The organism is Rhodococcus sp. BH5 (genome assembly GCF_027583855.1).
Classification (GTDB): Bacteria; Actinomycetota; Actinomycetes; order Mycobacteriales; family Mycobacteriaceae; genus Rhodococcus_F; species Rhodococcus_F qingshengii.
In genome coordinates this window covers 1145946-1202571 of the sequence record NZ_JAJHVW010000001.1, presented here as the reverse complement: position 1 = coordinate 1202571, position 56626 = coordinate 1145946, and the positions used below count along the sequence as shown (strand labels likewise).

At 62.7% G+C, this 56626-nt stretch carries 55 protein-coding genes and 1 riboswitch (2 of these 56 only partly in view); of the genes, 27 read left to right on the top strand and 28 right to left on the bottom strand.

Features of this window, described 5'->3' with window-relative positions:
- A protein-coding gene (locus tag RhoBH5_RS05540) for a TDT family transporter (protein WP_042449826.1) crosses the window boundary here: on the bottom strand, nucleotides 1–491 show its beginning. The gene continues 595 nt to the left of window position 1, outside the view; 491 of the gene's 1086 nt are visible here — the first part of the coding sequence; its start codon is at nucleotides 489–491; its stop codon lies beyond the left edge, outside the window.
- Nucleotides 492–582: 91 nt separating this feature from the next.
- Here RhoBH5_RS05540 and RhoBH5_RS05535 point away from each other — a divergent pair, with 91 nt between their 5' ends.
- Nucleotides 583–1494 carry a LysR family transcriptional regulator gene (locus tag RhoBH5_RS05535; RefSeq protein ID WP_030535095.1) on the top strand — a complete coding sequence of 304 codons (912 nt, stop codon included), beginning with the start codon at nucleotides 583–585 and terminating at the stop codon, nucleotides 1492–1494.
- A 12-nt stretch (nucleotides 1495–1506) separates the two neighbouring features.
- On the opposite strand, the gene RhoBH5_RS05530 is transcribed toward RhoBH5_RS05535, so the two are convergent.
- Entirely contained in the window at nucleotides 1507–2187 is a 681-nt protein-coding gene (locus RhoBH5_RS05530) for a TetR/AcrR family transcriptional regulator (protein WP_007727412.1), read from the bottom strand.
- 74 nt (nucleotides 2188–2261) lie between these two features.
- Here RhoBH5_RS05530 and RhoBH5_RS05525 point away from each other — a divergent pair, with 74 nt between their 5' ends.
- The 3 genes from RhoBH5_RS05525 (at nucleotide 2262) to RhoBH5_RS05515 (ending at nucleotide 8604) form a co-directional block, all read left to right on the top strand.
- On the top strand, nucleotides 2262–3398 hold the full coding sequence (locus RhoBH5_RS05525) for an FAD-dependent oxidoreductase (RefSeq protein ID WP_007727411.1): 1137 nt from the start codon (nucleotides 2262–2264) through the stop codon (nucleotides 3396–3398).
- Between the two features lie 7 nt (nucleotides 3399–3405).
- Complete coding sequence (locus RhoBH5_RS05520) at nucleotides 3406–4239, top strand: DUF3626 domain-containing protein (RefSeq protein ID WP_007727410.1); 834 nt, start codon at nucleotides 3406–3408, stop codon at nucleotides 4237–4239.
- Nucleotides 4240–4419: 180 nt separating this feature from the next.
- Complete coding sequence (locus RhoBH5_RS05515) at nucleotides 4420–8604, top strand: bifunctional nitrate reductase/sulfite reductase flavoprotein subunit alpha (protein ID WP_270008017.1); 4185 nt, start codon at nucleotides 4420–4422, stop codon at nucleotides 8602–8604.
- A 6-nt stretch (nucleotides 8605–8610) separates the two neighbouring features.
- Here RhoBH5_RS05515 and RhoBH5_RS05510 read toward each other — a convergent pair whose 3' ends face one another.
- Complete coding sequence (locus RhoBH5_RS05510; protein WP_007727408.1) at nucleotides 8611–9075, bottom strand: tRNA (cytidine(34)-2'-O)-methyltransferase; 465 nt, start codon at nucleotides 9073–9075, stop codon at nucleotides 8611–8613.
- A 136-nt stretch (nucleotides 9076–9211) separates the two neighbouring features.
- Between RhoBH5_RS05510 and RhoBH5_RS05505 the strand changes: the two genes are divergently transcribed.
- Both RhoBH5_RS05505 and RhoBH5_RS05500 read left to right on the top strand, forming a co-directional pair.
- Complete coding sequence (locus RhoBH5_RS05505; RefSeq protein WP_270008016.1) at nucleotides 9212–9892, top strand: excalibur calcium-binding domain-containing protein; 681 nt, start codon at nucleotides 9212–9214, stop codon at nucleotides 9890–9892.
- Nucleotides 9893–9925: 33 nt separating this feature from the next.
- On the top strand, nucleotides 9926–10546 hold the full coding sequence (locus RhoBH5_RS05500; protein ID WP_003940770.1) for a pentapeptide repeat-containing protein: 621 nt from the start codon (nucleotides 9926–9928) through the stop codon (nucleotides 10544–10546).
- Nucleotides 10547–10552: 6 nt separating this feature from the next.
- On the opposite strand, the gene RhoBH5_RS05495 is transcribed toward RhoBH5_RS05500, so the two are convergent.
- On the bottom strand, nucleotides 10553–10828 hold the full coding sequence (locus RhoBH5_RS05495) for a DUF1905 domain-containing protein (RefSeq protein ID WP_007727403.1): 276 nt from the start codon (nucleotides 10826–10828) through the stop codon (nucleotides 10553–10555).
- A gap of 32 nt (nucleotides 10829–10860) precedes the next feature.
- Nucleotides 10861–11373, bottom strand: a complete 513-nt coding sequence (locus RhoBH5_RS05490; RefSeq protein WP_270008015.1) for a GNAT family N-acetyltransferase — start codon at nucleotides 11371–11373, stop codon at nucleotides 10861–10863.
- A gap of 31 nt (nucleotides 11374–11404) precedes the next feature.
- Here RhoBH5_RS05490 and RhoBH5_RS05485 point away from each other — a divergent pair, with 31 nt between their 5' ends.
- Both RhoBH5_RS05485 and RhoBH5_RS05480 read left to right on the top strand, forming a co-directional pair.
- On the top strand, nucleotides 11405–12262 hold the full coding sequence (locus tag RhoBH5_RS05485; RefSeq protein WP_064112569.1) for a bifunctional methylenetetrahydrofolate dehydrogenase/methenyltetrahydrofolate cyclohydrolase: 858 nt from the start codon (nucleotides 11405–11407) through the stop codon (nucleotides 12260–12262).
- A gap of 5 nt (nucleotides 12263–12267) precedes the next feature.
- A complete protein-coding gene (locus RhoBH5_RS05480) occupies nucleotides 12268–12552 on the top strand; it encodes a DUF3017 domain-containing protein (RefSeq protein ID WP_003940740.1) in 285 nt (94 codons plus the stop codon).
- Between the two features lie 5 nt (nucleotides 12553–12557).
- Here the strand turns inward: RhoBH5_RS05480 and RhoBH5_RS05475 are convergent, their stop codons facing one another.
- The 4 genes from RhoBH5_RS05475 to RhoBH5_RS05460 form a co-directional block, all read right to left on the bottom strand.
- The gene (locus RhoBH5_RS05475) at nucleotides 12558–13133 is read right to left on the bottom strand and encodes a hypothetical protein (RefSeq protein WP_270008014.1); all 576 of its coding nucleotides are present in this window, start codon (nucleotides 13131–13133) and stop codon (nucleotides 12558–12560) included.
- Nucleotides 13133–14962 carry a DEAD/DEAH box helicase gene (locus tag RhoBH5_RS05470; RefSeq protein WP_256520542.1) on the bottom strand — a complete coding sequence of 610 codons (1830 nt, stop codon included), beginning with the start codon at nucleotides 14960–14962 and terminating at the stop codon, nucleotides 13133–13135. The genes RhoBH5_RS05475 and RhoBH5_RS05470 overlap by 1 nt, the downstream gene beginning before the upstream one ends.
- A gap of 118 nt (nucleotides 14963–15080) precedes the next feature.
- Complete coding sequence (metX, locus tag RhoBH5_RS05465; RefSeq protein WP_204855635.1) at nucleotides 15081–16217, bottom strand: homoserine O-acetyltransferase MetX; 1137 nt, start codon at nucleotides 16215–16217, stop codon at nucleotides 15081–15083.
- A complete protein-coding gene (locus RhoBH5_RS05460) occupies nucleotides 16214–17539 on the bottom strand; it encodes a bifunctional o-acetylhomoserine/o-acetylserine sulfhydrylase (RefSeq protein ID WP_270008013.1) in 1326 nt (441 codons plus the stop codon). The genes metX and RhoBH5_RS05460 overlap by 4 nt, the downstream gene beginning before the upstream one ends.
- A gap of 143 nt (nucleotides 17540–17682) precedes the next feature.
- A riboswitch (SAM riboswitch) is annotated at nucleotides 17683–17823 on the bottom strand.
- A gap of 305 nt (nucleotides 17824–18128) precedes the next feature.
- Between RhoBH5_RS05460 and RhoBH5_RS05455 the strand changes: the two genes are divergently transcribed.
- The 7 genes from RhoBH5_RS05455 (at nucleotide 18129) to yhjD (ending at nucleotide 24759) form a co-directional block, all read left to right on the top strand.
- Nucleotides 18129–19352, top strand: a complete 1224-nt coding sequence (locus RhoBH5_RS05455; RefSeq protein ID WP_003940772.1) for an NADP-dependent isocitrate dehydrogenase — start codon at nucleotides 18129–18131, stop codon at nucleotides 19350–19352.
- Between the two features lie 130 nt (nucleotides 19353–19482).
- Nucleotides 19483–20691, top strand: a complete 1209-nt coding sequence (locus RhoBH5_RS05450; protein WP_442972447.1) for an MFS transporter — start codon at nucleotides 19483–19485, stop codon at nucleotides 20689–20691.
- A 36-nt stretch (nucleotides 20692–20727) separates the two neighbouring features.
- Complete coding sequence (locus tag RhoBH5_RS05445) at nucleotides 20728–21573, top strand: exodeoxyribonuclease III (RefSeq protein WP_080726638.1); 846 nt, start codon at nucleotides 20728–20730, stop codon at nucleotides 21571–21573.
- Between the two features lie 26 nt (nucleotides 21574–21599).
- On the top strand, nucleotides 21600–22118 hold the full coding sequence (locus RhoBH5_RS05440) for a ribonuclease domain-containing protein (protein ID WP_054800923.1): 519 nt from the start codon (nucleotides 21600–21602) through the stop codon (nucleotides 22116–22118).
- Entirely contained in the window at nucleotides 22118–22612 is a 495-nt protein-coding gene (locus RhoBH5_RS05435; RefSeq protein WP_007727381.1) for a barstar family protein, read from the top strand. The genes RhoBH5_RS05440 and RhoBH5_RS05435 overlap by 1 nt, the downstream gene beginning before the upstream one ends.
- Nucleotides 22613–22638: 26 nt before the next feature.
- Complete coding sequence (gene trpS / locus RhoBH5_RS05430; RefSeq protein WP_003941025.1) at nucleotides 22639–23673, top strand: tryptophan--tRNA ligase; 1035 nt, start codon at nucleotides 22639–22641, stop codon at nucleotides 23671–23673.
- A gap of 51 nt (nucleotides 23674–23724) precedes the next feature.
- Complete coding sequence (gene yhjD / locus RhoBH5_RS05425) at nucleotides 23725–24759, top strand: inner membrane protein YhjD (protein ID WP_007727380.1); 1035 nt, start codon at nucleotides 23725–23727, stop codon at nucleotides 24757–24759.
- Here the strand turns inward: yhjD and RhoBH5_RS05420 are convergent.
- On the bottom strand, nucleotides 24756–26066 hold the full coding sequence (locus RhoBH5_RS05420; RefSeq protein ID WP_270008012.1) for a D-alanyl-D-alanine carboxypeptidase family protein: 1311 nt from the start codon (nucleotides 26064–26066) through the stop codon (nucleotides 24756–24758). The genes yhjD and RhoBH5_RS05420 overlap by 4 nt on opposite strands.
- Before the next feature lie 103 nt (nucleotides 26067–26169).
- Between RhoBH5_RS05420 and RhoBH5_RS05415 the strand changes: the two genes are divergently transcribed.
- Nucleotides 26170–26568 (top strand): Rv0361 family membrane protein, encoded by a 399-nt coding sequence (locus tag RhoBH5_RS05415; protein WP_021343646.1) that lies wholly within the window; start codon nucleotides 26170–26172, stop codon nucleotides 26566–26568.
- 121 nt (nucleotides 26569–26689) lie between these two features.
- Nucleotides 26690–27262 carry a dihydrofolate reductase family protein gene (locus RhoBH5_RS05410; RefSeq protein WP_003940686.1) on the top strand — a complete coding sequence of 191 codons (573 nt, stop codon included), beginning with the start codon at nucleotides 26690–26692 and terminating at the stop codon, nucleotides 27260–27262.
- A 62-nt stretch (nucleotides 27263–27324) separates the two neighbouring features.
- Here RhoBH5_RS05410 and RhoBH5_RS05405 read toward each other — a convergent pair whose 3' ends face one another.
- Genes RhoBH5_RS05405 through iolC form a run of 8 tightly spaced genes read right to left on the bottom strand, consistent with a single transcriptional unit; the run spans nucleotide 27325 to nucleotide 36527 of the window.
- Entirely contained in the window at nucleotides 27325–28830 is a 1506-nt protein-coding gene (locus RhoBH5_RS05405) for a CoA-acylating methylmalonate-semialdehyde dehydrogenase (protein WP_021332500.1), read from the bottom strand.
- 24 nt (nucleotides 28831–28854) lie between these two features.
- The gene (locus RhoBH5_RS05400; protein ID WP_063316670.1) at nucleotides 28855–29739 is read right to left on the bottom strand and encodes a sugar phosphate isomerase/epimerase family protein; all 885 of its coding nucleotides are present in this window, start codon (nucleotides 29737–29739) and stop codon (nucleotides 28855–28857) included.
- Nucleotides 29740–29741: 2 nt separating this feature from the next.
- The gene (locus RhoBH5_RS05395) at nucleotides 29742–30782 is read right to left on the bottom strand and encodes a Gfo/Idh/MocA family protein (RefSeq protein WP_270008011.1); all 1041 of its coding nucleotides are present in this window, start codon (nucleotides 30780–30782) and stop codon (nucleotides 29742–29744) included.
- Nucleotides 30783–30808: 26 nt separating this feature from the next.
- Nucleotides 30809–31714: a sugar phosphate isomerase/epimerase family protein gene (locus RhoBH5_RS05390; RefSeq protein ID WP_007727370.1), complete on the bottom strand. Its 906-nt coding sequence runs from the start codon at nucleotides 31712–31714 to the stop codon at nucleotides 30809–30811.
- A 52-nt stretch (nucleotides 31715–31766) separates the two neighbouring features.
- Complete coding sequence (gene iolD, locus RhoBH5_RS05385) at nucleotides 31767–33722, bottom strand: 3D-(3,5/4)-trihydroxycyclohexane-1,2-dione acylhydrolase (decyclizing) (RefSeq protein ID WP_030535076.1); 1956 nt, start codon at nucleotides 33720–33722, stop codon at nucleotides 31767–31769.
- A gap of 14 nt (nucleotides 33723–33736) precedes the next feature.
- On the bottom strand, nucleotides 33737–34609 hold the full coding sequence (gene iolB / locus RhoBH5_RS05380) for a 5-deoxy-glucuronate isomerase (RefSeq protein ID WP_270008010.1): 873 nt from the start codon (nucleotides 34607–34609) through the stop codon (nucleotides 33737–33739).
- 21 nt (nucleotides 34610–34630) lie between these two features.
- Nucleotides 34631–35530, bottom strand: coding sequence for a Cgl0159 family (beta/alpha)8-fold protein (locus tag RhoBH5_RS05375; protein ID WP_270008009.1), 900 nt, complete (start codon nucleotides 35528–35530; stop codon nucleotides 34631–34633).
- A complete protein-coding gene (iolC, locus tag RhoBH5_RS05370) occupies nucleotides 35523–36527 on the bottom strand; it encodes a 5-dehydro-2-deoxygluconokinase (protein ID WP_197494203.1) in 1005 nt (334 codons plus the stop codon). The genes RhoBH5_RS05375 and iolC overlap by 8 nt, the downstream gene beginning before the upstream one ends.
- 199 nt (nucleotides 36528–36726) lie before the next feature.
- On the opposite strand from iolC, the gene RhoBH5_RS05365 reads away from it, so the two are divergent.
- From RhoBH5_RS05365 to RhoBH5_RS05345, 5 genes are all read left to right on the top strand, one after another.
- The gene (locus RhoBH5_RS05365) at nucleotides 36727–37464 is read left to right on the top strand and encodes a GntR family transcriptional regulator (RefSeq protein WP_003941006.1); all 738 of its coding nucleotides are present in this window, start codon (nucleotides 36727–36729) and stop codon (nucleotides 37462–37464) included.
- Between the two features lie 105 nt (nucleotides 37465–37569).
- Nucleotides 37570–38718: a Gfo/Idh/MocA family protein gene (locus RhoBH5_RS05360; protein ID WP_064112674.1), complete on the top strand. Its 1149-nt coding sequence runs from the start codon at nucleotides 37570–37572 to the stop codon at nucleotides 38716–38718.
- Between the two features lie 30 nt (nucleotides 38719–38748).
- Nucleotides 38749–40134, top strand: a complete 1386-nt coding sequence (locus RhoBH5_RS05355; protein WP_082900840.1) for an MFS transporter — start codon at nucleotides 38749–38751, stop codon at nucleotides 40132–40134.
- A gap of 121 nt (nucleotides 40135–40255) precedes the next feature.
- On the top strand, nucleotides 40256–41692 hold the full coding sequence (gene iri, locus RhoBH5_RS05350; protein ID WP_208689681.1) for a rifampin monooxygenase Iri: 1437 nt from the start codon (nucleotides 40256–40258) through the stop codon (nucleotides 41690–41692).
- A gap of 67 nt (nucleotides 41693–41759) precedes the next feature.
- Nucleotides 41760–42176: a hypothetical protein gene (locus RhoBH5_RS05345; RefSeq protein WP_270008008.1), complete on the top strand. Its 417-nt coding sequence runs from the start codon at nucleotides 41760–41762 to the stop codon at nucleotides 42174–42176.
- A 39-nt stretch (nucleotides 42177–42215) separates the two neighbouring features.
- On the opposite strand, the gene RhoBH5_RS05340 is transcribed toward RhoBH5_RS05345, so the two are convergent.
- From RhoBH5_RS05340 to RhoBH5_RS05325, 4 genes are all read right to left on the bottom strand, one after another.
- A complete protein-coding gene (locus RhoBH5_RS05340; protein ID WP_037125592.1) occupies nucleotides 42216–42533 on the bottom strand; it encodes a hypothetical protein in 318 nt (105 codons plus the stop codon).
- Nucleotides 42534–42594: 61 nt separating this feature from the next.
- Nucleotides 42595–43779, bottom strand: a complete 1185-nt coding sequence (locus tag RhoBH5_RS05335) for a phytanoyl-CoA dioxygenase family protein (protein ID WP_256520549.1) — start codon at nucleotides 43777–43779, stop codon at nucleotides 42595–42597.
- Nucleotides 43780–43952: 173 nt separating this feature from the next.
- Nucleotides 43953–44729 (bottom strand): TIM barrel protein, encoded by a 777-nt coding sequence (locus RhoBH5_RS05330; RefSeq protein ID WP_080726629.1) that lies wholly within the window; start codon nucleotides 44727–44729, stop codon nucleotides 43953–43955.
- Nucleotides 44726–45751 (bottom strand): Gfo/Idh/MocA family oxidoreductase, encoded by a 1026-nt coding sequence (locus tag RhoBH5_RS05325; protein ID WP_007727343.1) that lies wholly within the window; start codon nucleotides 45749–45751, stop codon nucleotides 44726–44728. Before RhoBH5_RS05325 ends, RhoBH5_RS05330 begins: the two co-directional genes overlap by 4 nt.
- Before the next feature lie 115 nt (nucleotides 45752–45866).
- Here RhoBH5_RS05325 and RhoBH5_RS05320 point away from each other — a divergent pair, with 115 nt between their 5' ends.
- The 4 genes from RhoBH5_RS05320 (at nucleotide 45867) to RhoBH5_RS05305 (ending at nucleotide 49968) form a co-directional block, all read left to right on the top strand.
- The gene (locus RhoBH5_RS05320; RefSeq protein ID WP_007727340.1) at nucleotides 45867–46868 is read left to right on the top strand and encodes a LacI family DNA-binding transcriptional regulator; all 1002 of its coding nucleotides are present in this window, start codon (nucleotides 45867–45869) and stop codon (nucleotides 46866–46868) included.
- 160 nt (nucleotides 46869–47028) lie between these two features.
- Complete coding sequence (locus RhoBH5_RS05315) at nucleotides 47029–48030, top strand: substrate-binding domain-containing protein (RefSeq protein ID WP_007727338.1); 1002 nt, start codon at nucleotides 47029–47031, stop codon at nucleotides 48028–48030.
- Nucleotides 48031–48093: 63 nt separating this feature from the next.
- On the top strand, nucleotides 48094–49152 hold the full coding sequence (locus RhoBH5_RS05310) for an ABC transporter permease (RefSeq protein WP_003940759.1): 1059 nt from the start codon (nucleotides 48094–48096) through the stop codon (nucleotides 49150–49152).
- A 3-nt stretch (nucleotides 49153–49155) separates the two neighbouring features.
- Nucleotides 49156–49968, top strand: coding sequence for an ATP-binding cassette domain-containing protein (locus RhoBH5_RS05305; RefSeq protein WP_007727336.1), 813 nt, complete (start codon nucleotides 49156–49158; stop codon nucleotides 49966–49968).
- A 58-nt stretch (nucleotides 49969–50026) separates the two neighbouring features.
- On the opposite strand, the gene RhoBH5_RS05300 is transcribed toward RhoBH5_RS05305, so the two are convergent.
- From RhoBH5_RS05300 to RhoBH5_RS05285, 4 genes are read right to left on the bottom strand one after another with little or no spacing between them, the layout of a single operon-like run.
- Complete coding sequence (locus tag RhoBH5_RS05300; RefSeq protein WP_083057757.1) at nucleotides 50027–51028, bottom strand: Gfo/Idh/MocA family protein; 1002 nt, start codon at nucleotides 51026–51028, stop codon at nucleotides 50027–50029.
- Nucleotides 51025–51891: a TIM barrel protein gene (locus tag RhoBH5_RS05295; RefSeq protein WP_083057759.1), complete on the bottom strand. Its 867-nt coding sequence runs from the start codon at nucleotides 51889–51891 to the stop codon at nucleotides 51025–51027. Before RhoBH5_RS05295 ends, RhoBH5_RS05300 begins: the two co-directional genes overlap by 4 nt.
- Nucleotides 51888–52928 (bottom strand): Gfo/Idh/MocA family protein, encoded by a 1041-nt coding sequence (locus tag RhoBH5_RS05290; RefSeq protein ID WP_256520550.1) that lies wholly within the window; start codon nucleotides 52926–52928, stop codon nucleotides 51888–51890. The genes RhoBH5_RS05295 and RhoBH5_RS05290 overlap by 4 nt, the downstream gene beginning before the upstream one ends.
- Nucleotides 52928–53719 (bottom strand): SDR family oxidoreductase, encoded by a 792-nt coding sequence (locus tag RhoBH5_RS05285; RefSeq protein ID WP_270008007.1) that lies wholly within the window; start codon nucleotides 53717–53719, stop codon nucleotides 52928–52930. Before RhoBH5_RS05285 ends, RhoBH5_RS05290 begins: the two co-directional genes overlap by 1 nt.
- Nucleotides 53720–53794: 75 nt before the next feature.
- Between RhoBH5_RS05285 and RhoBH5_RS05280 the strand changes: the two genes are divergently transcribed.
- Complete coding sequence (locus tag RhoBH5_RS05280; RefSeq protein WP_218680024.1) at nucleotides 53795–54817, top strand: LacI family DNA-binding transcriptional regulator; 1023 nt, start codon at nucleotides 53795–53797, stop codon at nucleotides 54815–54817.
- Nucleotides 54818–54875: 58 nt separating this feature from the next.
- Here RhoBH5_RS05280 and RhoBH5_RS05275 read toward each other — a convergent pair whose 3' ends face one another.
- A complete protein-coding gene (locus RhoBH5_RS05275) occupies nucleotides 54876–55643 on the bottom strand; it encodes a succinate dehydrogenase iron-sulfur subunit (protein ID WP_003940925.1) in 768 nt (255 codons plus the stop codon).
- A protein-coding gene (gene sdhA, locus RhoBH5_RS05270) for a succinate dehydrogenase flavoprotein subunit (protein ID WP_003941011.1) crosses the window boundary here: on the bottom strand, nucleotides 55643–56626 show its 3' portion. Its footprint extends 768 nt past the window's final position; only the last 984 of its 1752 coding nucleotides appear in the window; its start codon lies off the right edge, out of view; the stop codon is at nucleotides 55643–55645. The genes RhoBH5_RS05275 and sdhA overlap by 1 nt, the downstream gene beginning before the upstream one ends.

Below are 56626 nucleotides of genomic sequence, written 5' to 3'. Positions count from 1 at the left end.
GTGGCCGAGACCATCGGAGGTACGACGGGCATGAGCCAGAACGGCATTGCCGTCGCCATCCCGGCATCTCGAACGAGTCGAATCATCATCACGACGTAGGTGACCAGGCCGAGTGCCGTGCCGAGTGTCCACAGTGTCAGCGACACGGTGATCGCCACGTCGTGGCCGAGGAAGTCCGGGCCGGTGATGCCGGTTGCGGATCCCACGGTCAGCAGTGCCATTGCGACGGCGCCGTAGAAGGGGAACATCGCGGGGCTGTGCAGGTAGGCGAGGGCCTGACATCGATGTTGTGACCAATGGGTGGCAAATGCTCCGATCAAGGCGCACAGTACGAGAACCGCCAGAACCCAGAAGATCTCGGAGACCAGTTTCAAGCCCTCGATCTCCGGTTCGAGCGAAGCGGCGGCCACCGACACGATTCCCGTTCCCATCGCTGCCGCGAACCAGTTCGGAGTGATGTGGGCGAAGGTGGAACTCGTTGTGGTGGTCATGTATTTCACTGTCGTCTCATCCGGTCCGTACCGGTAGACCGGTTGTTCTTGAATGCCCACAAACTCGCCTTGTGGGTCTAATCTTGGGACTATGTCGTTGTCTCCTCGGGTGCCAGAACTCAGTGCCCTCGACGTCCTCCTTTCCGTAGGGCGTCTGGGCAGCATGGGTGCTGCCGGCCGGGAGCACGGACTCAGTCAGCAGGCGGTCAGCGCCCGGGTGCGTTCGGTCGAACGCCAACTCGGAATCAAGGTGTTCGATCGAGCGGCGACCGGTGTTCGTCCCACCGCCGAGGGCGGTCTGATTCTCGAGTGGGCAAGTCACATCCTCGTCAGTGCCGAGGAAATGGCATCGGGAGTTGCCGCACTTCGCGGTGAACGTGATGCTGCCGTCACGGTTGCCGCCAGCATGACCATCGCCGAGTATCTGGTTCCCGGATGGACGGTCGCGATGCGGCACAAGTTCCCCAACGTCGTGGCGTCGGTGAGCTTGCACAATTCCTCGGACGTCTCTGCTCAAGTTCAGGCCGGCCAGGCCGATATCGGATTTGTCGAAGGGCCGGATGTGCCGTCGGCGCTCGCGTCGTGCGAAGTAGCGCGTGATCACCTCGTCGTGGTTGTGCCGCCGGGACACGACTGGGCGAATGGTGTGCCCGTTCCGGTCGAGGAACTCGCACGCACACCGCTGATTCAGCGCGAGTCAGGGTCCGGTACGCGCCTGACGCTCGAGAATGCTGTTCCCGATTGTGTGCCGCCGCTGCTCGAGCTCACCTCGTGTACCGCTGTCAAGGCTGCGGTGGTGGCAGGCAACGCCCCGGCTGTTCTGTCGTCGCTGGCAGTTGCCGCCGACCTGACGGACGGCCGACTGGTCGCGGTCAACGTCGACGGCTTGCGGATGCCGCGTCGACTCCAAGCCGTCTGGGATCCCGATCGCGGATTGCGCGGTGCGGCAAGAGATTTCCTCGACATAGCGCTCGGATCCAACACCGCTGTTCATTCACGCTGACGGCTACGGCCGCTATCGGACGGTGTCGATCCCCGCGAGGATGAGCTCGATGCCTGCCAGAAACTGTTCTCGGTCGTCGTGGTCGCGCAACTGCGCCGTCACCTGATTGAGGAACGGGTACTTCGCAGAGTCGAGTTCTTCCCATCGCGTGGCGACGCCCGCGAGGAAAGCGGACCGATCTGTCTCACGGGGGAGCAGACGGGCGCCCGCGGCGTACTGTCCGGCGAGACCGAGCACGTAGTTCAGGAGCGCGGACGCGCAGTCGAACTGTGCCGATTCGGGAACGCCGAGCGCCTGGAGTTGCTCGCCGAGACTTTCGAAGATCTGCATCACCGCTGATTGCCACGGTTCACGTGAGAGTTGGGTGCCGACCCAGGGGTGGGCGTCGATCGCGTCGAACACGCCGAGGGTGATGGTCCGGATCGCCTCCCGTGGGGCTGCGCCTTCGGTTGCACCGGTTGTCACGCGGGCGATGACGTCGTCGGTCGCCGCGGCGAGCAGTTCGCTCTTGTTGGCAACGTGCCAGTAAATCGCCCCGCTACCTGTTGCCAGGCGTGCGGAGAGTGCGCGAAATGTCAGCGCGGCTTCGCCCTCGTCGTCGAGGATCTCGATCGCAGCCTCGACGATTCGCTCCTTCGAGAGCGCATCCGTACGTCGTTCGGTCCGCTGATTCCTGGTCGCCATGCGAACCATCTTGACATATCTGGAACGCCGTTCCAAGATGTCATTGGAACGACGTTCCAATCGAAGCCTGAAAGGAAACAAACATGAGCAACTCGATAACGATCATCGGGGCGGGCCTCGGCGGTCTGACCCTCGCGCGTGTCCTTCACGTTCATGGAATTCGGTCGAAGATCTACGAGGCGGAACTGTCGGCAGAAGCTCGCACGCAGGGCGGTCAACTCGACATCCACGAACACAACGGTCAGGCCGCGCTCGACGCTGCCGGCCTTACCGACGAGTTCCGCGCGATCATCCACGCGGGCGGCGCCGCGTCGCGCGTACTCGATCAACACGCCGCCGTGCTCCTCGACGAACCCGACGACGGCACGGGAGCACGTCCCGAGGTGCTGCGCGGCGACCTCCGTCGAATCCTGATTGATTCCCTTCCGGACTACACGATCGAATGGGGACGCAAAGTCGACACTGTGCGCTCGCTCGGAGATGATCGCCACGAGTTGACCTTCGTCGACGGTTCGACAGTGACCACCGACTTTCTCGTCGGTGCAGACGGTGCCTGGTCGAAGGTCCGGCCGCTGCTCTCCGATGCGAAGCCGGAATACGTCGGCACCACGTTCGTCGAGACCTACCTCTACGACGTCGACGAGAAGCATTCGGCTGCAGCCGAAGCCGTCGGGGACGGGGCGATGTACGCGCCCGCACCAGGAAAAGCGATCGCCGCGCATCGAGAGGCGGGAGACATCGTGCACACCTACGTTCAGCTGAACCGTCCGGCGGAGTGGTTTGCCGGTATCGATTTCACCGACGCCGCCGCTGCGACAGCGCGGGTCGCGGCCGAGTTCGACGGTTGGGCACCGGAACTCACGGCGCTGATCACCGATGGTGAAACCGCTCCGATTCCGCGCGCGATCCATGCACTTCCCGACGAGCACCGATGGGATCGCGTGCCTGGGGTGACGCTTCTCGGTGACGCGGCGCACCTGATGTCCCCGTCCGGTGAGGGTGCGAACTTGGCGATGTTCGACGGCGCCGAACTGGGAAAGGCGATCGCCACGCACCCCGACGACATCGAAGGGGCACTCGCCGAGTACGAAGAAGCGATGTTCGTGCGCAGCGCATCCGAGGCCGCGGACTCGCACGTGATCCTTGATCTCTGCCTCGGTGAAGGCACACCGTATTCACTGGTCGATTTCTTCACCGGCGCTGCTTCCATATCCGGATAATGGGCGAATGCCTGTTGATTCCACTCCTTGGTCTGCCGCGATTGCGCACGTGAGCGGTCTCTCGAAGGGCGGCCCGTTGGATCGAAATCACCGGGTGACGTTGCACTTTCATCCGGACCTCCCGTCTGAACGTGGTCTGACACTGGCCTCGATCGCACGTCAAGGCACCTATGTGACCCAGTTCGAGACTCGAACGAGCAACGGCGGACTGACGGCGCATCACGGCGGCGATCGTTGGCGTTGGGAGAGTCGGATATTCGGCGGAGCTTACGACGAGCGAGAGCCCTCGGAACGGCCGAAGTACGGAGCGTTGAACTTCTCCGCCGATCCCTACGGGGCATCCCCTCGGTTCGGCTCGTCCTACTTCCGGCTTGCCGAGCACACACTCGACCGCACCACCTTCTGCTTTCCCGACAGCGTCTTCGAGCCTGATCTCTTCGGAACGGCCGAAGCGATGAGCTTGGTCGACGCCGCACGGGCTGCCGAGCTCGACGATCCGCTCGACCACTACATCGAGGCGCACGTCCACGGCGCCGTCGACATCGGAACGGACGTCGAGGCGCTCGTTCTGGATCCGAGTTACCGGGGCACACTGATCGAAGAGATCGCCCACTCGCTCACGTGCCCGGTGCTGTGGCACGAGGGATACGCGGTCGATGTCGACGAGATAGCCGAACATCCCGAATACCGGGGAGCGGCCGTGATCGACCTTGCCCGAGAAATTGCGCACGGCAGGCGGCTGACGCCTGCCGTACTGGGGCTCGCACGGGGTGCATCCTTCGATCCGCAGGACGTCAAGAAGGTTTGGCACTACATCGCTCGATTCGGCGGCAGAGCGTAGAACTGGGCATTCGCGTACAGCTGCCCGTCGACGACCGCCGGTCCCGGGACCGCACATCGGTCCGAAGGGCGCGGTGAGGAAAGAGTGATTGATACGCAACATCGAGCATGAACTCCCGAAACAACTGCATCCGAAGATAGAAGTCGACCTTGATCCTCGGTCGAAGGGATGCATGAATCGATGGGCGCTCAACTCACCACCACCAGTGTCGACACACTCTGCGCGTACTGCGGGGTCGGCTGTGGTCTTGTCCTCGACATCATCACCGATCCGGAGACGGGACGTCGGAAGGCTGCGAAGTCTTCCGGTCTGAAGACACATCCCACCAACTTCGGGCGTCTGTGCACCAAAGGCACCACGACCGCAGACATGCTCGCAGGCCCGGGGCGCATGGAATCTGCATATCGCCGTCCGCGCCGAGGTGATGCGATCGAAGCGGCGGACATGGCCGCAGTCATCACTGACACCGCCCAGCGCCTGCGGGCAATCATCGACGAGCACGGTCCCGACGCGTTTGCGTTGTACGTGTCCGGGCAGATGTCACTCGAAGCTCAGTACCTGTCGAACAAACTGGCCAAGGGCTTCATCGGGACCAATCAGATCGAATCGAATTCCCGACTGTGCATGGCAAGTGCCGGCACCGGATACAAGCAATCGCTCGGGGCCGACGGACCGCCCGGTTCCTATCAGGACTTCGAACATGCCGACGTGTTCTTCGTGACCGGCGCGAACATGGCGGACTGCCATCCGATCCTCTTCCTTCGAATGCAGGAGCGGGTCAAGGCGGGCGCGAAGTTGATCGTCGTCGATCCTCGACGCACCGCCACCGCCGACAAGGCGAACTTGTTCCTGCAGATCGCTCCCGGCACCGATCTCGCGCTACTCAACGGACTACTCCACCTGCTCGTCGTAAACGGCCACACCGATCCGGACTTCATCGCCGACTTCACCGAAGGCTGGGAGGTCATGCCCAGTTTCCTCGCGGAGTACACGCCTGCGAAGGTCAGCGAGATCACCGGTATCTCCGAAGCCGACATCCACACGGCAGCGCAGTGGATCGGTGAGGCCGCCAACTGGATGAGCTGTTGGACAATGGGTTTGAACCAGAGCACCCACGGCACGTGGAACACCAACGCCATCTGCAACCTTCACCTCGCGACCGGTGCGATCTGCAAGCCCGGCAGCGGTCCGTTCTCGTTGACCGGTCAGCCGAACGCCATGGGTGGGCGTGAAATGGGCTACATGGGGCCAGGTTTGCCAGGTCAGCGCGCCGTGATGGTCGACGCCGATCGCGACTTCGTCGAGGACCGATGGGGGATCCCGCAGGGCTCGCTGCGCACCGACATCGGCGGTGGCACCATCGACATGTTCTCCCGAATGGCGGCGGGCGACATCAAAGCGTGCTGGATCATCTGCACCAATCCCGTTGCGACGGTAGCCAACCGCAAGACCGTCATCGACGGCTTGGAGAAGGCCCACCTCGTCATCACCCAGGATGCTTTCCTGGGCACCGAGACCAACGAATACGCCGATGTTCTGCTGCCTGCTTCGCTGTGGACAGAGTCCGACGGAGTGATGATCAATTCCGAACGCAACCTGACGCTCTTTCAGCAGGCACTGGATCCGGTTGGGCAGGCGCTGCCTGATTGGCAGATCATCGCCCGGATCGCCTGCGAGATGGGGTACGCCGAAGCGTTCACCTACACCTGTGCCGAAGAGGTGTTCGAAGAGATCAAGCAGTTCTGGAATCCGAAGACCGGCTACGACTTACGCGGCGTCACCTACGAGCGCCTCCGCAAGACATCGATTCAGTGGCCATGCCCGCCAGACAGTGATCAGGACCGTCATCCCATCCGATACGTCAATGACGGTGTCAGTCAAAGGCTCCTGATCCGCGAGGACGGCAGCACTCCGCGGCTCGCATTTCCCACCGCCACTGGCCGTGCGATGTTCTTCGCACGGCCGCACATGCTTCCCGCCGAAATGCCCGACGACGACTACCCCTTCCTGCTCAACACCGGTCGTCTCGCGCACCAGTGGCACACCATGACCAAGACCGGCAAGGTGGCCAAGTTGAACAAGCTCAACCCAGGTCCCTTCGTCGAGATCCATCCCGACGACGCCGCCAGGCTCGGCATCGTCGACCAGGATGCGATCGAGGTTGCCTCACGCCGCGGTCGCGCTGTGCTTCCGGCTGTTGTCACCGACCGAGTGCGTCCGGGGAACTGCTTTGCCCCATTTCACTGGAACGACGCCTTCGGTGAATATCTGTCCATCAACGCCGTCACCAACGACGCCATCGACCCTGCCTCGCAGCAACCGGAGTTCAAAGCCTGCGCTGTCACTATGACGAAGGTCGCCGTGAACACACCTGAAACAGTGCTCGCCGAGGCGGCGCTGGTGGCTCCCGCGCCAGCTGATCGGGCGTTGTCGCGAACCGATGTCCTCGCGGGCGTCCTCCGTCAAACAGGAACACCTGCAGTGGTATTCGATCCGCTCCAACAGAGCTACCTGGCCGGCCTTCTCGCTGCGTTGCGTGCGGACGCCGATCGCACTGCCGGGGTACCTACCTTGCCGTCGACGGCACCCTTCGATGCCGAAAAGCGGATGTGGGTCGACGGTGTTCTGGCCGGCCTGTACTCGCGGATCTCACTTCCTGACACCGACGGGCTTGCGTTGTCATCGAGTCCGAGTATTGGATCCGAGCGCGCGCCGATCGTGGTGCTCTGGGCATCGCAGACCGGAAACGCGGAAGAATTCGCTGCTGAGTGCGCCACTCGTCTCGGGGGAATCGGCTTACCCGTGGTGATGCACGCGATGGACGAGTTCCCCGCCGCCGACCTGGCAGCTACCAGAGAGGTCCTGCTGATCACCAGTACCTCCGGTGACGGCGAATCCCCGGACAACGGCAGCGGTTTCTGGGATGCGTTGTCTGCTGACACGGCGCCCCGCATGTCCGAGACACGTTATGCAGTCATCGCTTTCGGCGACTCGAACTATGCCGACTTCTGTGGACACGGACGAAAGCTCGACGCCCGCCTTGCCGAACTGGGAGCCAGTCGTATCGTCGATCGCGCCGACTGCGAGCCCGATTTCGAGGACACCGCTGCTGGATGGCTGGAGGCGGTCACGGCTGAGCTTCGGAGCTCGGTGGCCGGCGAGACGACCGACGTCCTCGTTGCAAAGAAGAATTCTGGGACAACCGTTGCAGCCGCGCCGATTTCACCGGCGATGCCGCCGCCGCTGCGATACAACAAGAAGGCGCCACTGACCACAGCCTTGACGCGCAATGTCGTGCTCAACCGTCCGGGTTCTTCCAAAGACGTGCGGCAGTTGGGCTTTCACCTTCCAGGTGACACGGTCAGTTACGAAGCCGGCGACGCTCTCGGAGTCTGGCCCCGAAACAGCTCTCCGTTTGTCGACGAGTGGCTCACCCTTACCGGCCTCGACGGTGACGAGACCGTCGAACTGGGGCAGTACGGGGAAATGACGCTGCGTACCGCGCTCACCGAGCGCCTGGAGATCACTCGAATCTCGACCGACATGATTCGATTCGTGCATCAACGAACCCGCGATTCGGACCTGGCCGAGTTGTTGAAGCCGGAGAATGTCTCCACGTTCAAAGACTGGTCGTGGGGACGACAGTCCGTCGACATTCTCGCGCAGTCGCAAGTTCGTGCCTCGACAGACGAATGGCTCTCGCTGCTCAAACCGATTCAGCCGCGGCTGTATTCGATATCTTCCAGTCCGAAGGAGAACCCACGCGAAGTGCAGTTGACGGTGTCCGCGGTGCGATACAACGTTGCGGGTGTCCCACGGCGTGGAGTGTGCTCGACTTACCTCGCCGACCACGCTCACGATGACGACATCGGTATCTACGTGCAGAAGTCGACCCACTTCCGGCCACCTTCCGATCCCGAGACCCCGATGATCATGGTCGGTCCGGGGACCGGCATTGCACCGTTCCGTGCCTTCCTGCATGAGCGGCGGGCATTGGGGCACACGGGCCCGAACTGGCTGTTCTTCGGAGAACAGCACGCCGCGACCGACTTCTACTACCGCGAAGAAATCGAAGAATTGCGGAAGGACGGATTCCTCACCGAACTCGACCTCGCGTTTTCCCGGGATCAAGCCGACAAGGTCTACGTGCAGGACCGGATGCGTGAGCGGGGTGCACTGCTGTGGGAGTGGTTGCAGAAGGGAGCGCACTTCTACGTCTGCGGCGATGCCAACCGGATGGCCAAGGACGTCGACAGTGCCCTCAACGGGGTGGTCGCTCAGCACGGAAAACTGGCACCTCGCAGTGCCGAGGCGTACGTGAAGGCTCTTTCGGCGGAGAAGCGCTATGTCCGGGACGTCTACTGACGTCGATCAGACAGCGCCCTTGAACCCGTGCTGACGCCAGGCCTCGTACGTCACGAGGGCGGCAGCGTTGGACAGGTTGAGGGACCGGCGTCCGGGCAGCATCGGGATACGCAGGCGCTCGGTGACGTGTTCGTCCGCCAATACTTCTTCGGACAGTCCGGTGGGTTCGGGCCCGAACAGCAGGACGTCGCCGGGTTGGTAGGCGATATCGGCATACGACGTGGTCGCGTGCGCGGTGAAGGCGAACACGCGAGCGGGGGTGACGGCTTCCCAGGCAGCGGTCAGGTTTTCGTGGACCGTGACAGTCGCCAGGTCGTGGTAGTCCAAGCCTGCGCGCTTGAGCTTCGGCTCCGACAAGTCGAACCCGAGAGGTCCGACCAGGTGGAGTTCGCAACCGGTGCCTGCGACCATGCGGATCGCGTTTCCGGTGTTGGGTGGGATGCGGGGCTCGTGGAACATCACTCGGAACACTCGAGGAACTGTACCGGGCGGCATATCGGTGCCCGCGTCTGCGAGAAGAGCGGTGGAGAAGTGTGGGCGAATTGGTAACAAACCGGCCAGTCCGTGCGAATCTATTTCCGGCACTCTTCGCAGAACGGACATTTTGATGAACCCTCCCGCCGGTTGGAACCCCGACCCCTTCGACCCCACGATCGACCGTTACTGGGACGGTCAGCAGTGGACCGCGCAGACACGGCCCAAGGGCGTCGACGCACCCACTCAGGCTTTCGGCACTCCCACGCAGGTCTTCGGCGCACCCGGATCGGCGGTGCCGGACACTAACGCCGAGGAAGGCAAGACGCGGCGTAAGTGGCCGTGGATCGCCGGCGCGGCAGTCGTGGGGCTGGTTGCCATCGCCGCGGCGACGGGAGCGGGCAAGTCGGAAGAATCGACGACGCCTGCTGCGACCTCTTCGACGACAGCTGCAGCGACGACAACCAAAAGCACGGTCCCGTCGACGACGAAGACCACGACTTCGTCCCTCTTGCCGACGACGACAACGATCGTGCCGCCACCGACGACAACCACCGTGGCAATTGTGCCGCTGGTTCCGCAGGTCCCGGAGACCACGACTACGCCGTATGTTCCGCCCGCTCCTGCGTACACACCGCCGAAGACAACAGAACCGGCGTACGTTCCGCCGCCGGCCAAGGTGCCCGACGCGGGGGTGTATTACGCCAACTATGCAGCCGTGCGAGCGGCCGGTGCTGCCCCGATCTACCGCGGCGATCCCGGCTATTCGTCCAAGCTTGATCGTGACGGTGACGGCGTGGCCTGCGAGACCTAGGCGATCGAACCGGTGTCGGTGCGGCGGGGCAGTATGGACGGCATGCTCCCCGAAGAATCCGACGATGTCGTCGGCGAAGACTATTCAGACGCGCGGCTGGCCGGGCAGAAGTGGCGTCAGCGCACTTTCACCAACTGCAATTTCCGAGACGCCGACCTCACCGGACTCACGACGGAGTCGGTGGTGTTCACGGATTGTGATTTCACCGGCACCGATCTGGGGGAGTCCGTGCACACGGGAACTGCGTTCCGCTCGTGCAATTTTGCCCGGACCAGCCTGTGGCACAGCACGTTCCGAAACTGCAGTCTGCTCGGGTCGACGTTCGACGGTTGCCGCATCCGGCCGTTGACGCTCGACGAAGTCGACTTCTCGTTGACCTCACTCGGCGGGGCGGACCTGAGAAAGATCGACTTCACCTCATGCCGCTTCCGTGAAGCGAACCTGGTTCGGGCCGACATGCGGGGCGCGGTGCTGGCGTCGGCGGATCTGTCCGGTGCTCGTACGGGTGGACTCAAACTCGAAGGTGCAGACCTGCGCGGTGCACGGATCGATCCGAGCCTGTGGACGTCCGCGTCCGTCGGAAACGCGCAGATCGAGTTGATGCAGGCGGTGGCGTACGCGTCGGCGCACGGTCTTGTCGTCGACATGAAGTAGCAGCGCCTAGCTCTCCAAGCGCTCCTCGAGGCGCACCGTCACCAGCTCGCCGGTCTCCTTGCCGATGGCTTTGCGAAGATCGGCTTTGACCGGCAGCTTGTGGTTACCGTCTCCCAACGCCATGAACGAACTCTGGAACGGATGTCCGTCGATCGTCCCGCGTACCTTGACCAGGCCGCGGGTGCCGAAGAACTCGGCGGACTCCGGCCAGATCACATAAGTCCACCCGCCCTTGGCGTCGCTCTTCTGCAGGGTGGCCGTGAATTCCTTGTCCAGCAACATGATGTCGGTCCTTTCGAACTCGTCCCAGTCGATCAGCGGATGAATTCCCGTGCGAGCAGATCCATCAGCAGTCCGTCCTTCCACACACCATGGCGATCTCGCGAATACTCGCGCATCACCCCGACGTCTTTGAACCCCACCGATCGGTAGCACGCGATGGCGACGGAGTTGTCGACTTCCGGGTCGATGACCAGACGGTGGAATGCGAGGTCGTCGATCAGGTGGGCACACAGCACCCGTATCGATTCGCGACCGAACCCTCGGCCGTGGAAGTCGGGATCGAGGAACAAGTCGAGCCCGGCGTGGCGGAAGTCAGGATTGTCTTCCGCTTCGTACCACTGGATGAAGCCGATCAGGTGGTCGCCGTGGAAGATGCTGTAGTGCGTGGTGCCGGCTTCCGGCGCCGTAGGCCAGTCGTCGTCGGGATTTTGCCACCACTGCACGACGTCCGGGTACAGGTGAATTGCCCGCAGACGGGCGTGATGATCGGGCGCGACGGGGGAGAGGAGCACCCTCGGGCCGCGTAGTTCCGGAGCCGTTGTCACTCATCGACCCTAACCTGGAACAATGGTCGCCGTGACTGCAACGATCCTCGACGGCAAAGCTACCCGCGACGAAATCTTCGAAGACCTGAAGGTGCGGGTGAGCGCTCTGAAGGCAGAGGGCATCACACCCGGCTTGGGCACCATCCTGGTGGGCGACGACCCCGGATCCGCGGCTTACGTGCGCGGCAAGCACAACGACTGCGCCAAGGTCGGTATCAATTCTTTGCGACGCGACCTGCCTGCCGACATCACGCAGGAGCAGCTCAACGCGACGATCGACGAGCTCAATGCCAATCCCGAGTGCACCGGCTACATCGTGCAGTTGCCGCTTCCCAAGCACCTTGACGAGAACGCAGCCCTCGAGCGCATCGACCCCGACAAGGACGCCGACGGCTTGCACCCGGTCAACCTCGGTCGACTGGTGTTGGGCAAGGAAGCCCCGCTGCCGTGCACCCCGCGTGGAATCCTGCATCTCCTGCGCCGCTACGAGGTCCCTATTGCAGGCGCACACGTGGTGGTAGTCGGACGAGGCGTCACAGTCGGTCGCCCGATCGGATTGCTGCTGACGCGTCGTAGCGAGAACGCGACGGTCACGCTCTGCCACACCGGTACCCGCGATCTCGCGGCCGAGGTTCGCCGCGCCGACATCATCGTCGCTGCCGCCGGCGTTCCCGGCCTCATCACCGCAGACATGGTCAAGCCTGGAGCGGCGGTCCTCGACGTCGGCGTCAGTCGCACCGACGACGGCCTGCGCGGCGACGTCGCAGCCGACGTCAGCGAGGTCGCCGGCTTCGTCTCACCCAACCCCGGTGGTGTCGGACCGCTGACCCGCGCGTTCCTGATCACCAACGTGGTCGAACGCGCCGAGCGGGTTCTGGCCGAGGCCTGAGTCCGATGTCCTCACTGGTCGGCCTCGCGAAGAAGAATCTGCCCATGCTCGCGGTCCTCGCCGTGATCGCGGCAGCGGTTGTTCTCGTGCTGGCCGACCGGTGGCGCCGCGGCGCCCTCGTCTTCGGTGTTGCCGTCATCATCGGAGCTGCCGCTCGGTGGTTCGTTCCCGAGAACCGTGTGGGGTTGCTCGCGGTGCGTGGAAGGGTCTTCGACACTGCGGCGATGGGCGTTATGGGTGTGCTGATCGCGACGCTCGCCCTGACCATCGATCCGCTCGGTACCGACTGAGAAGATCAGCCCCCGTAGAACGAGCGAATATCGATATCACTCAAAGGGATCCACTCCGGTGAATGTGCGGATGTCGACTTCTTTCCAGCCTTGACCGGTGCACTCCGTAACGTCACCGCAAGTGCAGGTTCCTCGTCGATTCGCCCGGCGAGGGCGTAGATCGCGGCGAGATGGTGAACGCACGGCGAGCGTCTACCTGAGCAGTCGCAGCTGGCAGTGCACTCCGAAAGATCAACGGCTACTGCGATATTTCGAGCCTGCAGTTCGGTGACGATGCTGTCCGGCAGTTCGCCGGTGGATACGGATCTGTTCGCCTTTCCATCCGAACGGAGAAGGCTCTTCACTGCAGCGATCTCAAATTTGGTCCAGAGCGGGACACCAATCGTCACCGACGAGGTTTTTGCTTTGGTGCTCACCTCGGCGACGACGGTCCCCGATGAGACCGCGGTGAATTCCACCGACCCGTTGCGTGCGAGGGTTCGAGCTGTCGGCAGGGACGGGTTCGGACCGGACGCCGCGGTCCGCTCCACCGTGCGCAGCCACGCTCGACCCCAAGCGGTGACGCCGAATTCGTTGGCCATCAGATGATCACCGCGCCGTCCAGTTCGAGAAGTTCACGCAGTTCGGTGTCGGGAAGATCGGCCAGCGCGGCCTCGACGTTCCCGGAGACAGCATCGGCCACAGCTCGTTTGGACTCGTGCATCGCTGCTATGTGATCCTCCACGGTGCCGCCCGTCACCAAGGTGTGGACGTTGACGGTGCGTTTCTGGCCGATGCGGTGTGCCCGGTCGGTTGCTTGATCCTCGACGGCTGGGTTCCACCACCGGTCGTAGTGCACGACATGACTTGCGCGCGTGAGGTTGAGGCCGAAGCCGGCGGCGCGCAAGCTCAGAATCAGAACCGGTGGTGAATCCGTCTCGTTCTGGAACGCGTCGACCATCGCGTCTCGTTTGTCGGTGTTCAGGCCGCCATGGAGGAAAGGCACGGCACCGATACCCAGTTCGGCTCCCAGGTGTCGCGAGAGCATCTCGCCCATCGTCCGGTACTGCGTGAATATCAGCGCGCGATCGCCGTCGTCGACGATCTCGGCGATCATTTCCGTTGCGCGGTCGAGCTTTCCGGATCTTCCGTAGAGGCCGTCCGAATCGCCGGTGACCTGCGCGGGGTGATTGCATACCTGCTTGAGGGTGGTCAGAAGGGCAAGAATGTTGCCGCGCCGGGCAATTCCCGTGCCCAATCCGGAGTCGAACGCATCGGCAACTGCCGACCGGTAGATGCGCGCCTGTTCCGACGTCAGAGTGCACGAGACCGTGGAGAACTGTTTGGGCGGAAGATCCTTGGCCACTGTGTCTTTGGTTCTGCGCAGAATGAATGGATCGATCACCGCGGCAAGTCTGGTCGCCGCGGTGGCCGATCGACCGGATTCGATCGGGACGGCAAAGCGTTGACGAAACCGTGCGCGAGTCCCGAGGACGTCGGGATTTGCGACGCGAAAGAGTGACCACAATTCTTCGAGGCGGTTCTCCACTGGCGTGCCGGTCATCGCTACCTTGACGTCCGCCGACAACTGCATTGCTGCTTTCGCGGCGAGGGAAGCGGGGTTCTTGATCTGTTGCGCCTCGTCGAAGACCACTGAACTCCAATGGACCGGGGCCAATTGGGCTGCGTCGGAACGCAAGACGCTGTAGCTGGTCAGAACCGTAGTGCCGGCGGGGATACGAGTGGGAAGTGCACGGGCGGCCCCGTGATGAACGTGCAGTGGCAGATGCGGAGCGAATCGCTCGATCTCGCGGCGCCAGTTTCCTATCACCGAGGTGGGACACACAACCAGATGCGGACCGTCGCCGGCGCGGATCGCGATCATCGAAATCGCTTGCAGTGTCTTACCCAAACCCATCTCGTCGGCCAAGATCCCACCACCCGAACCCGACAGAGCCGTCAGCCAGGCAACTCCCTGCATTTGATACGGGCGCAGAGTCGCCTGAATCTTTGCTCGGCGAAGGCTGTCCACGGCTGTACGCGCATCCGTGAACAACCGCACCGTGGACTCGGCGCTTCGGATCTTCGTGTCGTCGTGCTCGATCGCGGCATGCGCTGCGGTCGGAATGTCATGTGCGCCGGTGTCGATGACGCGCTTCCACGCGAGCAGCGACGATCCGAGGTCGCCGCGACCAGCATCGAGGTTGTGGAACGCGTCGATCGCGGTGGTGAGGTCGAGCAGTTGCGCTCCGACGTCGGTTGCTGTGATCGACTCGTCGACCGGGATCGCAAGCCTGCACACGCCCGGCGACCCGGTCGGCATCCCCAGTGCCGACAGCCGCGCTGCCGGGTCTGCGTCACCCCAGAACGCGAAGGACATGTGCTCGGGAATGTACGTAGCCTGCAGGCGCGTCGAGCATGGCTGATTCACGTTCGCCGATGCTAGCCGCGCCGGCTCACGTTCGCCAATGAGAATGTCGGGAAAACCCGCAGATCAGCTGTGGTTTTCCCGACATTGACGAATCCTGAAAACGTGGCTCTGTGCCGAATCAGCGAGCCGTACGCGCGAACTCCATCGTTCGGCGAAGCAGTCCGGCGACGGCGTCCGCCTCCGTCAGGAAGCCGTCGTGGCCGTCCTTGGACTTGAGAATCTCGAGGCCGCTGCACGTGGAAATTCCGTCGGCGATCTCCTCCTGCAAGCGAAGGGGATACAGCCGATCCGAGTCGACGCCGCCCACCACGACCGGTGCCGTGATCGATGCCAACGCCGCCGCAACACCGCCGCGTCCACGACCGATGTCGTGCCGGTTCATGGCCTCGGTCAGGAGGACGTACGTGCTCGGGTCGAAGCGGTCGACCAGCTTGTCTGCCTGATGTTCCAGGTAACTCTGTACGGCGTATCGTCCACCGTTCCAAGGATTTTCGTCGTTCTGAGCGGAGTTCTCGAAGCGTGCGTCAAGTTCGGCCTCGGTGCGGTACGTGAGGTGCGCGATGCGACGGGCGATGCCGAGTCCGGCGCGAGGTGCCCGCCCCGTTCCGTGGTAGTCACCGCCCTGCCAATCCGGATCGGAGACGATGGCAGCGATCTGCGTCGTCTGGGTGCCGATCTGATCTGCAGTGGCCCGTGAACCGGTTGCGAGAACCAGCGCGGAGCGAATGCTGTCCGGGTAGGTAACTGCCCATTCGAGGGTGCGCATGCCCCCCATGGATCCGCCGACTACCGAGGCCAACTGGTCGATCCCGAGGAGATCGACGAGCTTCTTCTCCGCCGCGATCTGATCCCGGATGGAGATCTCCGGGAACCTGCTGCCCCACGGCTTGCCGTCGTCGGCCGGCGAACTGGGACCGGTCGTGCCGCGACAACCACCGAGGACATTGGTTGCGATGACGCACCATTCGCCGGTGTCGATCGGTTCGCCGGGGCCGACCATCCCGTTCCACCAGCCGGGGGAGGGCTGATTCGCGGAGATCGGTCCGGTGACGTGTGAGTCTCCGGTCAGTGCGTGCTCGACGAGTACGACGTTGTCGCGGTTCGGGGAAAGCTCACCCCACCGCTGAACGGCGAGCGAAACCGATGGGAGCACCGCGCCGCTTTCGAGTTCCAAGGCACCGATGTCGACGAACCCCACCTGGCCGTCGGGTGGGGGCAGGAGGTCGATCCTGGGCTCCAATTCGTTCACGGTCACGAGTTTGCCACCGCTGCCAGGCCGACGGTGAGATCGGCGAGGATGTCGTCGATTCCTTCGATGCCGACCGCGAGGCGAACGAGCCCGGGTGTGACACCGGAGGCGAGCTGCTCTTCGGGGGTGAGCTGCGAGTGTGTCGTCGAGGCGGGGTGGATCACGAGTGAGCGAACGTCACCGATGTTGGCGACGTGGCTGTGCAGCGTCAGGGCGTTGACGAACGTCTTGCCCGCATCGATACCGCCGGGCAGCTCGAAGGTGACGATGGCGCCGGTTCCCTTGGGCGTCAGCTGCTTTCCGCGTTCGAACCATGGCGAGGAGGGGAGTCCCGCGTAGGAAACGGAGGCGACCTCGACGTGACCGTCGAGGAATTCGGCGACCTTCTGTGCATTGGATACGTGGCGCTCGATGCGCAGGCTCAAGGTTTCGATACCCTGCGCGATGAGGAACGCGTTGAACGGCGCCACGGCGGAACCGAGATCGCGCAGCAGTTGGACGCGGGCCTTGAGTGCGAACGCCGGCGCGCCGAGGTCCGCGAAGGTGACGCCGTGGTAGCTGGGATCAGGCGTCGTGAAGTTCGTGTGGCGACCCTGCGTCCAGTCGAAAGTGCCACCGTCGACGATGACGCCGGCGATCGCGGTGCCGTGTCCACCAAGGTATTTGGTGGCGGAGTGAACGACGATGTCGGCGCCGTGTTCGAGTGGGCGAAGCAGGTACGGCGTCGCGACTGTGTTGTCCACGATCAACGGAAGACCGTTCTCGTGGGCCAGTGACGAGATACCGGGTAGGTCGAGGATGTGGTTCTTCGGATTGGCGATCGTTTCGCCGTAGAACGCCTTCGTGTTCGGGCGAATGGCTTCGCGCCACTGCTCGAGATTGTCGGGATCCTCGACGAACGTGACTTCGATGCCCAGCTTACAAAGGGTGTAATGCAGGAGGTTGTACGTGCCGCCGTACAGGTACGGGCTGGAGACGATGTGGTCGCCGGCCTCGGCGATGTTGAGGATCGCGATGGTCTCGGCGGCCTGACCCGAGGAGAGGAGGAGTGCGGCGACCCCGCCTTCGAGGGCAGCGATGCGCTGCTCGACGGCGTCCTGTGTGGGATTCATGATCCGCGTGTAGATGTTGCCCGGCTCGGCGAGGCCGAACAGTGCCGCAGCGTGATCGGTGCTGTCGAAGACGTAGCTGGTGGTCTGGTAGATCGGCAGAGCGCGCGCATTTGTGGCGGTGTCCGCTGTTTGTCCGGCGTGCACCTGCTTGGTCTCGAACGACCAGTTCGCGGTCGGATCCGAAGTTGCTGCGGCGTCGGCTGTGTTGTCGGTCATGATTTGTTCACTCCAGTGGTCTGACGGATAGATGTCGGACGGGGGCGAATGATCGCCGCCCCGTGCTGGGGTCTATCTACAACTGCGACACATACTGAAATACCTCCGTGGGGCTCGGCCCGGTCTGGGGTCCGTCCCTGTCGGACCCGCGCTTGTCACCCGAATTGCGGTGGAACTGCGCGAGCAGATCCACGTCGGGAAACCTGGTCATCACCCGGGGCACCCCACCGCGGTTGGAGGGTTGCCGTCCAGCGAGCCGGGGCTTGACGCTGGCACTCATGACCAAGTCGGATTCTACCGGGAAGTGAGCGCAGTCCTGACACGGGGCGAAATGTGAGCCGCAACCGCACGCGAGGCAGAGCGACGCAGCCCACTAGCAGGCAAAAGTTACTCGCGAGTAGAGACCGATGAGTGGACCTGCCGGTTGCGGCCTCATGGGTTAGCAGTACGCTTGTCTTGTTTGGGACTCATCTCCCGAGATCAGTCCACACCGTCTAGGTTTGATAATCGAACCGTTCGCGGACCCACTCACAAAGTGTGACCGCAACCGTGTAACCAGGGAAACTTCCTAGGAGGACGCGAAGCACCCATGTCCAAAATCAAGGTTGAGGGCACCGTCGTCGAACTCGACGGCGATGAGATGACGCGCATTATCTGGCAGTTCATCAAAGACAAGTTGATCCATCCGTATCTCGATGTGAACCTCGAGTACTACGACCTCGGTATCGAGTACCGCGACGAGACCGACGACCAGGTCACCATCGACGCAGCGCACGCGATCCAGAAGCACGGCGTCGGCGTCAAATGCGCCACGATCACGCCGGACGAGGCACGTGTCGAGGAATTCGGTCTCAAGAAGATGTGGCGTTCCCCGAACGGAACGATCCGCAACATTCTCGGCGGCACGATCTTCCGCGCACCGATCATCATCTCCAACGTTCCGCGACTCGTTCCGGGCTGGACCAAGCCGATCATCATCGGCCGTCACGCATTCGGCGACCAGTACCGCGCCACAGACTTCAAGGTCCCCGGCCCCGGCAAGGTGATGATCACCTACACGCCTGAGGACGGCAGCGCACCGATCGAGCACGAACTGGTCAACTTCCCCGAAGAGGGCGGCGTCGTCCAGGGGCAGTACAACTTCACCACGTCCATCCGTGACTTCGCTCGCGCGTCGCTCACCTACGGACTGCAGCAGAACTACCCGGTGTACCTGTCCACCAAGAACACCATTCTCAAGGCGTACGACGGTGCCTTCAAGGACATCTTCCAGCACGTCTACGAGACCGAGTTCAAGGCTGAGTTCGATGCTGCAGGTCTGACCTACGAGCACCGCCTCATCGACGACATGGTCGCTTCCGCTCTCAAGTGGGAGGGCGGATACGTCTGGGCATGCAAGAACTACGACGGCGACGTCCAGTCCGACACCGTGGCCCAGGGCTTCGGCTCGCTCGGCCTCATGACGTCGGTTCTGCTGACTCCGGACGGAAAGACCTGTGAGGCAGAGGCTGCTCACGGCACCGTGACGCGTCACTACCGTCAGCACCAGCAGGGCAAGCCCACCTCGACCAACCCGATCGCGTCCATCTTCGCGTGGACCCGCGGGCTCGAGCATCGTGGCAAGCTCGACAGCACCCCTGAGGTCATCGGCTTCGCGCAGGCGCTCGAAGACGTTGTCATCAAGACCGTCGAAAGCGGCCAGATGACCAAGGACCTCTCGATGCTGGTCGGCGGCGATCAGGGCTACCTGACCACCGAGGAGTTCCTCGGCGCACTCGACGTGAACCTGCAGAAGGCCATGGCCGCGAAGTAGATTCACCGCTTCACCTGTCAAATGGGACGTCTGGGAAACCAGGCGTCCCATTTGTGTTCGCGGTCTCACGTGAGTGAACTCACCCGCTCTCACTTGGAAGTTCAACCAGGTGTGAGACCACAATTGATCAGTGACTTCGTCTACCCTCTCCCGTTCTGACACCTCGACACCCGGGGTTCGTTCCGCCAGAGGTCCGGCGATGCTCGCTCTCGCTCTCGGCGGTTTCGGTATCGGCACAACCGAGTTCGTCGCCATGGGGTTGCTCCCGGAAATGGCATCCGGACTCGGTGTCTCGGAACCCGTCGCGGGTCACGTGATCTCGGCGTACGCGCTCGGGGTTGTCGTCGGCGCTCCGCTGATCGCTGCACTCACCGCACGAGTACCGCGCCGCACCCTGTTGATCGCACTCATGGTCGCGTTCACCGTCGGCAATGCCGCCTCGGTTTTCGCGCCCTCGTACACGACGCTGATGATGGCCCGCTTCGTCGCCGGATTGCCGCACGGCGCGTATTTCGGAGTCGCCGCACTGGTCGCAGCTCACCTGGCCGAACCGGGAAAACGCGCGAAGGCCGTCGCCACGGTGATGATGGGTCTTTCCGTGGCCAACGTGATCGGGGTACCGGTCGCGGCCTGGATCGGCCAGGCACTCGGCTGGCGCAGCGCCTTCGCCTTGGTTGCGGTGATCGGAGTGGCAACGGTTGCTTCGCTGTTCGTCTGGATTCCGCGGTTGGACGGCATGCCGGTGACGAATCCGATCACCGAACTCGGGGCACTGGGCCGCGTTCAGGTGTGGATGACCTTGATCGTGGGCATGGTCGGATTCGGCGGGATGTTTGCCGTCTACACCTACATCAGTACGGCTCTCACCGACGTGTCCGGGCTTGGCGCTTCGTTCATTCCCCTCGCACTCATGCTGTACGGACTGGGCATGGTGGCCGGCAACTTCGTCGGTGGATACCTCGCGGATCGCGCACTGATGAAGGGCTTGTTCCTGTCGATGGGATCCCTCGTGGTCATCCTCGCGATCTTCGTTATCGCCGTGCGCAATCCGTACACGGCGCTCGTCTTCGTCTTCCTCATCGGGCTCGCCGGGTCGTCGATGGTGCCTGGCCTCCAGACACGGTTGATGGATGTCGCCGAGGATGCTCAGACCTTGGCCGCGTCTCTCAATCACGCCGCACTCAACATCGCCAACGCCTTCGGAGCGTGGATCGGCGGCGTCGTCATCGCAGCCGGTTACGGGTACACCGCGCCGGCAGCGGTGGGGTCGTTGCTGGCCGTCGCGGGTCTCGTCGTGCTGGCGGTAGCGGTGATTCTGCAGCGTAGGGCCGCGCGCTGACCTGGGCGCCCATCCGCGTCGGTGGAATCGGCTACGGTGCTTGCCGTGCCACAAACTGCTGACTCCCACATTCTTGCGCCCCACACCATCACGTCCGTGAACGTCAACGGCGTTCGAGCAGCTGCCCGCAAGGGCATGCTCGACTGGCTGGAGAAGACGTCGGCGGATTTCATCTGCCTTCAGGAAACGCGTGCGTCGGACGATCAGCTTCGCGAGACTCTCGAACCAGCGCTCGGCAACGGATGGTTCCTCGTCTCCGCCGAGCCGTCCGCGAAGGGACGCAACGGAGTCGCGGTGCTCTCACGCACGGAACCTGACGCGGTGCGGATCGGTCACGGGGACGACGAGTTTCTCGACGCCGGTCGATACATCGAAGCCGACTTCGCCGATCTGACCGTCGCGAGCCTGTACCTGCCCTCCGGTGAGGCGCTCACGCCGAAGCAGGAGGAGAAGGAGCGGTTCATGGCGTCCTTCGCAGTTCACCTCGCTACCACCGCTGCGGCGGCCGAGGCTGCCGATCGTCACGTGGTGGTCAGCGGCGATTGGAACATCGCGCACACCGAACTCGACCTCAAGAACTGGAAGACCAACAAGAAGTCTTCGGGATTCCTCCCCGAGGAGCGCGCCTGGATGGATCTGCTGTTCGCCGAAGATTCCGCGTGGGTGGACGTCTTCCGCACCCTCCATCCGGGTGTCGACGGCCCGTACTCGTGGTGGTCGTACCGCGGAAAGGCATTCGACAACGATTCGGGTTGGCGTATCGATTACCAGGTTGCCACTCGCGGATACGCCGAGCGGGCCAAGGTCGCGCTCGTGGAACGCGCTGAGTCCTACGACCTCCGTTGGTCGGATCATGCGCCTGTCACCGTCTCGTACCGATAGAGACGCGTATGTCTGAAGGTCTGAAAATGCCGAGCGCAAAGACGCGCAACGCCATCATCACCGTCGTGGTGGCGGTGGTTGCGCTCGTACTGGCGGTCACCCTTTCTTCACGTGACTCCGACAGTTCGGCGTCGTCGGGTACGAAGTCCTCGAGCGTTCAGTCCTCGAGTGTTCAAGCCAAGCCCGGCGCCACCACCAAGGCTGCGCCGTCGAGTTCCGCGCCCTCGAATTCCGCTGCCAAGCCAACGCAGCAGACAAGCACCGATGCGCCGGCGCGAGTGCTCGCCACGCTGGTCGAGATCGACGCCGGGAGGTGGCCGGATTCCGCCAATGCGCCGGGCACCAAGGGCGGCATCACCTTCCGCAACAGCGAAGGCCGCCTACCCGCTGTCGGTGCCGGTGGCGGACGTGTCGTCTATCAGGAATGGGACGTGAACCCGAAGAAGAACGGCCAAGGACGCGACGCCGAGCGAATCGTCACCGGCAACGACGGTTCGGCGTGGTACACCCTCGATCACTACGACACGTTTGTGAGGATTCGCTGATGTCCGATTCGTCTACGGTCAGCGTGGCGCAGTGGCTGGATCCGTCTTCGGATGTGGCTTCGGTGGCGCTGCAGAGCGACCCGGCCGTTGCAGATGATCTTGCACGTCAACTCCGTGCCGAGAATTTTGTCGTTCGGGTGGTTCGCGGAGAGAACATGCGGACAACGGCGCAGGTCTTCGACGAGTTCGCGGCAGCCTTCCAGTTTCCGTCCCACTTCGGACGAAACAAAGACGCTTTCGACGATGTCATGCGCGATCTCGACGACGTCCTCGGACTCGGCGCCGGATATGTAGTTGTGGTCCGAGGCGCGGGTTCTCTACTGTCCGAGCAACAGGATCAGTTGGAGTGGTTCTGCGAAACGATGGACTTCTACGCCGAAGAATGGGAACCCGTCGTTTTCCGGACCGTCTACCAGTTCGGTGCGGAGGACCTCGCCGCCCACGGTGAAGACCTCGTCGAACTCGACTACCCGGGCACCACGCCACTGCACTGATTTCCACTCGTGAAAAGATCGGAACCATGTCGACCCCTGCAGAACAGAAGCCCACCGCAAAGCCTCGCGTGCTTTCCGGAATCCAGCCGACGTCGGATTCTTTCCACCTCGGCAACTACCTGGGTGCGCTGCAGCAGTGGGTTCCGTTGCAGGACGATTTCGACGCTTTCTACTTCATTCCGGATCTTCACGCCATCACGGTGACGCAGGACCCGAAGGAATTGCGTCGTCGCACCAAGGTTGCGGTCGCTCAGCTCCTTGCGGTGGGGATCGATCCGGATCGGGCGACGCTGTTCGTGCAGAGTCAGGTTCCCGAGCACGCACAGTTGGCGTGGGTCCTGAACTGCATCACCGGTTTCGGTGAAGCCAGCCGTATGACGCAGTTCAAGGACAAGTCCGCCAAGCAAGGCAGCGACAACGCCAGTGTCGGCTTGTTCACGTATCCGGTTCTGATGGCCGCGGACATCCTTCTGTACCGCCCGCAGCGAGTCCCCGTGGGTGAGGATCAGCGTCAGCACCTCGAACTCGCACGCGATCTGGCCGGCCGGTTCAACACCCGCTACGGCAAGGCGTTCGTTGTTCCCGAGCCGCAGATCATCAAGGGCACGGCAAAGATCTACGACCTGCAGGATCCAACCGCGAAGATGAGCAAGTCCGCTGCCAGTGCGGCCGGACTGATCAATCTGCTCGACGACCCGAAGGTGTCGGCGAAGAAGATCAAGTCGGCCGTCACCGACAACGAGCGCGAGATTCGTTTCGACCCGCAGGCCAAGCCGGGCGTCAGCAACCTGCTCACCATTCAGTCGGCTCTCTCGGGAGTACCGATCGAGACTCTGGTGGCCGGTTACGAGGGCAAGGGGTACGGCGACCTCAAGACCGATACCGCTGACGTGCTGACCGAGTTCGTCACCCCACTCAAGGCGAAGGTCGACGGTTACCTTGCCGACGAGGCAGAGCTGGATCGCATCATCGCGGCCGGAGCGCACCGCGCCCGTGAGGTGTCTTCACGCACTCTCGCCGCTGTCTATGACAAGGTCGGATTCCTGGCACCGAAGGGCTGACTTACGCGAATTCGGACTCACGACGCCTGACCGAACATGAGGGGGACGGCAATGGCTGACACGGACGACGACGCACCGAGCTTTCTCGAGAAGCAACGGGCAGCGCGACCCTGGCTCGATCATCTGGTTCGCGCGGCCGGACGGTTTCAAGAGCAAAAAGGCGACTATTACGCTGCTGGTATCACGTACTTCAGCGTTCTCGCGTTGATTCCGATCATGATGGTCGCGTTTGCAGTGGCCGGTTTCGTATTGGCCGGGCATCCCGAGTACCTGGAGTCGATTCAGGAGCAGATCACCAAGAGCATTCCGGGCAGCTTGGGTGACACCATCAACACGCTGATCGATTCGGCCATCGACTCGCGCGCGAGCGTCGGAATCTTCGGCCTCCTGGGTGCTGCGTACGCGGGTCTCGGTTGGATGGCAAATGTTCGCGACGCGCTGACGGCGATGTGGGAGAGCAAGCGCGAGCCCAAGGGGTTCGTACGTACCAAACTTGGTGACGCAGGGGCCCTCGTCGGTCTGGCTCTCGCCATGGTCGTCTCACTGGGAATGTCGGCGCTGAGCAGTGGGCCGGTTGCGACTCAGATCGTGAAATGGCTCAACCTCGAGAACATCACCGGTGTCGGCGTGGGGCTCAGAGTTGTTTCACTGTTGCTCTCACTCCTGGCGACGTGGGCGGTGTTCCTGTGGGTGATCGCCCGGCTGCCGCGCGAGCCTGTCACGCTGCGTAGCGCTGCGCAGGCAGCGGTTATCGCCGCGATTGTGTTCGAGATCTTCAAGCAGGTGGGTGCGATCTACCTCGCTGCCGTCACCAACGGACCAGCGGGCGTGGCATTCGGTCCGATCATCGGTTTGCTCGTGTTCGTGTTCACGGCGTCACGGATGCTGCTGTTCTGCACGGCGTGGGCGGCGACGACCAAGGAAAGTATGGCCCTGGCGTTCGTTCCGCCGCCGGATCCCGCCGTGATCTCGCCGCGAATCGTTGTCAGTGACGGTGCTTCACCGTCTCGCGTGGCTGCGCTGATCGCCACGGGTGCGGTTGCCGGCCTGGGTCTTTCGGGCTTCATGCGTCGTCGGCCGCGCTAGCGCCTCCGACGGTTGAGGGCAACGGCTCCCGCCACCAGCGCGATCACCACTACTCCACCGACAGCACCGATGAGGATGCGGTCAGTGGTGTCGGATTCGGCGTCGGTAGCGGTGGGTGCTGCCGAGATCGAGCCTGGTGCAGCGGCAGACGGTGTGCGAGTGACATCGGGACTGGAATCGTCGGTGGATCGGTCCGTCAACGAGCCGACGGTTGTGCTCGCGGGGAGTGCATATCCGTAGTCGAGTAGACGGGCAGCCTGCTCCCACGGACGGATCGGCTTGGCTTCGCCGCCCATCAATGTCACCAGTAGTTTCCGGCCGTTACGCTCCGCGCCACCCACATACGTGTGGCGGGCGTCGTCGGTGAAGCCGGTCTTGCCGCCCAATGCGCCGTCGTAGTTGTAGAGCAGCTGATTGTCGTTGGCGAGAGTGAATCCGGGGCGGTCCTGATCGTCGGGAATCGTCGGATCCTTGGGGAAGCCGGGAAATTCGACGGTCTCGGTATGGATCAGACCGGCAAACGTCGGATTCTGCAGGGCGGTATGGAAAATCACGGCCAGGTCGTACGGCGAGCTGCTCATCCCCGGGCCGTCGAGTCCGGATGGAGTTGCCGTGCGAGTGTCGAGGGCGCCGAGTTCGGCCGCGAGCGCGTTCATTTTCGACACGGCTGCAGCGTCACCGCCGAGTTGGCGGGCAAGAACATGCGCGGCATCGTTTCCCGACGCCATGACCAGACCCTGCATCAGTTGCCGGTTGGTGTACTTGCCGCCCTTGCCGATGCCGACAGCGCTACCTTCAGCGTCCGCGTCTTCGGCAGTTGCGGTGATTTCGGTGTCGAGATCGAGTTCGTCGAGCGCGACAAGAGCCAAGAGCATCTTGATGGTGCTGGCCGGTCGGTAGCGACCGTGCGGATCTTTCGCGGCGAGGACCTCACCGGTTTCGGCGTCCGCGAGTACCCATCCGGATGCCGCGATATCCGCCGGGAGCGGGGGAGCGCCGTCAGGGAGTACAACACCGCACTCGCCGAGCTTGTCTCCACCGACAGGGCTTTCCGGAATCGGGACAGCAGTCGGGGCCGTAGATCCGGGCGCGGGTGCTTCGGAGAGATCGATCGCCGGTGCCGGGCTACTCGTGAAAGGGCAGCTGTCGGTGTTGGGTGTTGTGAACGGCGCTTCGGTGGTGGTGGGCGGCGGCGGGGCCGGTTGGGCGCCGGCCACTCCCGAGGTCCCTACGACACCGGTAAACGCAATGCTCCCTGAGAGCACTGTTCCGGCTACTGCCACTGCACACTTTCGACGCCACATCATCGATATACGAGGGTATGCGAACCTGAGGGAACGTCCGAATCGCCACGCAAGCAGAGGGATCGAAAACAGGCGATTCGGTTTGTACATCGGTCATAGTGGATGGATGAACTTCGCAGGCACGCGTGGACGCCAGACGCTCGCGGCAATGACGCTCGTTGGAGCATTGACCGCTGTCGTCGGATGTTCCGGCGATTCGGAACCGTCGGCCGAGAGCCAAATCTCTGCGGTCGTCGGTCAGAGTTTCGAATTCATGGCCGAAAGGGACTGGGAGGCAGTGGACAGCACTCAATGCAGTTCGATGCGCAGCGAGAGTCCGCGAGTCGAAGAGTCGCCGTTCGACGACGCACTTGCCAGTCTGAGGCTGGACGGAGTGGAGAACATCGTCGTGAACGGGGATTCGGCGACAGCCAACACCCGCCATTACAGCACCGAGGATCCGTCCGAGATGATGCGCGAAGACATCACGTTGATCAAGGAGAACGGTGCCTGGGTTGTGTGCTGACGTCTTTATGTGGTGACAATCGGAGATCGCCGCCGATGAGTTCCACCACCACGCAGAGTCTGTAACAGTGGGGTAGTCGGCTACTCGAATGGCGCACACGCACTGACGACAGGGGATCGGTATGGGCAAGATCGTGGTGACAGAATTCGTGTCCTTGGACATGGTGATGGAAGCTCCCGGTGGCGAACCGGGTTATGCGCACACTGGATGGGTCTTTCCGTACCAGGAGGGCGATCAGATGAAGTTCAAACTCGACGAAACCCTCGCCGCGGACGTCCTTCTGCTCGGGCGGCGGACCTACGAGAGCTTCGCCGGTGCCTGGCCTGAGCGCGAGGACGACCAAGGCTTTGCGGACAAGATGAACGAGATGCCCAAGTACGTCGTCACGAGTTCGACCGAACCGCTCGAATGGAACAACTCGACGGCGCTCGACGGTCCCATCGAGGAATCTGTCCCGAAGCTCAAGGAGCAGATCGACGGCGAGATCCTGGTCGCGGGAAGTCGGACGCTCGTCCACGCGTTGTTGCTGGCCGGTCTGGTCGACGAGTTGCGCCTGATGGTCTTCCCGGTCATTCTCGGGTCCGGCGGGAGAGTGTTCCCCGAATCGGCCGACAAGATCGTCCTCGAGTTGAAGGACGATCGTCGGTACGAATCCGGAGTTCAAGTACTGACGTACCACCCCACGGTCACGTAGACCTTTCGAAAACATCTGTGGCCGAGCCTCTTCGAGAGTCTCGGCCACAGATGTCTTGCCGGCTAACTGTTCTCGGGGAAGCCGAGGTTGATTCCGCCGTGGCTGGGGTCGAGCCAGCGACTGGTGACGGCTTTACCTCGCGTGAAGAAATGAACACCTTCTGTCCCGTGAGCGTGGGTGTCACCGAAGAGGCTGTTCTTCCAGCCACCGAAGCTGTAGTAGGCCATGGGAACCGGGATGGGGACGTTGATGCCGATCATTCCGACCTCCACCTCGTTCTGGAAGCGTCGGGCAGCGCCGCCGTCGTTGGTGAAGATGGCGGTGCCGTTTCCGTACGGGTTGTTGTTGATCAGTTCGAGGGCTTGGTCGTAGGTATCGACACGCACGACGGACAGGACAGGTCCGAAGATTTCGTCGGTGTAGATCGACATGTCGGTGGTGACGTGGTCGATGAGGGTGGGCCCGAGCCAGAAGCCGTCCGGTCCACCATCGGCCTGAACTGTGCGTCCGTCGACCACGATCGTGGCACCGTCCTTCTCGCCGGCATCGACATAGGACGCGACCTTGTCGCGATGGGCCTTAGTGACGAGCGGACCCATGTCGGAGTTCTTGGTGCCGTCACCGGTGACGAGGGGAGTGGTGCGTTCGCCGATCTTGGCAACCAGTTCGTCGGCGATGTCGCCGACTGCGACCAGGGCGGAGATCGCCATGCATCGTTCGCCCGCGGAGCCGAATCCCGCGTTGACCATTGCGTCGGCGGCGAGGTCGAGGTCGGCGTCCGGCAGAACGATGGCGTGGTTCTTGGCGCCGCCGAGTGCTTGCACGCGTTTGCCGTTGGCGGTGCCGGTGGCATAGACGTACTGGGCGATGGGGGTGGATCCGACAAACGAAATCGCTTTGACTGCTTTGTTTTCCAGAAGTTCGTCGACGGCGAGCTTGTCACCTTGGAGGACGTTGAAGACGCCGGGGGGCAGACCGGCTTCGGCCCAGAGTTCGGCGAGCCAGATCGCCGCGGTGGGGTCCTTCTCCGAGGGCTTGAGAATCACGGTGTTCCCGGCGGCAATGGCGACCGGGAAGAACCACATGGGGACCATCGCGGGAAAGTTGAAGGGCGAGATGATGCCGACGGGGCCGAGGGGTTGGCGGATGGAGTAGACGTCGACCTTGGTCGATGCATTCTCGGTGTATCCGCCCTTGAGGAGATGCGGTATTCCGCAAGCGAATTCGACAACTTCCTGCCCGCGGCTGATTTCGCCGAGGGCGTCGGAGAGAACCTTGCCGTGCTCGGCTGTGATGATCTCGGCGAGTTCACCTTTGCGAGCGTTGAGGAGTTCGCGGAAGCTGAACAGTACCTGTGTGCGCCGGGCCAGTGAGGTGTCACGCCAGGCGGGGAAGGCCGCCGCAGCCGCGTCGATGACAGCGCGGGCGTCCTCGAGGTTCGCCAGGGCCAGTCGGCCGGTGATCTGTCCGGTGGCGGGGTTGGTGACGGTGGCGGTGTCCTCGGACGTTCCGGCGAACGGCTTGCCGTCCAGCCAGTGCGCGATGACACGAGTATCAGTGCTGGTCATGGTATTTCCTAGTGGTCTGGTGACTCAGGAGTTCGGGGAGGTGTACTTGGCGACGTAGTCGTTCATCGTCTCGCGCTGGTACCGGGAAACCTCGTGCGCGTTTTCGTTCTCGGCGAAGACGCTCGACACCATCACGGTGTTCTCACGTTCGTAGAAGCCGAGTTTGCCGAGACCGCCGAAGAATTCGTCCCAGTTGACGTCTCCGTCACCGATTTTGAGATGCTGATGCACTCGAACGGCATTGCCTGGCGGGTTGGTGATGTAGCGCAGTCCGTGGGAACGGTGATGATCCATGGTGTCCGCCACGTGAACGAGTCGGACCATGTCGCCGGCGGCCTCCATGATGGCGGGAAGGTCCCCACCCATGTGGAATTGGTGGCACGCCACGATCACCATGCCGAGGTTCTTGGAGTTCACACCACGGATCGTGCGGATCGCGGCTAGTCCGTCTTCGACAAAATCGTCCGGGTGGGGGTCGATCAGGACGTCGATTCCCTCGCGTTCGATGATCGGAACCAGTTCCTCCATCGAACGATAGAACGCACGCTCGGACTCTTCGGCCTTTTCGGGGCGGCCGGAGAATTCGGTGTTCATGACGTTGACACCGAGATCGACCGTGATCTGGATGGCCCGCTTCCAGTAACGCACGGCTGCTTCGCGGGCGTCCTCGTCCGGGCCGGACCAGCGAAGGACCGGGAGTACCGACGCGATGCCGACCCCAGCACTCGCGCAAGCTTTCCGAAATTTGGCGACGAGCGCGTCGTCGGCTTTCGGGTGATTGAAGAACGGGATCATGTCGACGTGCGGTGTGAGCTGCAGGTACTCGTACCCGAGATCGGCAACAACCTGAGGTAGCTCGAGTAGTGAGTAATCGTGATGGAAAGGTGTGGGGTCGAGTGCGACCTTCATCGCTAAGCTCCGGCCACAGAGTCGCGCGCAACCATGTCCACGACGACGCGCTGACCCGTCTCCAGAGACTTCACACCGGCGGCGCAGACAGCGGCCGCGGCGTACCCGTCCCAAGCACCTGGTCCGTCGATGTAGTTGCCGGTGCCGGCGCCCGTCTTCACTGCCTTGATCCACCGGGCGAACTCGGTGTCGTAGGCCTGCCCGAAGCGTTCGCGGAATCCTGGGGTGATCTGCCCACCCCAGTTGCCGGGCTTGGTCTTTCGGATCAGTCCCACGTCGAGTCCGATCATCGCGCTTCCGAGTTCGCCGACAACTTCGGTGCGCACCTCGTAGGCAACTCCGGTGGTGACAAACACCTCGGCGTCGACGTGTCTGCCGGACTCGGTCTCGAATATCGCGATCTGTGGGTCTTGAATGCCCTCGGGAGCAAGCGAATTCGCGGCCGGTCGGATGATCTGCACTGAGGTGATCTCTTCGTCGAGCAGGAATCGTGTCACGTCGACCTCGTGGACGAGTGAGTCCTTGACGATCATCGCGCTGTCGAAGCCGTTCGGAACCGCAGGATTGCGGTGCGCGCAGTGCACAACGAGAGGGCGACCGAGATCGCCGCTGTCGATCAAATCCTTGAGCTGGGTGTATTCGTGGTCGAACCGGCGCATGAAACCAACCTGGATCAGTCTTTTTCCCAGCGCTGCTTCGGCTTTGACGATCGTGAGCGAACTGTCCGCGTCGGTGGTCAGCGGCTTTTCGCAGAGAACAGGCTTGCCCGCTTCGAGGCAGGCAAGAACCTGCTTCTCATGGATCGGGCCCGGGGTTGCGAGAACAACGGCGTCGACGTCCTCGGCTGCGATGGCATCGAACGGATCGACGACGACGCGCGCCCCTGGCGTCAGTGCTGCGATTTCCTCGGCGCGGGCGAGAGAGTAGTCGTTGACGACGGTGACGCGGGCACCGCCGATTTTGTTGGTGATGCGGTCGACGTGATCGGCCCCCATGATGCCGACGCCGAGCACTGCGATCCGGAGATCCTGGTTGTCAGACATGCGGTGGTACTCCTCGATTGTGTTGCTCAGTTGAAACGGACGGCGGGGACGCCACAGGTGGACAGGTATTTCTGAGTGCGCGCTGCGATGGGCAGCGGTGTGTCGGGATGGCAGGGATACATGTCCTGCTCGACGATCGCGAACACGTCGATGCCGAGCTTCTCGATGGCCTCCAGAAGCGGCGGCATGTCGGGGATTCCGCGCGGCGGTTCGATCATGGCACCGAGTTTGACGGCCTCACCGAACGGCAGGTCCTCCGCCTCAACCTTGGCGACTATCGCCGGATCCACCTGTTTGAGGTGTAGGTACCCGATGCGCTCCGGATGTTTGTTGATAATTGCGAGATTGTCGCCGCCGCAGTAGCTGATGTGGCCGGTGTCGAGACACAGATTCACGAAACGCTCGTCGGTCCCTTCGAGGAACTTGTAGACGTTGTCTTCGATGTCGACGTGACTGTCGGCATGAGGATGGTACTGCGCCATGACGCCGTACTCCTCGAGCATTGCCTTCCCGAGAGCGTTCATGCCGTCGGTTTTCTTACGCCACTGCTCGGGCGTCAGATTGCGGTCTTCGAGTACCGCTCCGGTGGAAGGGTCGCGCCACATCTCAGGGATGACCACCACGTGCTTGCCGCCGACGGCTGCGGTCAACTTGGCGACGTCCTTGATCTGATTCCAGACGGCATCCCAGGAATCGTCCTGGTGCAGGTGTTCGAAAACGGTACCGGCCGAAAGCTTCAGGCCGCGGGCGCCGAGTTCGTCCGTCAACTTGGCTGGATCGGTCGGAAGGTATCCGAACGGGCCGAGTTCGATCCATTCGTATCCCGACGCGGATACCTCGTCGAGGAATCGTGTGTAAGGGGTCTGCTGTGGATCGTCCGGAAACCACACGCCCCAGGAGTCGGGGGCTGATCCGACGCGAATCGCGCTCATGTCTAGATTCCTTTCGCGGGCAAGCTTTATGGGGTGTGGTTGTGCGGAATTTTCATTCGGATGGACGGAGGTACGGTCGCTGGATCTTCTTCCAGGACTCGTAAGTTGTCCGTGCCTTCTTGGTGGACTCCAGTTCGGAGGTGGCCGATACCGGTACATCCCACCAGGATTCGCTGTCCGGGGCGCCGATCAGCGGATCGGTTTCGACGTGGATGACGGTGCTGGTGTCGCTTGCTTTGGCAACCTTGATCGCGTCGGCGAACTCGGCAGCGGTGTTGGCGCGGATGACGTCGACACCGAGGCTGGCAGCGTTCGCGGCCAGATCGACCGGGAGAACCCCTCCGTCGAGACGTCCGTCATTCGAGCGGTAGCGGTACTGCGTGCCGAAGCGCTGGGAACCCAGCGACTCGGACAGTGAACCGATGGAGGCAAATCCGTGATTCTGCACCAGGACGACGATGACCTTGAGGCGTTCCTGTACGGCGGTGACCAATTCGGTGGCCATCATCAGATAGGAACCGTCTCCGACCATCACGAACACGTCGCGATCGGGGCACGCCATGCGGACGCCTAGACCGCCGGCAACTTCGTATCCCATGCACGAGTACCCGTATTCGACGTGATACCCCTTGGAATCACGGGTTCGCCACAGCTTGTGGAGGTCACCCGGCATGGACCCGGCAGCGCACACCACGACGTCACGTGGATCGGACAGTGTGTTGACCAGGCCGATCACCTGATTCTGATTCAGTGACCCGTCGGCAGCGGGTTCGGCTGGGTTGTAGACGGATTCGACGATCGCATCCCAATCGCGAGCGAGGTCACCGATCCTGGACGCATATTCGTCGTCCACCCGGTAGTCGTTCAGTGCAAGTGCCAGCGCGTCGAGTGCCTCACGTGCGTCGGCGACAACGCTGACTCCGCCCTGCTTCACGGAGTCCAGTGATGCGACGTTGATGTTGACGAAGCGAACGTCGGGATTGGTGAACGCGGTGCGGGACGCGCTCGTGAAATCGCTGTACCGCGTACCGATTCCGATGACGACGTCAGCCTCGGTGGCCAGTGCGTTTGCAGCCGTAGTGCCGGTGGACCCCACCGCCCCGACGGATTGTGGATGGTCGTAGACCAATGAACCCTTGCCGGCCTGGCTCTGCCCCACGGGGATTCCGGTCTGCGCGCAGAACGCTGCCAGAGAGTCGGTGGCCTGGCTGTAGATCACGCCGCCGCCGGCGACGATCAGTGGCTTGCGAGCCGAGCGGATGATCGCGGCGGCGCGTTCGATCACCGATCGTTCGGGGAGCGGGCGGGCCACGTGCCACACCCGTTCGGCGAAGAAGGACTCGGGCCAGTCGAAAGCCTCGGCCTGCACGTCCTGCGGGATGGCGATGGTAACCGCGCCGGTCTCGACGGGATCAGTGAGAACGCGCATCCCGGCGAGCAGAGCGCTCGGCAACTGCTCCGGGCGCCATACCCGATCGAAGTATCGTGAGACGGGTTTGAAAGCGTCGTTGACTGTGACGTCGCCGCTCGACGGGAGTTCGAGTTCCTGTAAGACGGGGGCACTGGCGCGGGTCGCGAAAGTGTCTGCGGGAAGGAGTAATACAGGTAGACGATTGATGGTGGCCAGTGCCGCGCCGGTGATCATATTGGTGGCACCGGGGCCGACGCTGGACGAGACCGCCCACGTCTGCAGGCGGTCCTTCATGCGGGCGTGCGCGACAGCCGAGTGCACCATCGCCTGTTCATTGCGGCCGAGCACGTAGGGGAGTGTCGGCTCACGGCCGGCGTCGAGATCCTGGATCTCGGCCTGCAAGAGTGCCTGCCCCAGTCCGGCGACGTTGCCGTGCCCGAAGATTCCGAAGCAGCCGGCGAACAGCTTGGTGCGCTGGCCGTCGCGTTCGGTGTACTGGTTGGCGAGGAAGCGGACGACAGCTTGAGAAACAGTGAGGTATACGGTCGGCTCGTCGCGAGGTGGACGATTGCCGGTTGCGTTGTTGGTGGGTGCCACAGCTTTCACTTCCGTCAGTTGTGGGACTGCAACGGCAGTCGAGGGTCGATGTCCTGGTGATCCCAGCTTCCACGTAGCCAGGTGTGTTGCGGATCGTCACAGATGTTCCACGCCCGGATCTCGCCCGAACCTGCCATGACATTGAGGTAGTACATGTGGTGGCCCGGCGCTGCGATGGACGGGCCGTGATAGCCGTGCGGCACGAGGACGACGTCGCCCGAGCGGACTTCCTCGAGCACCTCGATAGGTCTCTCGGCGGTTCCGTACACGCGGTGGTAGCCGAAACCTTCGGTCCCGGTGGGGCTTCTGTCGATCTCGAAGTAGTAGATCTCTTCCAGGGCCGATTCGACGTCGCTGTTCTCGTCGTGTTTGTGGCTGGGATACGACGACCAGTTCCCGCCGGGGGTGATGACCTCACACGCGATGATGGAGTCGGCCTCGAAGGTGTCTGCAGTGGCGAAGTTGTGAACCTGTCGGCTGCAGTTCCCGGCACCGCGGAGCTCGACCGCAACTCCTGAAGCCGGACCGTAGCGATGGGGGAGCTTTGCGCCGGCGCGCGCTCCGCACAGGGCGAAGCGGCCTCCGCCCGTGCTGCTGACCGAGTAGTCGGCGTCGCGACCGACGTACGCGAAATCGCTCGGACCGTCGAAAACCGATGCGCGGCCGGTCAGGGGAATCTCCGTCCCCTCGGCAACAACGACGGCCGAACCCGCCAGTGGAACGACGATGATCTCGTTCTCGCCGGACTGCAGGTGGACGTTCGCACCCGGGGTGAGTTCGAGTGTCCACAAGCTGGATTCGGTCCACCCGGCGGACTCCGGCGTGACCACTGTCGTGAAATCACGGTCGGCGGACGATCCGGCGGGGACGTGGTACTTGCTGAACATCTTGCTCCTGCCAGGTCGGTTCTAGTGGACGAGCTTGACTGCGGTGTCGACGGCCGCGGTGACGTTGCCGTCGGGTGGGTATAGCAGCGCGCGTCCGACGATCAGTCCGCGCACGGACGGCAGTTGAAGTGCAGCGTCCCACTTTGCGTACGTTTCTTCCGGCGCGATCTGCGGATCTCCCCCCAGGAGGAGCGTCGGGAGGGTGGTCGCATCCATGACGCGTTCCATCTCGTCGACGACCGGCAGTTTCATCCACGTGTACGCCGAGGTGGAGCCGAGGCCCTGGGAGATATGGATGGACTTGATGACGGCGTCGGGGCTGAGATCGTTGACCACCTTGCCGTTTACGCGACTGGAGAGGAACGGCTCGAGCATCGCGATCAGTCCGGCCGCGGCCAGTTCGTCCACGGCTTCCGCACATGCCGTCATGGTGGGCAGAGTGCCCGCGTCGTCGAGTGCGATGCGCAGCAGCATCTTTCCGCCGTTCATACCGAACTTTGCGGTGCCCGCCGCGGTGTATCCCGTCATGCGGTCGTCGAGTTCGAAGCTCGCGCCTGCCAGGCCGCCGCGGTTCATCGACGAGAAGACGACCTTGTCGTCGAGGGCGCCGAGGAGGAGCAGATCGTCGAGAATGTCCGCGGTGCCGAGAACGCCGTCGACTCCGGGATTGTCGAGCGCAGTGCGTAATCTGTCGAGCAGATCTGTACGACTGTTCATCGCTGTCGGCTTGCCACCGACAGACAGTGCCCCACGGGCCGGGTGATCGGCAGCGACGATCATCAGTCGACCATTGCCTCGAACAGTGGCGCGAGGAGTTCGCGCTGCCCAGGCCTTTTCGATGATCTGCGGATCGCTCGCACGCAGTTCCGTCACTTCGGCGTAGGTGGTGGCGAGGGGGCGGGCGGCGAGCTTGTCAGACATTGACTGCCTCCGTGGCTGTGGCTTCGGCGAGATCGTGGACTTCTTCGGCGGTCGGCATCGCAGTGGAGCATTCGAGCCGAGATGCGACTATCGCGCCGGCCGCGTTGGCGTACCGCAGTACCTTCTCCAGCGGCCACCCGGCCAACAGTCCGTGGCACAGTGATCCGCCGAAGCTGTCGCCTGCGCCCAGCCCGTTGACCACGTCGACGGCGTTGGGCGGCACGGTGATCGATTGCTTTCGTGTTTTGCCGAGTACACCCTTCGGGCCCTGCTTCACGATGGCCAGTTCGACTCCGAGGTCGAGAAGCGCGTCCGCGGCCTTGTTCGGGTTGGTCTCACCGACAGCGATTTCGCACTCTTCACGATTCCCCACGGCTACCGTTACGTGTGCGAGGGCGCGCTGTACCTGCGTGGTCGCGTCCTGCGGCGTCGACCAGAACATCGGGCGGTAGTCCAGGTCTAGAACGGTCAGCGGGCGGCGTTCGCGGGCTTTCCAAGCGGCGAAGTGTGCGCTGCGGCTCGGTTCTTCGGACAGCCCCGTCACAGTCGACCAGTAGAGGGACGCTGTTCGAACGGCGTCGAGGTCGATGTCTTGCGGGGTGATCCGAAGATCGGGCGCATGCGGCTTGCGATAGAAGTACAGCGGAAAGTCGTCCGGGGGGAAGATCTCGCAGAACGTCACCGGTGTCGGGTACTCGGAATTGGTGACGACAAACCTGTTGTCGACACCGAGACGTGCCAATTCGCGTGTGACGAACTTCCCGAAGGGATCGTTGCCGACGCCGGAGATCAATGCTGCTCGCCGACCGAGACGCGCGGCCGCCACCGAGACATTGGCTGCGCTGCCGCCGAGGAACTTGCCGAACGTCTCGACGTCTTCGAGTCCGACACCGGTTTGAAGTGGGTAGATGTCTACCCCTGATCGGCCGATGGCGAGCACGTCGAAGGGTGCGTCAGGGATGTGTGACCCGCTCTGGTGAGTGTTGATGCTTGTCAAGACTGACTCCCGAGAGTTCGTGGTGGGTTGCCCGCGCAGGGCACCGTTGTATGACTGAAACTGTGCGCCGCGACACAGCGATTGTCAATAGTTTGTCTGGACATTATGACTTGCGGTCAAGTGAATGTTAGTGTTCGCATACACTGCCGAGAGAAGTAGCGTCGATACGGCGCCTTCCCAAGACAGATCGGAGTTGGCCGTGGTCGCAGCACTCGCCGTCGAGTTGGACCGCTCGAGCCCGGTGCCGCTGTATTTTCAGCTGGCCCAGGCAATCGAGGGCGCTATTCTCGGTGGCGAACTTGCCCCAGGTGATCGCTTCGAGAACGAACTGGCGTTGGCCAAGCGGCTCAATCTCTCACGTCCGACCACTCGACGCGCGATCCAGGAACTGGTGGACAAGGGCCTACTTGTTCGTAAGCGGGGAGTCGGAACTCAGGTGGTGCAAAGTCCGGTGCACCGCCCGGTCGAGCTCACCAGCCTGTTCGACGACCTTGCGAGGGCCGGCCAGGCGCCGACGACCAAGCTGCTCGAGTTCACGGTGGGAGTTCCCGCCGAGGACGTTGCCGCGGAACTCAACCTCGAACCTGACGCCGAAGTGGCCACCATCAGGCGTCTGCGAAGCACCAACGGCGAACCGCTTGCCGTGATGACCAATTACATTCCGGTGGACATCGCACCCGATCCCGAGGAGTTGGAGACGCAGGGGCTGTACCAAACCTTGCGAACTCGCGGCGTTCACATCCGTGTCGCGCGGCAGCGAATCGGCGCTCGGGCGGCGACTCGCGAAGAAGCAGGATTGCTCGACGAGAAAGTGGGTGCTGCCCTCTTGACCATGAGCCGCACTGCATTTGACGATTCAGGTAGCGCCGTCGAGTACGGCAGCCACTGCTACCGAGCGTCGCGTTACTACTTCGACACCACCGTGGTCGACCGCTAGATCTCGATCCCGGTGACACGAGTACCCGCCTGACCGAGTCAGTGGGGTGATTTGTGATCCCAGCATTTCTGCGATCCTTCGATCATTTGACCCGAACGGAGCCTCATGACAGGCATTTCAGTAGCAGTTGCCGGATTCGGATGGATGGGCCGCGTCCACACGCAGGCGTATCTGCGTCTGCGGCAGCACTATCCGCAGCTTCCCGTGATCCGCCTGGCCGCCGTCGCCGACGAGGTGCCTGGCAGAGGGGAGGAAGCAGCGGACCAGTTCGGTTTCGAAGCTTTCACCCAGGATTGGCGCGATATCGCAGCCGATCCGGCCATCGACGCGGTGAGCATCACGGCCCCGAACTTCTTGCACCGTGAAATCGGCGTCGCAATGGCAGAGGCCGGCAAACACATCTGGATCGAGAAGCCCGTCGGCTTGTCCACGGAAGACGCCAAAGCTGTTGCCGTAGCAGTCTCGAAGGCCGGTGTGCAGTCGACCGTCGGCTTCAACTACCGAAACGCGCCGGCTGTGGCCCTGGCAAAAAGCCTGATCGACTCAGGGGAGTTGGGCACGATCACGCACTCGCGTTTTCGTTTCCTCAGCGACTATGCGGCCCACCCTGAAGGTGCTTTGAGTTGGCGATACGAGCGTGAACGCGGCGGCGCCGGCGTCCTGGGCGACTTGGCCTCGCACGGCATCGATCTGATTCGTCATCTTCTCGGTGACGTCGACGCTCTCGTTGCGGATACTGCGATCTTCATCCCGGAGCGTGCGCGTCCGTCCGCCGCTACCAGTGGACATGCGCGGGCCAGCGGTGGGGAGATGGGGGCTGTCGAGAACGAAGACTTCGTCAGCGCACTGCTGCGCCTCGGCTCGGGTGGCCGGTGCACCCTCGAAGCATGCCGCGTCGCCGTGGGAGAGCAGAACAATTACGGATTCGAGGTTCACGGCACGAAGGGTGCCGTGTTCTGGGACTACCGCCGGATGGGTGAACTGGGCACCAGCCTCGGCTCGAAGTATCAGGACCAATCCGTCACGACGGTTCTGGTCGGCCCCGAGTCCGGTGAGTTCGGCCGCTTCCAGCCTGGCGCGGCCAACGCGATGGGCTACGACGACCTGAAAGTGATCGAGGCTCGCAATTTCATCGCCTCGATCGTGGACGGAGCGCCGCAGGGCGCGACCATCGCTGATGCAGTCGCGTCCGCACAGGCCCTGGACGCGATGGTCGCCTCGGTGACCTCCGGCAGCTGGATTTCTCTCGGCTGATCCACAGCCCCTCCGAAAGGCTCTGGTGCAGTGACATTTCCCCGCGGACTGGCGCTGCTCGTGGCAGCAGCGCTGTTCATGGAGATGCTGGACGCGACGATTCTCGCAACGGCACTGCCGTCGATCGCCCAATCTTTCGGAGTTGATGCCGTCGACGTCAATGTCGCCGTTTCTTCGTACCTCCTGGTGTTGGCCGTCCTGATCCCGGCGAGCGGATGGATGGCCGACAGGTTCGGAACGCGACGTGTCTTCATCTCTGCCATAGCCGTTTTCGCGGTGGCATCGGTGGGATGTGCACTGAGCACCTCCCTCCCGATGCTGGTGGGAATGCGTGCTTTACAAGGGGTAGGCGGCGCCATGATGGTGCCGGTAGGGCGGCTCGCAGTATTGCGGGTGACGTCGAAGGCGGAACTCGTACGGGCTATCGCTTACTTGACGTGGCCGGCGCTCACAGCGCCGGTTCTTGCGCCCGCTGTGGGTGGAGCCATCGTGTCGATCGCTTCGTGGCGCTGGATCTTTCTGATCAACGTTCCGATCGGGATCGTCGGGTTTATGCTGGCATTGCGCATGGTGCCCGACATTCGGCAAACGCAGAAACGGAGCCTTGACTGGCTGGGATTGGTGGTGATCGGAGCAGGCGTCGCAGTGCTTGTCGTGGCGCTCGAGAGCGTGCACAGTGCCGGAACCGACTGGCTAAGAGTGGGCCTCGGGATCGTTGCGGCTCTGATCTTGTTGAGCTTGGCCGTCATTCACTTCGTCCGGTCGGATCATCCGCTCATCGCGCTCGGCGTCCTCCGACTTCGATCGTTTCGGCTCGTCGCGTCGAGCGGCTCGCTGTACCGGCTCGTGATCATGGGCGTGCCGTTTGTGCTGCCGTTGTTGTTCCAAGTGGGATTCGGAATGTCGGCGTTCAAGGCCGGTCTGCTGGTGATGGCTCTGTTCGCGGGGAATATCGCGATCAAACCGCTCACCACTCCGCTCATGCGCAGATTCGGGATCAGACGAGTTCTGGTGGGAAACGGAGTTCTGTCGGTGGTGTGCTTCGGTGCGCTGGTACTGATCTCGTCGACGACACCGGACGTCGTTATCGCTGTTGCACTGTTTGTCAGTGGCGCGTTGCGATCCATCGGGTTCACCGCGTACAACAGCTTGGCGTTCGCCGACGTCGACTCGGGTGAGCTGACCGATGCCAATACTCTGCATGCAACGCTGCAAGAGTTGGCATCCGGTCTAGGTATTGCACTGTCCGCGTTGGTGATCACGCTCTGCACACCGTTGGCGGAGTCGGGGGATCTGAGCGGCGGAGTGCCGTTTTCTCTGACGCTGGGTGTTCTCGGGGCCATGCTGGTGCCGACGGTGATCGAGAGTTGGCGGCTCCCACGCGATACAGGTGCTGTGGTGTTGGTGCGCCGATGATGAAGCGTCTTCCGCCACCTTCATGATAACGCGGGACCCGGGGCTTGCGGCAAGGCCCCGGTGATGGTGCACACTCGTCTGCTGCGAGCAAGCAAAAGCCTTGCCCGGAGGAGGGGATCGCATGAGTGACGTCATCATTGTCGGTGCTGGACCAACTGGATTGATGCTGGCAGGTGAGCTCCGGCTGCAGGGCGTCGATGTCGTCGTCGTGGACAAGGACGAGGAGCCGACTCAGTTCGTCCGTGCCCTCGGCATCCATGTGCGCAGCATCGAAATCATGGAGCAGCGCGGGTTGCTGGACAAGTTCCTCGCGCACGGCCGCAAGTATCCGCTCGGTGGATTCTTCGCGGGGATCAGCAAACCGGCACCCGCGCACCTCGATACTGCCCACGGGTACGTACTGGGAATACCTCAGCCCGAGATCGACAGGATTCTTGCCGAACATGCCACCGAAGTCGGTGCGGACATTCAGCGAGGGAAGCGCGTCGTCGCGATCCGTCAAGATACCGATAGCGTCACAGCGGAATTGTCCGACGGCACAACACTTCACGCGCGTTATCTCGTGGGCTGCGACGGCGGCCGCAGCACTGTTCGGAAGCTGATCGACGTCGGGTTTCCCGGCGAGCCGTCGAGCGCCGACACGTTGATCGGCGAAATGGACGTGACCATGCCCGCTGATGAACTGGCCGCCGTTGTCGCCGAAATCCGAGAAACGCACAAACGATTCGGAGTCGGTCCCGCCGGCAATGGTGCTTTTCGCGTCGTGGTCCCCGCGGCCGAAGTTGCCGACGGTCGCGCGGTTCCCACCACCCTCGACGACATCAAGCAACAGCTACTGGCCATTGCGGGCACCGACTTCGGTGTGCACTCACCGCGGTGGCTCTCGCGCTTCGGTGACGCCACCCGTCTGGCGGAGCACTACCGGCGCGACCGGGTGTTCCTCGCCGGCGATGCCGCACACATCCACCCACCGATGGGCGGACAAGGCCTCAATCTCGGTGTCCAAGATGCCTTCAACCTCGGCTGGAAGCTCGCCGCAGAGATCAACGGTTGGGCGCCGGAGAGCCTGCTCGACACTTACGAATCGGAACGGCGTCCGGTGGCTGCCGACGTCCTCGACAACACGCGCGCGCAGGCGGAGCTGATCTCCACCGCAGCCGGTCCACAAGCCGTGCGGCGCTTGATCTCCGAGCTGATGGAATTCGAAGACGTCAAGCGCTATCTGACCGAGAAGATCACTGCGATCTCGATTCGCTACGATTTCGGCGAAGGCGACGACCTACTCGGTCGGCGGCTGCGGAACATCGCGTTGACCCGCGGCAACCTGTACGACCTGATGCGATCCGGCCGCGGACTTCTTCTCGACCAGGGTAGCCAACTGGCGGTAGATGGTTGGAGCGATCGAGTCGACCACGTAGTCGACACCAGCACCGAATTGGACTCACCGGCTGTCCTGCTTCGACCGGACGGTCACGTGGCATGGGTGGGGGATTCGCAGGCGGAGTTGGATACTCAGCTGTCCACGTGGTTCGGCCGGCCGGCGACGGGCCCCGTATGACTCTTCGGATTCGGCAACCGAGCACCGTGGCGACTCGGACGCACTACCGTTGACGACTATGAGGCGAATGTCAGCACAGGTTGCGGCTGCGGCAGCGGGCTCTGTGGGAGCGCTGATGCTGACAAGCTGCACGACCAACGTCGATGTGCCGAAAACCTTTGCCGCCACGATAACGGTGACCGGTCAGGCAGAGCAGGCCGAGATGGTCTCTGGAGAGTGCGTGATCGACATGATTCGTGTTGCTCCGAACGACCAGATTCAGATTTTCGGGGGCAGCGGCGCTGCATCCACAAGGTCGGCACTCGAGGTCGAGGCAATCGATCAACTTCCCGACGGAATGAGCACCTGCTCCTACACCGCACATTTTGATGCCGTCCCCGCAAACCAGAGAAACTATGAGGTGAGCTTGGGCCACTTCTCTCCGGAGTCCTTCAGCTCAGATGAGTTGGAGAACGGTGTCACCTATCAACTTCGCCGGCCCTGACTGAACCAGTTCTCCCTCGCGTTGTATCCGGTCCGACTTTCACTGAGCTCGCTTGGTGGTCCCGTCGCCTCCGCGCTGTCGAGCCTTACCGGGGTTGATGTGGAGCCGAACACCCTCGTAGGCGACTGTGTACGGCACATCGTCGTCGTTGTCCGGGTCGCCGGAGTCCGCAGGATCCGGAAGTTCCGCGATCTGTTCGATGACAGTCTGTGCTCGCGCCGCACCGGGATCGAACATCTCCTGAAACGGCCCGACGAACGACCCCCCAAGCCCGCGGCGCCTTGCCCGAACAGCCGCCCACCCGAACACCGCCAACGGGCCGATCATGGCGAACAGCACTAACAAGTCCCACCCCATGCCACGAGCGTACCGACTGACCGGCATTGGGCGGTCCAAGTCTCGTCAGCGCTGTCGTCCCTCAGGCCATTCGTCTCTCGGACTGTGCCTTCAGCAACTCGGCCAGATGGTCAGGCGAGATCCGCTCGCGAACCGCCTCCATCACTAGTTCGGCCTGCGTCTGAGGCGCGAGGCCGTCGATCGGTTGGTCTCGGTCCAGATTGGTCGGGAAGGCGTAGCCCTCAGCGGAAGCGGCGACGGCACAGCGAACGGACTCGTCGGAACCTGCTTCGCTGAGGGCGAGCAGTGCCGGATAGATCGCGTTGACGAGCGCGTCCCGGTCAATGGTTCCGAGGGCGCGACCGAAGGCTGACGACACCTGAAGAAGATTTGCCATGCGCAGGACGTCGGCGGATTTGTTGTGGCCGGCGGCGTGGAACAGTGCAGGGTTGAAGAAGACGGCATCTCCCTTCTCCAAAGGTAATTGGACGTAATTGGCCTCGAAGAACTCCTTGAACTCGGGACGCTCGAACGCGAGGTATCCGGATTCGAATTGTTGGGAGTACGGCAGATATTTCGTCGGGCCCGTCTCGACCGGCATGTCCACATGGGCGACTGCACCTTGCAAGGTGAGGGCAGGGGTCAAGCGGTGCACATGCGCCCGAAACTTCGCGGCTACGTTGCTCGACATGAAGCCGAGGTGGTAGTCGCGATGTGGATTCTGTGCGGCGCCACCGGGATTGACGACGTTGACGTCCGACGTCACCTGATACATGGGGCCAAGCCACGCTTCCGAAGCCAAAGCGACAATGCTGTTTGCGTAGTAGTCGACGTAGGTCTTGGGATCTTCGAGCGCCAACTTCAGTTGTGCGCCCCAGATTCGGTCATTGGCACCAGGTTTGGCGAAGTGATCTCCGGACACCGCGCCGGCTTCGTGTTGGCGCGCAATGAGTTGCCGGAAGATCTCGCTGGCGCGATCCAGTATCTCCGCGTCGAACGCGCCCTGAAAGACTGTGATGCCGGGGCCGGTGAGTAACGCCCGGGCGATCTCGTCTTGGATCTCGGCCCGGATTTCTGGATTCGACGATTGCTCGACCAATGCTGCCGAGTGGTACAGAAGAACCCCGTCGGCCACTGAATGGGCGTATGGGTATTCGGCGAGGTCTGTGCGATGCGCGACCAAAGCGGCGAGGTCGTCGATGTTGCAGTCTTCTCGGTGCAACCTACCCGCGAACGGCACGGTGTGGTCGGTCAGTGCTGGAGTCATTCGGGGGCCTTCCTGCGGAGTTCACGATGTGCTGTGACTCAAAGACTGCCAAGGAAAAGCCATCGAAACTACCCCTGAAATCCATCAAAAAGACCTCAGGAAGCGCTCCCCGTGGACTCGACCGGTGACGGAAAATCTGCGCGCTACGACGGGATCACGTTCCTGGGTGAGAGTTAGAGAGTGAAGGCGTTCCGGAAAGCAGTGAGTGCGGTGTCACTGTCTCCGGATGCCCAGCCCTCCAATCCGATCGTGCCGGTGTAACCCTGCTCGGCGAGAACGCGTGCGATGGCTGGGTAGTTGATCTCGCCGGTTCCGGGTTCGCATCGGCCGGGTACGTCGGCCACCTGAATCTCCCCGATGTTGTCACCACAACGCCGCACGAGTTCGATGAGGTTTCCTTCGCCGATCTGTGCGTGGTAGAGGTCGAGCATCATCTTGAGATTGGGGTGTGAGACGGATTCCACCAGTGCCAGAGTGTCTTTGGCTCGGGCCATCGGTACGCCAGGGTGATCGACGATCGTATTGAGATTCTCGAGGCAGAAGACGACTCCGGCGTCTTCACCCAGTCGCGCGATCTTCTCGAGAGCGCGTTGGGCCGTCAGCCACATCGCTCCCGTAGTTCGATACTGCGGGCGCGCGGCCTGTCCGTCGATCAGCTCGCCGGTATGGAAGTTCAGCCGAGGAACGCCGAGTTTCGCTGCCGGCGTGAGGCATAGCGCCGCTGTACGTACGAGTTCGGCGCTGCCCGCTTCGTCGAACAAATCGCCGTGAAGATAGCCGGTCATCGAGGAGAACCGAGCCCCGGTGGCGACCAGGGCATCGAGGTCCTTGTCTTGCCAACTCCAGATCTCGGCTGCGAACCCCGCCTCCGAGATCCGCCGAATGCGTTCGACGACAGGTAGTTCGGTGAACGTCATCTCGGCAGAGACCGCCAAATCGAAGGGGCTCACTGCGGCACCGACAGCAGCGATACGGGCAGTCCGGTTTCCACGGATTCTTTTGCAGCCAGTGCGATTTCCAGGGCGTTGCGAGCATCGAGACCGTCGACCGACGGCGCGCTGCCGGAGCGGATGCAGTCTGCGAAGTGCGCCAGCTGGGCAACATAGGCGTCGTGAAACAGTTCGATGTTCACCCGAGGTGTGTCGGCCCGAACGCCCGGTGAGCTGTAATGACGCATCGCGGTCCGCGTGACCTCGCCTGCACTCACCATTCCACCGGAACCGAAAACCTCGCCGCGAACGTCGTAACCGTAGGTGGCCTGGAAGTTGGCCTCGGCCGACGCGAAGGCGCCGTTGTCGAACCGCAACTGAACCATCGACGTATCGAGGTACCCCTGCTCCTTGTACTGCGGATGGACGAGAGCATCGGCCTGCGCGAACACCTCGACGACGCGTGCCCCCGGGTTGAGCCAGAGCAGGGCGTCGAAGTCGTGAATCAGTGTCTCGTTGAAGATGGTCCACGGCTTGACTCGGGAGGCGACGTCGGCGGTGATTCCCGGATCGCGAGTCAGAGAGCGAAGTAGCTGCGGTGTCCCGATCCCACCGGAGGTGATCACGTCGTGTGCCGCGGCGAAGTCGGCGGCGAAGCGCCGGTTGAAACCGACCTGCAGCGCAACATTGTTCGCGGCGCATGCGCCGATTGCGCGATCGGCGTCCTCGAGTGTCAAAGCCATCGGCTTTTCGCAGAAGACATGCTTGCCGGCCTCCGCTGCTGCTACCACGAGATCGGTGTGAGTTGATGCGGGCGTACTGATGAGCACCGCTTCGACGGTCGGATCGGCAATCAGCTCAAGGGCGTCGGTGTACGCGCGGGCGTCGGGACTGACACGTTCGATCAACGACGCCGCAGCGCCGGGCGCAGGATCGGCGACGGCGACGAGACGGGTGCCGGGGATACGCAGCGCGACGGACTCGCCGTGGAAACGGCCGATCCATCCAGCGCCGATCAGACCGACTGCAACAGAGGCAGACATGGGGGCTCCGTTCGGAGTGAGGATGAGGAACTAGATCGTTCTAGTCGTGTCAGTAAAGCGCTGGTTGCCTCGTGCGTCAACGTTTCGGCGTGTATTCGCTGGAACGATCTAGTCTGTGGAGGTGAACAGTCGACGCCCCACCTTGCAAGACGTAGCAGACCTGGCCGGTGTGTCACGCGCACTGGTGTCCATCGTCATTCGTGATGTCCCGGGTGCCAGCGATGCGACGCGGGTACGGGTCAAGGCGGCCGCGGACGAACTCGGCTATCGACCCGACAACGCGGCGCGACTGCTGCGCCAGCATCGCAGCCGCCTGATCGGTGTCAGTTATGTTGCCGCGCAAACCTTTCACGCGGAGCTGCTCGACGAGATCTACGACGCAGCCGAACGCTTGCGCTACGACGTCGTTCTCAGCGCCGTCTCGGACCGCAGGCCTGGCTCGCGCGCCGTGCGCACCCTGCTCGACGACCGATGCGAGGCGATCTTGCTGTTGGGTTCGCAGGCGCCGGAATCGGAGATCGTCGACCTGGCGGCGAAGGTTCCCGTCGTCGTGCTCGCCCGGAAGATGCCCTCAGCACATGTGGACGTTGTCCGCACGGACGACGAGGCGGGCGCCGTGATGGCCGTGAATCATCTCGTCGGACTCGGGCACCGCTCGATCGTCCACGTCGACGGCGGACGCGGTCCGGGCGCCCAGGAGAGGCGTCAGGGCTACCGGAAGGCCATGCGGGCGGCCGGACTGGAATCGCGGATACTTCCCGGCGGCCTCACGGAGGAGTTCGGCGCGGACGCCGCGCGGTCGATGGTCGAACAAGGGATTCCCGGTGCGGTCTTCGCTTTCAATGATCGTTGCGCGCTAGGAGTCCTGGACGTCTTCTTGCGTGCGGGAGTCTCGGTGCCCGGAGACGTCTCCGTGATCGGATTCGACAACAGTGCATTGGCAGGTTTGGCGCACATCGATCTGACCAGTGTCGGGCAGGACACGGCGTTTCTGGGTGGCGCCGCGGTGGAGCGAATCTCCGAACGCCTCGACGGCGGAAGTGGACTCTTGGGCAGGGACATAGTCGCGCAACCACAACTTGTAGTTCGAGGTTCAACTGGACTCGTAGGGCGTTGACCTGGCGTTTCGACCTAAACTAGTTTGTCCCGTCTTTGATAAGCAGTCCTAATGTCAGAACAAACTATTGACATTCGACTGTGACGGGTATTACATCTTTCACATACAACCGAGCACCATCCGTTCGCGGGCCGTTGGTTGATGTCGAGAGGGAGTTCACATGTCGTTTCTCACGGGACGCAAGAGCGTTGCCGTACTGGCCGGAGCCTCAGTCGTGGTCTTGGGTCTGGCCGCCTGTTCCAGCACCGGCGGTAAGCCGGATTCTTCCGGATCCGGAATGGGCGCGGGTACGGCGGACACGCCCCGCGCCACCATTGCGATGATCACCCATGAAGTTCCCGGTGACACGTTCTGGGATCTGGTGCGCAAGGGCGCCGAAACCGCAGCGGCCAAGGACAACATCGAACTTCGGTACTCCGCCGATCCCGAGGCACCGAACCAGGCCAACTTGGTTCAGAGTGCGATCGACAGCAAGGTCGACGGGATCGCCGTCACGCTCGCGAAGCCCGACGCCATGGTTGCAGCGGTCCAAAGTGCCACCGCCGCGGGCATTCCGGTGGTCGCCCTCAACTCGGGCCTCGAAACCTGGAAGGACATGGGCGTCAAGGAGTACTTCGGTCAGGACGAGTCGATTGCCGGTGAAGCTGCCGGCGAGCGACTCAACACCGAAGGTGCCACCAAGGTGCTGTGCGTGATTCAGGAGCAGGGCAACGTGAGCCTCGAATCACGGTGCGCCGGTGTGAAGAAGTCGTTCAAGGGAACGACGGAGATTCTCAACGTCAACGGCAAGGACATGCCGTCGGTGGAGTCGACCATCACCGCGAAACTTCAACAGGACCCGGCAATCGATCGAGTTCTCGCGCTCGGTGCGCCGTTCGCATTGACGTCCGTGACGTCGGTCGGCAATGCGGGCAGCAAGGCGAAGGTCGTCACCTTCGACACCAACGCGGCGCTCGTCGACGCTATCAAATCCGGTGACGTGCAGTGGGCAGTGGACCAGCAACCCTTCCTGCAGGGCTACCTCGCCATCGATTCGCTGTGGCTTTACCTCAACAACGGCAACGTGATCGGTGGTGGCTTGCCCACCCTGACCGGACCCGCGTTCATCGACAACACCAACATCGACTCGGTCGCCGAGTACGCCAAGAACGGAACTCGCTGATCCGGGCGCACGGAGGGCTGAGAGTCCGCCCTCCGTGCGCCTGTCCAGCACGGAAGGGAAATCATGTCCACTCAGGCAGATCTCGACCTTGCCGCCCATAAAGTCGTGACCGATGAACGGGTGAAGGAGCAAAAGCGCATTCAGCGTCTGCTGCTCCGCCCGGAGATGGGTTCACTTGTCGGCGCCATCGCCATCTTCATCTTCTTCTGTATCGTCGCGGCACCGTTCCGTACGCCGGAAGCGCTTGCGACAGTGCTCTACTCCAGCTCCACGATCGGCATCATGGCTTGCGCGGTCGCCCTGCTCATGATCGGCGGCGAGTTCGACCTCTCCGCCGGCGTCGCAGTCACCACGTCCTCGCTCGCCGCGTCGATGATCGCCTACAACCTGCACCTCAACCTGTGGGTGGGCGCGATTCTGGCGCTGGTCGTCTCGCTCGCCGTCGGATTCTTCAACGGCTACCTCGTCATGAAGACGAAGATTCCCAGCTTCCTCATCACCTTGAGTTCGTTCCTGATGTTGACCGGCATCAACCTGGCCGTCACCAAGCTCGTGAGTGGTCAGGTGGCCACACCCAGCGTCTCCGACATGGCCGGATTCGATTCCGCGAAAAAGGTATTCGCGTCGTCGTTCTCGGTCTTCGGGGTGTCCGTCAAGATCACGGTCGTGTGGTGGCTGCTGTTCACCGCGATTGCAACATTTGTTTTGTTCAAGACCAAGATCGGCAACTGGATCTTCGCGGTCGGCGGCAATCAGGACAGTGCCCGCGCGATCGGTGTCCCGGTGACCGCAGTCAAGATCGGTTTGTTCATGACCGTCGGCTTTGCTGCCTGGTTCGTGGGCATGCATCTGCTGTTCTCGTTCAACACCGTTCAGTCCGGTCAGGGTGTCGGTAACGAGTTCCTGTACATCATCGCCGCAGTCATCGGCGGTTGCCTGCTCACCGGTGGTTACGGAACCGCGATCGGCGCTGCGATCGGTGCATTCATCTTCGGTATGACCAACCAGGGCATCGTCTACGCAGGCTGGAACCCGGACTGGTTCAAGTTCTTCCTCGGCGCCATGCTGCTCTTCGCGGTCATCGCCAACAACGCATTCCGCAACTACGCTGCGAAAAGGTGACACATGAGTACCACAGCTGAAGTTCCCGCTCTCTCGAACTCGGGCGGCAACGTGCCACTGATCGAGCTCAAGGACGTCGGTAAGCAATACGGAAACATCATCGCGCTCAAGGGAATCAACCTGCGCGTCGGTGCGGGTGAAGTAACGGGCGTGCTCGGTGACAACGGCGCAGGCAAGTCCACGCTGATCAAGATCATCGCCGGTCTGCACCAGCAGAGCGAAGGTGAACTACTCGTCGACGGCGAACCGACAACGTTCCACTCGCCGAAAGAAGCGCTTGGCAAAGGCATCGCGACGGTCTATCAGGACCTCGCCGTCGTTGCGTTGATGCCGGTGTGGCGCAACTTCTTCCTCGGGCAGGAACTGCGCAAGGGCGGTCTGATCAAGTCGCTCGACGCCAACGCCATGCGCGCGACGACTCTTTCGGAACTGTCGAAGATGGGCATCGAACTGCCTGACGTCGACGCACCGATCGGTAGTCTCTCGGGCGGTCAGCGTCAGTGTGTTGCCATCGCCCGCGCCATCTTCTTCGGCGCGCGCGTGCTGATTCTCGACGAGCCGACAGCAGCGCTCGGCGTCAAGCAGTCGGGAATGGTGTTGCGCTACATCACCGCTGCCAAGGAACAGGGATTCGGCGTCATCTTCATCACGCACAATCCGCACCACGCGTACATGGTCGGCGATCACTTCGTGCTCCTCAACCGAGGCAGGCAGAAGCTCGACGCCAAGTACGACGACATCTCACTCGAAGAACTGACCAAGGAGATGGCGGGCGGTGACGAGCTCGAGACGCTGACCCACGAGCTTCGCCGCTAGATCAAAACCTCGCGACTACAGCCTCGGTTCGAATCGAACCGAGGCTGTAGTCGTTTCGTCACAGGATGGTCGTCGGCCGAACCCCGAGGCCGGAATGCATGTACGCCTCGTCGATCATCGTCATGTTGGCTACCGCGTCGCCCGGCCCGATCGGCAGCGCCGAGACCCCGGACAGATGATCGGCGAACGCTTCGAGTTGATAGGTGTACGACGACTTCGTGCCCAGATGCTCGACGCTCGTGCGCCCACCGGCCGTGACGGAGACACGGTCGTCGATGTCCGGCTGCAGGAAGTTGTGTACCAGGACGTCTCCTTCAGTGCCGAATACTCGGAAGGTGAAGTGATACCGCTCGTCCAACATCGTGGTCACCACGGATGCCGTGGCGCCGCTGGGGTATTCGAGTTCGATGTCGAACCACGAATCAACCCTCGGAGCATATTCCTTGTGGCGGGTCCCGGTCACCACTGGCGCACCACCACAGACGTCACTCAGCGTCCGGGAAGCATGTAACCCGTAGCAGCCCAGGTCCATCAGTGACCCGCCTGCCAAGGCGAGCTCCCACCGCGGGTCGTTCTCGGATGGTGTGGGCATCCGCAGTACGGTTTCCACCCGAGTGACCGCGCCGACTGTGCCGCTTCGAACCAGATCCAGCAGGCGCCGGTTCACCGGATGAAAGAGGTAGTGGAACCCCTCGAGCAGCGTCACTCCGCTCACGCGCGCCGACTCGGCTACAGCACGCGCTTCGACCGCATTGCTCGAAAACGGTTTCTCCGTCAGCACGTGCTTGCCGGCCCGAACGGCGGCGAGATTCCACGGTCCGTGCAGGCTGTTGGGTAGCGCGTTGTAGACGACGTCCACCTCCGGATCTGAGATCAGCTCGGCGTACGAACCGACCACCCGTTCGATCCCATGCTGGGCCGCATAGGCTCTGGCCCGCTCGGGGTCGCGTGCGGCAACGGCCACCAGGCGGTGCCCGGTGGCCGTTGCAGGTTTGATCATCGCGTTCTCGGCGATGCGTGAGGCTCCCAGAATGCCTATCCGCAGCGGGGTAGGTGTCACAGAACCGACCGCAGATACTCGACGCTCGCTCGCACATCGCGCACCGGTCCCTCGTCCGACGGCGCTTCGGCCAGAATGGTGTCCTGCTCGAGCACGTACCACCCGTCGAAACCGTGGCGCTGCAATATGGCTGTGACACCGGCGATGTCGACGTCGCCGCCACCGAGTGGACGGTACATTCCCGCCTTTACGCCGTCGGTGTAGGTGAGCTCACCTCTGCGAACGCGTGATGCGAGGGCATCGTCGACGTCCTTGAGATGCACGTGGGTGATGCGCTCGGGAGCTTGACGCGCCAGGTCGACCGGATCGGTGCCGCCGATCAACAGGTGGCCGGTATCCAGGCACAGGGGGATGGCCGAGCCGTCGAGCACTCGCAGGACCTCGTCGCGCTGCTCGATCATCGTTCCGACGTGAGGGTGGACAACTGCCCTGATTCCGCGCTCGGCCGCGGCGTCGGTGAGGCGATCGAGATTGTGCAGCAGGGTTTTCCAACTCTGCTCGTCCAGTTCCGGGCGTGAATCGTAGCCGTCGGAACCCGTCGCGGCGGCCAGGACCAAAACCTCGGCACCCGAGGCGACGAAACCATCGAGGATGGGGGAGATGCCGGGAACCGGATCATGATCGCGATCATGCAGCAGTACCGGTGCGAACCCGCCGACTGCGCTCAGATCGTGATCCGCGAGCACCTTGGCCATTTCGGCGGGTGCAGTCGGCAGAAAGCCCTCCGGTCCGATTTCCGTTGCCGCCAGACCGACTTCGCGCATTTCCCGGAGGACTTGCGCAGGGTCGAGCTGGTAGCCCCAGCCCGGGACTTCGCACACGCCCCAGGAGATCGGTGCGCCGGCGATGCGAGGAATGCTCATGTGTGTGCCTCATTCTTGTCGTGAAGGAACAGATCTTTGACTTCGGTGATCGTGACGGGCCGACCCTCGCGCAGAGAGTGCGTTGCAGCTTCGGAGATCCAGGCCGACTCGACCGCATCTGCGGGCGTGCACGGTGATTCCCGACGCCCGGCGACAACGCCGAGGAATGCTTCGAGTTCCGCACGGTAGGCAGACGTGAAGCGGTCCATGAAGAACGTGTACGGCTCCTTCGAGGGGAACGATGTTTCGGGGTCGAGGGAGCGGAGTGGCAAGCGGTCGTCCAGCCCGGCAACGACGGAGTCCGCCGAGCCGAGTACCTCGAGTCGGCAGTCGTAGCCGCGGCCGTTGTAGCGGGTATTCGACACGACCGCGATGGTTCCGCCTTCGAAAGTGAGAACCGTAGCGGCGGTGTCGACGTCACCGGCATCGGCGATCCCGCGATCACCCTGATTCGAGCCGGTGGCAAAAACCGTGGTGACTTCGCGGCCGCTGATCCACCGGACGATGTCGAAGTCGTGGATCGAGCAGTCGCGGAAGATGCCGCCGGAGTGTTCGATGTACGAGATCGGCGGGGGAGCGGGGTCGAGGGTGGTCGATCGGAGAGTGTGGATCCAACCGAGTTCTCCAGATCGAACCGCGTCGTACGCCGCCACAAATGACGGGTCGAATCGGCGCTGAAATCCGATCTGGACTGGTACCGACGTCTGTTCGGCAGTCGCGAGTACACGAACGGAGGATTCGATGGAGTCGGCTACCGGCTTTTCGCAGAACGTCGGGATGTCTAGGCGGACAGCGGCTTCGATCAATTCGGCATGTGAACTCGACGACGCGGCGATCAGAACGCCGTCGATGCCCGACGCGAGAAGAGCCGCCGGGTCAGTAGCGGACTGCACATCGAGTTCGGTTGCCACGTCCGAGGTTCGACGTGCGTCGACATCGGTGACAACCAGCGCGTCGACGCCGTTTAGCGTCAGCAGGTTTCGGGCGTGGTAGCTGCCGATTCGTCCGAGGCCGACGACTCCGATACGAGCGCCCATCAGTCCAGCCCTCCGAAGACGTTCTGGTCCCAGTCGATGATCGAACCCGTCACGACTCCGCTGCGATCGGCGAGCAGGAAGACGACGAAGTCGGCGATTTCGTCGACCTGTCCGAGCTTGCCCATGGGGAGGGTGCTGCCCGCACGTTCCTGCCAGTCGTCACCAGCGTCGTGAAAAGCTCTCTGCGTGAGGTCTTCACCCTCGGTCTGTGTCCACCCGATGTCGAGACCGTTGATCCGGATACGATCCCAGCGATGCGCATGGGCGGCGTTGCGGGTCAGCCCCGCCAGCCCGGCCTTCGCTGCCACGTACGGCGCGAGATACGGTTGCCCGCCGAGTTCGGACGTGGAGATGATGTTGACGATGGACCCGGGGACCGCACGCTCGCGCATGTCTTTGACTGCTGCCTGCATCGTGAAGAACGGACCGCGAAGGTTCACCGCGATGTGCTGGTCGAAGAGTTCTTCGGTGGTGTCGAGCAGCGTTCCGCGTGAAGTGAGCCCGGCGGAATTGACCAGAGCATCCACGCGGCCGAAGTGAGAGATCGTCTCGGCCACGCTGTCGAGCGCGGAATCCGTTTGTGCCACATCGGCTTCGATGAAGTGAGTTCCCGGAAGTTCTGTCTCGAGAGCCTTTCCGACGTCCGGGCGTCGGCCGGTGAAAGCCACCTGAGCGCCCTCACGGACTGCGGCGCGAACGATTCCGGCGCCGACGCCTTGCGAGCCGCCACTGACGAGTAAGACGGTGTCGGCCAGGAGTGCGGGCCTGGTTACGCCCGGCGTAGAAGTCATGGGTTTAGTCTGGCTGTGACGAAGACCTCGAGCAACAGCAAAAAACCATCAAATATCCATCATCGTGAGGTAGTTGTGGCGCATCGATTCAAAGTGCGGGAGATCGCTCAGCAGTCGGGCCTGAGTGAGGCCACCGTCGACCGGGTGCTCAACGACCGTCCTGGAGTTCGCGACGGCACACGATCGGAGGTTCGCCAGGCGATCACGGACCTGGAACGTCAACGCTCGCAACTGAAACTGGTCGGTCGCACGTTCATCGTCGACGTCGTGTTGCAAACTCCTGCAAGGTTTTCCGACGCCGTCCGTGACGCGCTCGAGGCCGAACTGCCCACCCTTGCACCCGCTGTTGTTCGTTCCAGGTTTCACTTTCGTGAAACCGGTTCGGTAGAAGCGATGACGTCGACGCTCGACAAGATTCGCCGGCGCGGCTCCCACGGAGTCATCGTCAAGGCTCCCGACACTCCGGAAGTCGTGTCGGCGATCGACCGGTTGGTGGCGGCAAGGATTCCGGTCGTCACGTTGGTGACCGACGTTGCCGGCAGCAGGCGAGCCGCCTACATCGGCATCGACAACCGAGCCGCCGGAGCCACCGCCGCGTACTTGATAGATCAGTGGCTGGGGGATAGGGAAGGCAACGTGCTGGTCAGCATGAGCAGCGGGTTCTTCCGCGGGGAGGAAGAACGGGAGATGGGATTTCGCTCCGCCATGCGAGTCTCGGCTCCGCATCGACGGTTGATCGACATTCCGAACAGTGACGGTCTGGATCAGACGAGTAGGAAACTGGTGCGAGCGGCACTCGAATCCGATCCGCAGATCCGTGCCGTGTATTCGATCGGTGGTGGCAACCTGGCCACGGTCGACGCGTTCGAAGAACTGAACCGGGAGTGCAGTGTCTTCATCGCCCACGATCTCGACGGTGACAATCGAAAGTTGCTGGGGGAGAGGCGAATATCAGCGGTGCTCCACCACGATCTGCGTGCGGATGTTCGCACTGCCTGTCAGGTGGTCATGAAGGAACACGGCGCCATGGGTGCTCACTTCGGCTTTACGACGTCACCGGTTCAAGTCGTGACACCGCTCAACATGCCCCCGACATAGCTGTGCGCGGTTAAGGAGTCCGGAGACTCCCTAACCGCGCACAGGGTCGAAGGCCTGACTATCGAGCGAAGAGCAGTGCTCGCTTGACTTCCTGAATAGCCTTTGTCACCTGGATGCCGCGGGGGCACGCGTCGGTGCAGTTGAACGTGGTGCGGCAACGCCACACGCCGTCCTTGTCGTTCAGGATGTCGAGACGCTCGGAAGCGGCCTCGTCACGGCTGTCGAAGATGAACCGGTGTGCGTTCACGATGGCAGCGGGACCGAAGTAGCTGCCGTCGCTCCAGTACACGGGGCACGACGTGGTGCAGCATGCGCAGAGGATGCACTTGGTGGTGTCGTCGAAACGAGCACGGTCGTGCTGGCTCTGGATGCGCTCACGAGTGGGCTCGTTGCCACTGGTGATGAGGAACGGCTTCACGGCGCGGAATGCGTCGAAGAAGGGCTCCATGTCGACAACCAGGTCCTTCTCGACGGGCAGGCCCTTGATGGGCTCGACCGTGATGGTGACCGGCTTGCCGTCCTTGGGCAGCATGTCCTTCATCAGCAGCTTGCAGGCCAGACGGTTCACACCGTTGATCCGCATGGCGTCCGATCCACAGACACCGTGTGCGCAGCTGCGACGGAACGTGAGGGTGCCGTCGAGGTAACCCTTTACGTACAGCAGCAGGTTGAGCAGACGGTCGGTGGGCAGTGCCGGGACCTGGAAACTGTCCCAGTGCTGGCCCTCGCCCGATTCGGGATTCATCCGCGCGATCTTGAGAGTGACCATGACGGCCCCCTCGGGAACAGCGGGGAGTTTGGGTGCATCTACAGCAGGCGCAGACATCAGTACTTACGCTCCATCGGCTCGTAGCGGGTCTGGATCACCGGCTTGTAGTCCAGACGGATGTCGGAGAGCAGGCCGTCACCCTCCTTGTACGCCATCGTGTGCTTCATGTACTCGGCGTCGTTGCGATCCGGGAAGTCCTCGCGAGCGTGGCCGCCGCGCGATTCCTTGCGGTTGAGGGCGCCGACGACGGTGACCTCTGCCATTTCGAGGAGGAAGCCCAGCTCGATGGCCTCGAGCAGGTCGCTGTTGTAGCGCTTGCCCTTGTCCTGGACCGTGATGTGGTTGTAGCGCTCCTTGAGAGCACGCACATCCTTGAGAGCCTGGGTGAGGCGCTCTTCGGTGCGGAAGACGGAGGCGTTGTTGTCCATCGACTGCTGCAGCTCGGTGCGGATGTCCGCAACGCGCTCGTGGCCGTGATCGGACAGGATGACGCCGACCCAGTCTTCGACCATCGCGGCCGGGGTTTCCGGCATGTCGACGAACTCGGTGGAGTTCGCGTACTCGGCGGCAGCGATGCCGGCGCGACGGCCGAACACGTTGATGTCGAGGAGCGAGTTGGTACCGAGACGGTTTGCACCGTGTACGGAGACACAGGCGCATTCGCCGGCCGCGTACAGACCCTTGACGATCTCGTCGTTGTTGCGCAGCACCTCACCGTTGATCTTGGTGGGGATACCGCCCATGACGTAGTGGCACGTCGGGTAGACGGGCACGGGCTCCTTGACGGGGTCCACGCCGAGGTAGGTGCGCGAGAACTCCATGATGTCGGGGAGCTTCTCGTCGAGAACTTCCTCGGGGATGTGCGTCACGTCGATGTAGACGTAGTCCTTGTTCGGGCCGGCGCCGCGGCCTTCGAGAACCTCGAGGACCATCGAACGCGCCACGATGTCACGAGGAGCGAGGTCCTTGATGGTGGGTGCGTAACGCTCCATGAAGCGTTCACCGTCGGCATTACGGAGAATGCCACCTTCACCGCGGAC

Bases quoted from the DNA above. Each gene is read 5' to 3' on its own strand.
- RhoBH5_RS05340 (WP_037125592.1), bottom strand. From the start codon at position 42,533: ATGGGGTGGGACTTGTTAGTGCTGTTCGCCATGATCGGCCCGTTGGCG.
- RhoBH5_RS05460 (WP_270008013.1), bottom strand. From the start codon at position 17,539: ATGACCGACAACACAGCCGACGCCGCAGCAACTTCGGATCCGACCGCG.
- RhoBH5_RS05295 (WP_083057759.1), bottom strand. From the start codon at position 51,891: ATGAGCATTCCTCGCATCGCCGGCGCACCGATCTCCTGGGGCGTGTGC.
- RhoBH5_RS05480 (WP_003940740.1), top strand. From the start codon at position 12,268: ATGTCCTCACTGGTCGGCCTCGCGAAGAAGAATCTGCCCATGCTCGCG.
- trpS (WP_003941025.1), top strand. From the start codon at position 22,639: ATGTCGACCCCTGCAGAACAGAAGCCCACCGCAAAGCCTCGCGTGCTT.
- RhoBH5_RS05335 (WP_256520549.1), bottom strand. From the start codon at position 43,779: ATGACTCCAGCACTGACCGACCACACCGTGCCGTTCGCGGGTAGGTTG.
- RhoBH5_RS05500 (WP_003940770.1), top strand. From the start codon at position 9,926: ATGGACGGCATGCTCCCCGAAGAATCCGACGATGTCGTCGGCGAAGAC.
- RhoBH5_RS05395 (WP_270008011.1), bottom strand. From the start codon at position 30,782: ATGTCTGACAACCAGGATCTCCGGATCGCAGTGCTCGGCGTCGGCATC.
- RhoBH5_RS05495 (WP_007727403.1), bottom strand. From the start codon at position 10,828: ATGTTGCTGGACAAGGAATTCACGGCCACCCTGCAGAAGAGCGACGCC.
- RhoBH5_RS05360 (WP_064112674.1), top strand. From the start codon at position 37,570: ATGACAGGCATTTCAGTAGCAGTTGCCGGATTCGGATGGATGGGCCGC.
- RhoBH5_RS05315 (WP_007727338.1), top strand. From the start codon at position 47,029: ATGTCGTTTCTCACGGGACGCAAGAGCGTTGCCGTACTGGCCGGAGCC.
- RhoBH5_RS05530 (WP_007727412.1), bottom strand. From the start codon at position 2,187: ATGGTTCGCATGGCGACCAGGAATCAGCGGACCGAACGACGTACGGAT.
- iolB (WP_270008010.1), bottom strand. From the start codon at position 34,609: ATGTTCAGCAAGTACCACGTCCCCGCCGGATCGTCCGCCGACCGTGAT.
- RhoBH5_RS05290 (WP_256520550.1), bottom strand. From the start codon at position 52,928: ATGGGCGCTCGTATCGGAGTCGTCGGCCTCGGACGAATCGGCAGCTAC.
- RhoBH5_RS05415 (WP_021343646.1), top strand. From the start codon at position 26,170: ATGAACTTCGCAGGCACGCGTGGACGCCAGACGCTCGCGGCAATGACG.
- RhoBH5_RS05535 (WP_030535095.1), top strand. From the start codon at position 583: ATGTCGTTGTCTCCTCGGGTGCCAGAACTCAGTGCCCTCGACGTCCTC.
- RhoBH5_RS05475 (WP_270008014.1), bottom strand. From the start codon at position 13,133: ATGGCCAACGAATTCGGCGTCACCGCTTGGGGTCGAGCGTGGCTGCGC.
- RhoBH5_RS05400 (WP_063316670.1), bottom strand. From the start codon at position 29,739: ATGAAGGTCGCACTCGACCCCACACCTTTCCATCACGATTACTCACTA.
- RhoBH5_RS05275 (WP_003940925.1), bottom strand. From the start codon at position 55,643: ATGTCTGCGCCTGCTGTAGATGCACCCAAACTCCCCGCTGTTCCCGAG.
- RhoBH5_RS05420 (WP_270008012.1), bottom strand. From the start codon at position 26,066: ATGATGTGGCGTCGAAAGTGTGCAGTGGCAGTAGCCGGAACAGTGCTC.
- RhoBH5_RS05440 (WP_054800923.1), top strand. From the start codon at position 21,600: ATGCCGAGCGCAAAGACGCGCAACGCCATCATCACCGTCGTGGTGGCG.
- RhoBH5_RS05505 (WP_270008016.1), top strand. From the start codon at position 9,212: ATGAACCCTCCCGCCGGTTGGAACCCCGACCCCTTCGACCCCACGATC.
- RhoBH5_RS05310 (WP_003940759.1), top strand. From the start codon at position 48,094: ATGTCCACTCAGGCAGATCTCGACCTTGCCGCCCATAAAGTCGTGACC.
- RhoBH5_RS05390 (WP_007727370.1), bottom strand. From the start codon at position 31,714: ATGAGCGCGATTCGCGTCGGATCAGCCCCCGACTCCTGGGGCGTGTGG.
- RhoBH5_RS05515 (WP_270008017.1), top strand. From the start codon at position 4,420: ATGGGCGCTCAACTCACCACCACCAGTGTCGACACACTCTGCGCGTAC.
- RhoBH5_RS05305 (WP_007727336.1), top strand. From the start codon at position 49,156: ATGAGTACCACAGCTGAAGTTCCCGCTCTCTCGAACTCGGGCGGCAAC.
- RhoBH5_RS05285 (WP_270008007.1), bottom strand. From the start codon at position 53,719: ATGACTTCTACGCCGGGCGTAACCAGGCCCGCACTCCTGGCCGACACC.
- RhoBH5_RS05375 (WP_270008009.1), bottom strand. From the start codon at position 35,530: ATGTCTGACAAGCTCGCCGCCCGCCCCCTCGCCACCACCTACGCCGAA.
- iri (WP_208689681.1), top strand. From the start codon at position 40,256: ATGAGTGACGTCATCATTGTCGGTGCTGGACCAACTGGATTGATGCTG.
- yhjD (WP_007727380.1), top strand. From the start codon at position 23,725: ATGGCTGACACGGACGACGACGCACCGAGCTTTCTCGAGAAGCAACGG.
- RhoBH5_RS05325 (WP_007727343.1), bottom strand. From the start codon at position 45,751: ATGTCTGCCTCTGTTGCAGTCGGTCTGATCGGCGCTGGATGGATCGGC.
- RhoBH5_RS05520 (WP_007727410.1), top strand. From the start codon at position 3,406: ATGCCTGTTGATTCCACTCCTTGGTCTGCCGCGATTGCGCACGTGAGC.
- RhoBH5_RS05525 (WP_007727411.1), top strand. From the start codon at position 2,262: ATGAGCAACTCGATAACGATCATCGGGGCGGGCCTCGGCGGTCTGACC.
- RhoBH5_RS05410 (WP_003940686.1), top strand. From the start codon at position 26,690: ATGGGCAAGATCGTGGTGACAGAATTCGTGTCCTTGGACATGGTGATG.
- RhoBH5_RS05435 (WP_007727381.1), top strand. From the start codon at position 22,118: ATGTCCGATTCGTCTACGGTCAGCGTGGCGCAGTGGCTGGATCCGTCT.
- RhoBH5_RS05455 (WP_003940772.1), top strand. From the start codon at position 18,129: ATGTCCAAAATCAAGGTTGAGGGCACCGTCGTCGAACTCGACGGCGAT.
- RhoBH5_RS05345 (WP_270008008.1), top strand. From the start codon at position 41,760: ATGTCAGCACAGGTTGCGGCTGCGGCAGCGGGCTCTGTGGGAGCGCTG.
- RhoBH5_RS05405 (WP_021332500.1), bottom strand. From the start codon at position 28,830: ATGACCAGCACTGATACTCGTGTCATCGCGCACTGGCTGGACGGCAAG.